Origin of the sequence: Streptomyces sp. NPDC088387 (assembly GCF_044753385.1) — a bacterium.
Lineage (GTDB): Bacteria > Actinomycetota > Actinomycetes > Streptomycetales > Streptomycetaceae > Streptomyces.
In genome coordinates, this window is the sequence record NZ_JBIVNC010000003.1 from 1 (window position 1) to 57671 (window position 57671).

Below are 57671 nucleotides of genomic sequence, written 5' to 3' on the forward strand. Positions count from 1 at the left end.
CAGAGAGACGGGGTATCAACATATCTGGCGTTGATTTTTGGCACGCTGTTGAGTTCTCAAGGAACGGACGCTTCCTTTGTACTCACCCTCTCGGGCTTTCCTCCGGGCTTCCCTTCGGTCTTGCGTTTCCGACTCTATCAGATCTTCTTTCTCGACCTGACCCCCAGTCAGCGGGGTTTGTCTTCCGGGCCGTTGGGCCCTTCCGACGTCTCAAACCTTAGCGGATCCTCCCGGCGATTCCCAATCGGGCTGCCGAGCCCCAAATCGAATTGAATTCGGGCACGCCGAAATCAACCCCGTGGGGAGATCGTGCTGATGGTTTGGTTGCCGCTCGCGCGGCGGGAGGTGTTGTCGAAGAACCGTTACGGCTCCGCGGCAACCCGGAGAACATTACGGATCGAGCAGGGGGCTGTCAAGCGTCGCCTGTCAAGATCTTTTGCTCCCCGGGGCGGGACCGCCCGTCAGTCCAGGTCGCTGAGGCGGCCGCCCGCGTCCGGCTGGGCGTGCTCCACCCGGCGCAGCAGGCGGGTGAGGACGTCGCCGAGGGCGTTCCGTTCCTCCGTGGAGAGGTCCTGGAGGAGCTCCTCCTCGAAGACGGACGCCATACGCATGGCCTCCAGCCACTTCTCGCGGCCCACCGGGGTCAGCTCGACGATGACGCGGACGCGGTTGGACTCGTCGCGTTCCCGGGTGACCAGACCCTCGGTGACCATGCGGTCGATCCGGTGGGTCATCGCGGCCGGCGTCAGACCGAGGCGCTTCGCCAGGTCGCCGGGGCCGAGCCGGTAGGGCGCACCGGCGAGGACGAGGGCCTTGAGGACCTCCCACTCGGCGTTGCTCATGCCGAGGGCGGCGGTCTGGCGGCCGTAGGCGACGTTCATCCGGCGGTTCAGCCGGGACAGCGCCGAGACGATCTTCTCGACCTGGGGGTCGAGGTCCTGGAACTCGCGCTGGTACGCGGCGATCTGCTCGTCGAGTGTGGGCTCGCCCGCGCCGGGGGTGTCGGCCATGGACCGCAGTATGGCACGGCTTGGCGCTAAGGTCCTTTGATGTGTACTCTTTAGCTTCGAAGTCTTTGCTTCTAACTACTGAGGCACTTGAACTACCTGAGAGAGGTGACCGTGACCAGGGCGATGGGCGCAGCGATGCGCCGGATCCACGTGGGCAACGCACTGAGCGCGTTCGGGCTCGGCTTCACCGTCCCCTACCTGTACGTCTATGTGGCGCAGGTGCGGGGACTGGGCGCGACGACCGCGGGCATGGTGCTCGCCGTCTTCGCGGTGGCCGCGCTTGTGGTGCTCCCGTTCGCCGGGCGGGCCATCGTCCGGCGGGGCCCGCTGCCGGTGCTGCTCGTCGCCCTGGTCACCGCCGCCGTCGGAGCGCTGAGCCTGGGGCTCGCGGGGACTGCGGTCACCGTGTTGCTGTCGGCCGCGGCGCTGGGGGCCGGGCAGGCCGTGATGCAGCCGGCGCTGGCCACGATGATCGTGGACGTGTCGTCGGCGGAGACGCGGTCGCGGGCGTTCGCGACCCAGTTCTTCCTTCAGAACCTGGGGCTCGGCGTGGGTGGGCTCATCGGTGGTCATCTCGTGGATGCCACGCGCGTGTCGTCGTTCACGCTGCTGTTCTCGATCGAGGCGGTGATGTTCCTGCTGCTGGTCGTGGTGATGACGACGGTCCGGATGCCGCGGGCGCCGCGGATCGCGGGGGCGCCGGTCGCGTCGGCGAAGGGCGGCTGGAAGCAGCTGCTCGGGAACCGGGCCATGGTGCAGCTGTCCGTGCTGGGCTTTGTGCTGTTCTTCGCCTGCTACGGGCAGTTCGAGTCGGGGCTGAGCGCGTACGGGGTCGAGGCTGCCGGGATCTCGACGTCCGCGCTGGGGACCGCGCTGGCGGCCAACACCGCGATGATCGTGGTCGCGCAGTTCGCCGTGCTGAAGTTCGTGGAGCGGCGGCGGCGGTCTCGGGTGATCGCCCTGGTGGGGCTGATCTGGGCGGTGGCGTGGGTTGCCGCGGGGTATGCGGGGCTGGGGCACGGTAGTCAGGCGATGGCCACGGCGGCGTTTGTGTCGACGTACGCGTTGTTCGGGCTGGGGGAGGCGATGTTGTCGCCGACCGTGGCTCCGTTGGTGGCGGATCTGGCGCCCGAGGGGATGGCTGGGCAGTACAACTCGGCGTTTGCGCTGGTCAAGCAGCTTGCGTTGGCTGTGGGGCCGGCGGTTGGCGGGCCCATGGGGGCGTCTTTGCATGCGCCGTATGTGGTGACGTTCCTGCTGTTCTCTCTGGGGATCAGCTGGCTGGCGTTGCGGATGGGGCGGAGTCTGACCGCGGTGCAGGACCAGCCGTGGCTGGCCCGCAGCCAAATCATCCGCCGAAGCAGCACCCCGATCGAGCCGACCCCGGCAAAGGTCTGACCGCGGGGGGCGTTGCGCAGCCCGGCGCGACGGGGTGCCGCCGTGCGGCACGCCTGCCCGCGGCTACGCAGGTGGGGCGGGGAGGGCTTTTGCTTTTAGGGGCGCGGGGAACTGCGCGACGAGCCCCCACCGGGCCCGCACCCGGCGGCGATGCCGACTCGCCCCCTACCCCGCCGGCAAGGCGAATTCGCACCAGACGGCCTTGCCACCCCCCGGCGTCCGCCGGCTCCCCCAGTTCGTCGCGATCGTCGCCACGATGGCGATACCCCTCCCCGACTCGTCGGCCGGTTCCGCGCGGCGGCGTCTGGGGAGGTGGTCGTCCCCGTCCGTGACCTCGACGATCAGCCGCCGGTCCGTCCGCCGCAGGCGCAACCGCATCGGCGGCGTCCCGTGCTGCAACGAGTTCGCGACCAGCTCACTAGCCGCCAGCACCCCCAGATCGTGCAGATCCGTCGGGAACCGCCAACTGGTCAGCACGCCGGAGGCGAACGCACGCGCGCGAGGCGCCGCCTCCACCCCGCCCAGCAGTTCCAGCGCGGCGTTGCGGAACAGCTCGCCGTCGGGGCCGTTGCGGGCCGGGTGCTGGAGGACGAGGACGGCCACGTCGTCGTCGTGGTCGGCGGCGACCCCGGCGGAGCGCACCAGGCGGTCGCAGACGACCTGCGGGGTGCCCGTGGCACCCGCGAGGGCGCGTTCCAGCGCCTCGATGCCCTCGTCCAGATCCGCGTCCCGGCGTTCGACCAGGCCGTCCGTGTAGAGGACGGCGGTCGAGCCCGGGCCGAGCGGCACGGTCCCGGAGGCATGCATCCAGCCGCCGGTGCCGAGCGGCGGACCGGTCGGTTCGTCCGCGCGCAGCACCGACCCGCTCTCGTCGCGCACCAGGATCGGCAGGTGGCCCGCGGAGGCGTACACCAGCCGGCCCTCGTTGGGGTCGTGGATGGCGTAGACGCAGGTGGCGATCTGGTTGGCGTCGATCTCGGCCGCGAGTCCATCGAGGAGTTGCAGGACCTCGTGCGGGGGCAGGTCGAGCCGGGCGTAGGCCCTGACCGCCGTACGCAGCTGGCCCATGACCGCTGCCGCGCGGACGCCGCGGCCCATGACGTCGCCGATGACGAGGGCCGTGCGGCCGCCGCCGAGGGTGATCACGTCGTACCAGTCGCCGCCGACCGCGGTCTCGGTGCCGCCGGGCTGGTAGGTGGCGGCGATGCGCAGGTCGTCGGGTTCTTCGAGCTCCTGGGGGAGCAGGGAGCGCTGGAGGGTGACGGCGGTCTCGCGCTGGCTGCGTTCGCTCGCGCGCAGGCGTTCGGCGGCCTCGGCGTGGTCGGTGACGTCGGTGGCGAAGACGAGGACGCCGCCGTCGTCCCCCTGGGTGACGGGGGTGCAGCTGAAGGTGTAGGAGCGGCCGTCGGAGGCCTTGCGGGACTTGACCGTACGGGGCTTGCCGCTGCGCAGGACCTGGTCGAGCAGGGGGAGCAGGCCGAGGTCGCGGAGTTCGGGCAGGGCGTCGCCGGCGGGGCGGCCGAGCGCGCGGGCGCCGAAGGCGGTGGCGTAGGCGTCGTTGACGTAGGCGAGGCGGTGGTCGTGGCCGTGGACGAGGGCGACGAGGGCGGGGACCCGGTCGAGGACGTCGCGCACCGGGAGTTCGTCGACGGCGGGGCCGGGCGGCGGGTCGTCGTCGAAGTGCTCCGCGCGGGCGGCGGGTACGGAGCCCTCGCCGGGGCGGTCGGGGGGTGCGGCGGGTTCGGCGCGCGCTGCGGCGCGGCGCTGCGTTCCGGGGAGGCGGGCGCTCCAGCGCGTGAAGTTCACGAATCCTTGCCTCGTGTAGTCGTCGTCGGCCGGCTCCGGTTCCGGCCCGGGGGCCCTGGTGGCCGCGCAGCGGTAGCCGCACCTTGTACCGGCCCCCGGGATTGCAGCACTTGGGGGAGAGCCTCGTGGGTGTCGGGCGGGTCGCGGCCCGCCCGGGAACGTGGACCAGTCTGGCAGTGTGGCCGACCGGTCGGCATCCGTCAGACGCCGGGGTGTGGCGCAGAGTTCCGCGGTCCGGTCAGGTCGACCCCTTCGGGTCTTCCGTAGCCTTTCCCCCGGCCGCGAGTTCGAACTCCGCTCGGGGATGTTCGAGTGAACCGAGGGAGACGATCTCCCGTTTGAAAAGCCCCGAGAGGGTCCATTCCGCCAGCACGCGTGCCTTGCGGTTGAAGGTCGGTACGCGGCTGAGGTGGTACGCGCGGTGCATGATCCAGGCCGGCCGGCCCTTGAACCTGCGGCCGTAGACCTGGGCGACGCCCTTGTGCAGGCCGAGCGAGGCGACCGAGCCGGCGTACTTGTGTGCGTACGTCTCCAGTGGTTCGCCGCGCAGCGAGTGGGCGATGTTGGCGCCCAGGACGCGTGCCTGGCGCAGGGCGTGCTGGGCGTTGGGGGCGCAGTCGGTGCCGGGCTCTGGGGCGGTGACGTCGGGGACGGCGGCGGCGTCGCCCGCGGCCCAGGCGTGCGGGGTGCCCTCGACGGCCAGTTCGGCGGTACAGCGCAGCCGGCCGCGGTCGGTGAGCGGGAGGTCGGTCGCGGCGATCAGGGGATGCGGTTTGACGCCGGCGGTCCAGACGACCGTACGGGTCGGGAAGCGCTGTCCGTCGCTGAGGACGGCCACGCGGTCGGCGCAGGAGTCCAGGCGGGTTTCGAGGAGGACCTGGATGTTGCGGCGGCGCAGTTCGGCGACGGTGTAGCGGCCCATGTCGGCGCCGACCTCGGGGAGGATGCGGTCCGAGGCCTCGACGAGGATCCACTTCATGTCGTCGGGGTCGAGGTTGTGGTAGTACCGCGCGGTGTAGCGGGCCATGTCCTCCAGTTCGGCGAGCGCCTCGACGCCCGCGTAGCCGCCGCCGACGAAGACGAAGGTGAGGGCGGCGTCGCGGATCGCGGGGTCGCGGGTGGAGGAGGCGATGTCCATCTGCTCGATGACGTGGTTGCGCAGTCCGATGGCCTCCTCGACGGTCTTGAAGCCGATGCCGTGCTCGGCGAGGCCGGGGACGGGCAGGGTGCGGGAGACCGAGCCGGGCGCGAGGACGAGTTCGTCGTACGACAGCTGCCGGGGTCCGGTGCCCTCCTCCTCGGAGGCGAGGGTGGTGAGGGTCGCGGTGCGTTTGGCGTGGTCGATGGTGGCGACCTCGCCGACCAGGATCCGGCAGCGGGGCAGTACGCGGCGCAGTGGTACGACGACATGGCGTGGCGAGATGGATCCGGCGGCGGCCTCCGGAAGGAACGGCTGGTAGGTCATGTACGGGTCGGGTGTGACCACGGTGATCTCGGCCTCGCCCCGCCCGAGTTCGGGTTTGAGCCCCCTCTGGAGGCTCAGGGCCGTGTACATCCCGACGTAGCCGCCGCCGACAACGAGAATGCGCGCACGTTCCTTCACCATCCCATGACGCACTGGGCACCGCCGTTTGTCCACAGCCTCGACAATTTGTGTGACTGGAGGCCTGGCGTGCCCCGCCTTGGCCGGTTTGCCGGAGTGTGCGGGGAGCTGTGCAGGTCAGAGGGGGTGTTTGGGGTGGGGGAAGCGGGTGCAATCGGGACGTATACGGTCCGTACTCCGATCGCAGGGCGCTCTGTGCGGAACCTGCCCCTTCTGAATTGACCCCCTCTCAACTATGTTCGTGTCTCGACGGGGTGTAGGGGGATGTGCTCACGGGTCCGGGAGGTCCGGCAGGATCTCGCAGGAGGGCCCGTTGTCCGGGCTTGTTCGCCGCGCTCCGGTATCCAATGGCGGGGAGTCTCCGGGGGGAGACGTCATTACCGGGGGAATTCATATGCATGTTCAGGAGTCTCATTGGTCTACCGCGTCGGCGCTCGCACCGGCCGGCCCGGTGGGCGCGGCGGTGGGCAACGGACGCGGTGACGGGCCGCGCACCACACCGCTGCGGGTGGACGCACAGCGCAATCTGGAGCACGTGCTGCGGGCCGCGCGCGAGGTCTTCGGCGAACTGGGGTACGGCGCGCCGATGGAGGACGTGGCGCGGCGCGCGCGGGTCGGTGTCGGCACGGTGTACCGGCGCTTCCCGAGCAAGGACGTCCTGGTCCGGCGGATAGCCGAGGAGGAGACGTCCCGGCTGACCGACCAGGCCCGGACGGCTCTGGGCCAGGAGGACGAGCCGTGGTCGGCGCTGTCGCGCTTCCTGCGGACGTCGGTGGCCTCCGGTGCCGGGCGGCTGCTGCCGCCGCAGGTGCTGCGGGTCGGCGTCGCGGAGGACGGTGCGGACGAGGCGCGGGTGCCCGCGCAGCGGTTCCAGCCGGGCTCCGGGGAACTGCGGCTGGTGCCGGAGGAGGTGCCGGTCTCCGTCGACGACGACTCGGGGGCGGCGGCGCTGCTGGACGTGGTGGGCCAGCTCGTGGAGCGGGCGCGCACGGCGGGGGCGCTGCGGCCGGACGTGTCGGTCTCGGACGTCCTGCTCGTCATCGCCACGGCGGCGCCCTCGCTGCCGGACGCGGCGCAGCAGGCGGCGGCCTCGGCACGGCTGCTGGACATCCTGCTGGAGGGGCTGCGGTCCCGGCCCGTGTGAGTGGCGGGCGGCGGGGCGAGTTCCAGGGCGAGTTGATCTCGTGGTGGTCCTGGGTGCGGATGCTTCGGTGTCCGCACCCCGGCCACGCATGACCGGAGTTTTCCGGGGCAATTGCCTTGCTTTATGGGCGAATCCGTCAACTTCCGGCCCGGCGGCGCTGGTTGAGCATTCCCCGAACGGGTGATTGCCAATACGGCGTTCCAGAAAGTCCCCTCGGATGAGTGGATGGGCCGCTCGGCGGGTTACTGACGAAAAGTCGATGTGGCACTCTGACCCGGTGTTCGGGACTGGTGGGTCAGGCGGCGGGGGCTTTCCGCAATGAGTGTTGACGGGCGGGACGAGTCTCTCGGTGACGGCGACTCCGGAGCCGACGGAACCGGCGGAACCGGCGGAAGAATCGATCCGCAGGTGCCCAGCCAGGGTGGGCGGACCGGCGTACCGCGCGCCGGCGGCGGGGAGAGCGCCGAGGCCGGTGTGCCGGCCCAGGGCGGTGAGCCCGTCGACGTCAGTGTCCCCGGCCAGAGCCGTGAGCCGGCCGACCTCAACGTCCCTGTCCAGGGCGCCGAGAGCATCCCGGCACAGGGCACGGAGAGCGTCCCCGTCCAGGGCGGCGGAGGCGTTCCCGCGCAGGGCGGCGAAAGTGTCCCCGTCCAGGGCGGCGAGGGCAGTGTGCCGTCGCAGCGGGACCGGCGGGACGACGGGGTGCTGCCGCCGCCGCGCGAGTTGCCGGCCGCCGACGCCGAACTGATCGGGCGGATGCGGTCCGGGGACGACACGGCGTACGAGGAGCTGTACCGGCGCCACGCCGACGCCGTGCGCCGCTACGCCCGTACCTGCTGCCGTGACGCCCACACCGCCGACGACCTCACCGCCGAGGTCTTCGCCCGGATGCTCCAGGCGGTACGCGGCGGCTCCGGGCCCGAGCACGCCGTACGCGCCTATCTGCTCACCAGCATCCGGCGCGTGGCGGCGAACTGGACGAAGTCCGCGCGGCGCGAGCAACTGGTCGACGACTTCGCGGTGTTCGCCGCCCAGTCCGCGCGTTCCTCCGAGGTGTCCGACGACGACACGCTCGACCTCGGCGCGGACGTCCGGGCGATGCACGTGGCCGAGCAGTCCATGGCCATGCAGGCCTTCCGTTCGCTGCCCGAGCGCTGGCAGGCCGTGCTGTGGCACACCGAGGTCGAGGACGAGTCGCCCAGTGAGGTCGCCACGCTCTTCGGGCTCGACGCCAACGGCACGCGGGTGCTGGCCAGTCGGGCGCGCGAGGGGCTGAAGCAGGCGTATCTCCAGGCCCATGTCAGCGCCACCCTCGTGGACGACGAGGTGTGCGCCCGCTACGCCGACCAGCTGGGCACCTACGCCCGCCGCAAGCTGCGCACCCGTGCCGAACGGGGCCTGCGCAAGCATCTGGAGGAGTGCGCGAAGTGCCGGCTGGCGCTGAGCCAGGTCGAGGAGGTCGCGAGCGGGATCCCCGCGGTCGTGCCGGTGGCCGTCATCGGCTGGTTCGGTGCCGCCGGGTACGCGAAGGCCGCCGCGCTCATCGCCGGGGGCACGGGTGCCGGTGCCGCGGGCGCGGCGGGTGCGGCCTCCGCGGCGGGCGGTTCGTCGGGCGGCGCGGGGGGCGGGGCCGCCGCCTCCGAGGGGGTGGGCGCGCCGGTGAAGGCGGGGGTCGCGGCCGGAGTGGTCGCGGTGGCCGCCGCCGCGGTGGCGTTCGCGCTCATCAACGACGAGGCCGAGCCCCCGGGTCCGCGGGCCAAGCCGCCCGTTTCGGTGCCGGCCGCCCAGCCGGAGCCGCCGTCGCCGGCCCCGTCGAGGAAGCAGCCCCAGCCGCAGCCCCCGGTCGTCCCGGCGGCGCGGCCCACACCGACGCCCAGCCGGACGCCGAGCCCCACGCCCACCGCGAGGGCCACCCCGACGCCGACACCGACTCCCACGCGGGCTCCGGCCCCCGCGCCCACCCCGACGCCCCGCCCGCCCACACCGACCCCGGCGCCTCCCCCGCCACCACCGCCTCCGGTCCCGGTCGTCTACCAGTGGAGCGAGCTGGCGTACGACGTCTCCGGCGACGGCACCAGGCCCGAGATGCGGATCGGGCAGAGCAGCTGGGTGTGGCAGCGGTCCGGGCTGTCCATCGGCGGCCGGACGTACGACCACGGCGTCACCGTGCACGGTTCGTCCTCCGTCACCATCGACCTCAACCGCGACTGCACGGCCTACGACGCGCTCGTCGGCGTCGACGACATGACGCTGAAGCTCGGCAACGTCTCGTTCTCCGTCTACGGCGACGGCGCCCGGCTGTGGAAGTCCGGTCCCGTCAGGGGCGGTGACCCGGCGGTGCCGGTCCATGTGAACCTCGCCGGACGCGAGACCGTACGGCTGGTGGTGGAGCCGCACAGCGCCTTCGACCGGCTGCTGCCGGTGGACTGGGCGCAGTCGCGCTTCTCCTGCACCTAGGAGTACGGGCCGCGCAGTTCCCGGACGAGCGCCTCCGCCGTGAGCGTCGCGCCCCGCGCGCGTTCGGCCGCGTGGCCGGCCGGGCCGAGGGCCTCGCGGATCGCCGCCCCGGTGCGTTCGACCTGCTCGCTCTCCGGCGAGAGGCGGGCCACCGGGCCCAGCAGTGTGTCGGCGGCGGCCAGGACGCGGGCCGCGCGCGGGAAGTCGCCGAGGCGGGCGAGCAGGTCGGCCGCGCTGTCCAGGAGGGCCGCCACGACCGGCTCCGCGCACCCCTCGGCGTGCGCCCGGCGCAACGCCTCCGCCAGCAGCGGCAGACCGTGCGCGGGGCCGGACTCGGCGGCCGTGACCACCGCCTCCAGGCCGTCCGCCGCGGCGGTGAAGTGCGGCGGCGGACTGCCGAGCGCGGAGTACCTGCGGGCCTCGTCGCACCACTCGCGCGCCACGGCGACCTCCTCGGCCTGCAACGCCATGTACGCCCGCAGCAGTGCGACGAAGGCCCGTGAGTCCGGGACGCCGTAGGTGTCGGCGGCCGCCGTCGCCTCGTCCAGGGCGGTCGCGGCGCCGGTGGCATCGCCCGTGCGGAACAGGATCTCCGCCAGCCGGACCATCAGGAACGGCGTCTCGGTGAACGCGCCCACCTCGTAGGCGAGCCGCAGCGACTCCTCGTACCGCCCGCGTGCCACGTCGAAGCGGCCGGTCGGCATGGCCGCCTCGCCGGCCGCGCTGGAGACCTGCGCCCGCAGCCAGCGGTCGCCCACACGCCGGCTGAGCGTCCGCAGCTCGGCCAGGTCGGCGTCGATGTCCGGGGAGCCGCCGGGCGAGTCGACGACGACGTGCACCCGGAACATCAGGGTGACGCCGAGCTCCCAGTCGCCGCCGTACTGGCGGCAGTTGGCGACGGCGTCCTCCAGGATGGTCAGCGGGTCGACCTCGCCCCTGCGGTGGAAGGCGGTCAGCGGCCAGAGCAGCCCCGGGATACGGGCCGACTCCGGTCCGCCCTTCTCGTAGCGCCGGCGCAGCCGGTCGACGTACTCCGCCTTGCGCGGTTCGATCCGGCCCTCCAGCGGCTCCGTGTCGGACATCAGGAAGAGGTGCAGCATCCGCAGGTCCATACGGAGCGCGTGGTGCGGGTGGTCGGTCTCCTCGTCGGCGGTGGCCAGGTAGGCCTCCACGGGGTCGAACGGCTGGTCCGGCGGGCCGGCCGCGCCCAGGACCCGTTCGATCCAGCGCACGCCCTCCTGGCGGTAGTTGCGCAGCCACCAGAACCAGCCCATGGAGAGCGCGAGTCCGCCCGCCGCCGCCTCGTCGCCGGCCTCGACCGCGCGGCCGAGGGCCGCGCGGATGTTGTCCAGCTCGGTCTCCAGGCGGGCGATCCACGGCAGTTGGCCGGCCGAGCGCAGCTTCGGGTCGGCCTCGCGCACGAGTGCGCGTGCCCACGCGAGGTGCCGGCGCTCGGTGTTGGCGCGGCGGCCCGGGGACTCGGCGGCGCGCTCGACCGCGTACTCGTGGATGGTCTCCAGCGTGCGGTAGCGCATGCCCTCGGTGCCGTCCCGCGCGGAAGGGGCCGCGACGACGAGGGACTTGTCGACGAGGGCGCCCAGGAGCTCCGCGGCCGGGCCGCCGCAGACGGCCTCCGCCGCCGCGAGGTCCCAGCCGCCCGCGAAGACGGAGACCTCGCGCAGCATCTCCCGCTCCGGTTCGTCGAGCAGGTCCCAGGACCAGTCGACGACCGCGCGCAGGGTCTGCTGGCGGGGCAGCACCGTACGGCTCCCGGCGGTGAGCAGCCGGAAGCGGTCGTCGAGCCGGTCGGCGATCTGGCGCGGGGTGAGCATCCGCAGCCGGGCCGCCGCCAGTTCGATCGCGAGCGGCAGTCCGTCCAGGCGGCGGCAGATCTCCGCCACGGCCTCCCGGTCGTGGAGCAGGGCGTCCGGGTCGGGGCGGACGGCGGACGCGCGCTCCGCGAACAGCCGGTGCGCCTGGTCGGGGCGGAGGGGTTCGACCGGGCGCACGGACTCGCCGGGGACGCCCAGGGGTTCACGGCTGGTCGCGAGGACCGTGAGCCCGGGGCAGCGGGTGAGGAGGGTCTCGGCGAGGTCGGCCGCCGCGCCGATGACATGTTCGCAGTTGTCAAGGATCAGGAGCAGGGCGCGCTGGGCGCAGTGCTCGATCAGCAGGGCGACGGGGTCGTCCTGCGGGGTCGCCAGCTCGTTGGTCATGAGCACGGTCTCGCGCAGACCGAGCGCGTTGACCACCGCGCCGGGCACCGCCTCCGGCCGGTCGAGCGACGCCAGCTCGACCAGCCACGCCTGCGGGAGGCCGGCGGCGGCCTCCTCGGCGAGACGGGTCTTCCCGGAGCCGCCGGGTCCGGTGAGGGTGACCAGGCGTGCCCTGTGCAATTCGGAACGAAGCGCGTCGAGTTCGAGTTCCCGGCCGACGAAGGAGGTGAGCCGGGGGCGGAGGTTGCCGGAGCGGGTGGGGCGGGTGGGGCGGGTGGGGCGGGCGCTCGGGCTGAGGAGTTCGGCGTGCAGGGCGCGCAGTTCGGGGCCGGGGTCGGTGCCGAGGCCGTCGGCGAGGGCGCGGCGGGCTGTCTCGTACGCGTTCAGCGCGTCGGCGCCACGGCCGCAGTCGCGCAGGGCGCGCACGAGGTGGGCGTGCAGGGTCTCGTCGTACGGGTGGGCCGCGGTCAGTTCGGTCAGCTCCGGTACGACGTCCTGGGCCCGGCCCAGTTTCAGGTCCGCGGCGATACGGGTGCGGGTCGCCGTCAGGCGGAGGGTCTCGGGGCGGGTGGCGGCGGTGCGGTCGGGGAGGTCGGCCAGGGCGGGGCCGCGCCACAGGGCGAGCGCGGTGGCGAGGGTGCGGGCGGCGGTGGGGGCGTCGTGGTTCTCCAGGGCGGTGGTGCCCTCGCGGACCAGGCGTTCGAAGACGGTGAGGTCCACGTCGTCGGCGGTGGTGGCGGTGAGGCGGTAGCCGCCGGGGGCGGATGTCACGGCGTCCTTGCCGATGGCTCGGCGGAGGCGGCCGACGAGGGCCTGGAGGGCGGCGGGTGGGTCCTGTGGGGGGTCGTCCGGCCAGATCTCGCCGATCAGGGTCTGCGGGGGGACTGTCTTGCCGGTCCGCAGGGCCAGGGCTGCCAGCAGGGCGCGGACTCGGGGGCCGCCGAGGGGTACGGCGACGCCACGCTCGTCCCGCGCCTCGGTAACCCCCAGAATCCCGTACCACACGGCCCCATTGTCCCCGGCACCCGCCCACGACGTCACCAAAGCCCCGACCGCCCACCGCGGGACCCGGCGCTGGGGCTGGCCGACGGCGTTGCGCGACCCGGCGCCGACGGGCGCGCCTCCGGCGGGGGGGTTGCGCAGCCCGGCGCGACGGGGTGCCGCTGCGCCCACCCGTGCCGCCCCAGCGGCACAGCTGCCCGCAGCGGCGGTGGGTGCGGCTACGCGGGGTGCGCGTGGAGGCTTACAGGGGCGCGGGGAACTGCGCGACAAGCCCCCACCGGGCCGCACCCGGGCCGCTAGCCCCGGCCCCCCGCGCCCGCGCCCAGCGCGCCCCGTTGAGGCGTGATCCCCGCCGGGACGGCTCGCGCGCGGGCCGGTGTGCCGGTCCAGCACGTGCCCCGGCGGGCCAGCAGCCGGCGCAGCCACAGCTCCAGGGAGACCAGATCCGCAAGCCCGTCCAGCGGCAGAGGCTCCCCCTCCGCACACGCGCGAAGCGCCTTACGGACGACCCGCGCCTCGACCAGCCCCGCCTCGGCGAGCAACGGCGTCCCGAAGAGGTCGACCAAATGGTCGACGGACACCCGCAACCCGGTACGGAACGCCGCCGCCGCCGGCGCCTGCGAGGGCGCCCCCCACCCGACCGGCAGATCGGCGACCCCGGCCCCCTTCAGGACCGTACGGAGAATCGCGGACCGCGCCCCCGGCTGCACCCGCAGCGCCTCCGGCAGCGCCCGGCACGCGCGGACGACCTGGTTGTCGAGGAACGGCGTGTGCAGGCGCTGGAAGCGGATCTCGGCGGCCTGCTCCAGGACGCGGACGTCGGCGGCATGGCGGGCGAGGGCGGCACGCGCGCGGAAGTCGCCGGGTCGCTGGCCGGGTCCGATGCCGGACCGGTGACTCGCCCCTTGCAGGCGAACCGATACTTCAGCAAGGGCCTCACCGGTCAGCCACCGCGCGGCGGGCCCCGGTCTCGCCCAGGTCAGCGCGGCGAGCGACGCCCCCACCGCGCCGCCGGGCTCGTCGAACCGCCGGTCCATCAGCAGGTCGGCGAGGCTGTCGACGCCGGCCCGGTAGGGCGTGCGGGCGAGCCGTCTGGCCGCGCTGTACACGCGCGGGGGCACCATCACCGAGCCCTCCGCCTTGGCGAGCGCGGCGACCGGGCGGACGAGGTGGCGTCTCTTGCGGTCCATCAGGAGGTCGGCCAGGCGGGCGGGGTGTGCGTCGAGGACCTGCCGGGCGCCGTAGCCGGTGAAGTGGTCCGCGCTGCCCGCGGCGAGCCGCGCGCGGTGCCGGGCGGCCGTCACCAGGGAGGCGCCGGGTTCGTCGGTCAGCGGGCCGTCGAGGTCGGCGTACGGCAGGGTCTCCTCGCCGCCCGTGACCACCACGTGGTGCAGGCGCGGGTTGGCGGCGAGCGCGCCGGCCCGCTCCAGCTCGGCCTCGCGTCCGCCGATGGTCAGGTCGTTGAAGGTGACCGCGAGGAGCCGCTCGCCCGCGCCCGTGCCGTGTCCGAGGACCGTGCCCGGCGCGCCGGGCAGGCCGGCCGCGAGCAGGGCCAGCGTGGCGGAGGCGGGACCGCCGGAGAGGTCGGCGCCGATCCCGGGAACCGGCATCCCGCGCGCGGCACGCCGTTCCGCGGGCCCCATGCCGGGCACCGGGCCGGGGTCGATGTCGGCGCCGGGCACGTGCCGGGGTGCGGCCAGCCGGGCGCGTACGGCGTCCACGAGGGCGTCCCGGACGGCGTCGACCGCGGAGTCGGGGTCGGCGGGCGGCGCCGCCACGGCGAGGGAGGCGACCGGCTCGTACCCGGCGATCTCGCGTGCACCGGCGCGCAGAATCAGCGCATGCCCCGGTGGAACGCGCCGTACGCCGTCGTAGGGCGTGGAGTCGTGCAGGGCGGCCGGCACGTCGGGGGCGGCAAGCAGAGCGGCGAGATGGCCGAAGTCGAGGTTGGCCTCGATGAGGTCGGCGAGCGGCAGCGCGGCGGTCGCGTAGGCCGTGCCGGAGGCCCACGGGGTGTGGAACACCGGCCGGGCGCCCGCGAGATCACCGCTGACGGTGATCCGGCGGCCGACCTGGACGACGGCCGTGTAGCTGCCGGACCAGGCGGTCAGATGGCGAAGTGCCCCTCCGCGCGCGGCGAACAGCCCGACGCGCAGTTCCTCGTCGCTGGCGCCGCAGGTGCCGAGGACCGCGATCCGGGTCTGCGGGTCGGCGGTGACCACCCGCACCTCGTCGGGGCGCCAGTCGCCGACCGCCCAGAGCGGATCGGGGTCGCCCCACAGGAGTTGGGAGCCCACCGGGTGCACGGTCTCGCCGTCGTGCCCGGTGGCCCCGGCGGAGCCGCTGCCGACGGCTGCCGCGGCGGCGCTGCTCCATCCCACCAACCACCGCATCGACGCCTCCACAGGCTGTGGACAACGAGTGCCCGCATGGACCGGTTCACCATGCTGCCACGAAGAACGCCTGGGAGAGGGGCGGCGGAGCCGCCAATGAGCCCCGAAGTGCGCCCTCACGCGCGGGGCGACATCCGACCGAACACGCTGGCGGGAGCCGGCCCCTACGACGCGAATGCGCCCCCGGAACACGCCCCCAAAGCACCCTACGCGCCGTCAATTTCCATGGTGGGAGCGGGAATTGACGTACGGAGGCATGGTCGATTTTCGGCCAAATCGAAACCGCGCGAGGAGCATCGGAGCGGCTTCGGACACGCTCCGTCAATGCTCTGCGCACCGCCCGGCGACGCGCAGTCCGGGAGGCGGGACACGCCCCCCGGACCGGTCCGCCGCCCGCGGGGATGTAGGCGGCGGTGTCCCCCAGCCCACTGGATCCAGTACAGCGGGCCGACCCACGCAGAGCCATGGAACCGCTCCCCCGATGGCCGGAGAAGAGCGCACGGACAGGCGCACGGCCACACAACGGGAGCACATCGCAACGCACCGTGCCCGGCCCGTACTTCAGTACGGACCACAATCCCGCCATCCGGAACAATGCCCCTTAACGCTTGGGATGCGGCGAACTACGCTGGGTTTACGAATGCCGCGTGGTTATGCCAGCGCGGCAGCCGTCTGTGTCGAGGGGTGGCGCATGTCCAGGGAGCAACGCGGGCCGAACGAAAAACTCGGCGCCGTTCTCGCCCTCGCGGGAATCAGCAACGCAGGACTCGCGCGGCGCGTCAACGATCTTGGCGCTCAACGCGGGTTGACTCTTCGCTACGACAAGACCTCGGTGGCGCGCTGGGTGTCCAAGGGCATGGTGCCCCAGGGCGCCGCACCGCACCTCATCGCGGCCGCGATCGGCCAGAAACTCGGCCGGCCCGTACCGCTGCACGAGATCGGCCTGGCGGACGCGGACCCCGCGCCCGAGGTCGGCCTCGCCTTCCCGCGCGACGTGGGCCAGGCGGTTCGCTCGGCCACCGAGCTGTACCGCCTCGACCTCGCAGGGCGCCGGGCCGGCACCGGCGGAATCTGGCAGTCACTGGCCGGTTCCTTCGCAGTGAGCGCATACGCAACGCCCGCCTCCCGATGGCTGATAACCCCGGCCGACAGCTCGGTCGCGCGTGACGCACACCTCACGGACGGCTCCGGCGCACCGCTCAAAGTCGGCCACAGCGACGTGCTGAAGCTGCGGGAGGCCGCGGAGGACGCCCGGCGCTGGGACTCCAAGTACGGCGGCGGCGACTGGCGTTCGTCCATGGTGCCCGAGTGCTTACGCGTGGAGGCGGCACCCCTGCTGCTCGGCTGCTACTCCGACGAGGTCGGCCGCGCGCTGTTCGGCGCGACCGCCGAACTCACCCGGCTCGCGGGCTGGATGGCCTTCGACACGGGCCAGCAGGAAGCCGCGCAGCGCTACTACATCCAGGCGCTGCGCCTGGCCCGCGCGGCGGCCGACGTCCCGCTGGGCGGCTACGTCCTCGCGTCCATGTCCCTCCAGGCGACCTACCGCGGCTTCGGCGACGAGGGCGTCGACCTCGCGCAGGCCGCGCTGGAGCGCAACCGGGGGCTGGCCACGGCACGCACCATGAGCTTCTTCCGGCTCGTCGAGGCACGCGCGCACGCACGCGCGGGAGACGCCCAGGCGGCCGGAGCGGCACTGAAGGCGGCCGAGGGCTGGCTGGAGCGCTCACGGGACGGCGACAACGACCCGTCGTGGCTCGGTTTCTACTCCTACGACCGCTTCGCCGCCGACGCCGCCGAGTGCTACCGGGACCTGAAGGCGCCGCGCCAGGTGCGCAGGTTCACCGAGCAGGCGCTGTCGAAGCCGACGGAGGAGTTCGTACGCTCGCACGGCCTGCGGCTGGTGGTGTCGGCCGTCGCCGAGCTGGAGTCGGGCAACCTGGACGCGGCGTGCGAGCAGGGCGTACGGGCCGTGGAGGTCGCCGGGCGGATCTCGTCCGCGCGGACCACGGAGTACGTGAAGGATCTGCTGCACCGCCTGGAGCCCTACGGGGACGAGCCGCGCGTCGTCGAGCTGCGGGAGCGGGCCCGCCCGCTGCTGATGGCCCCGGCGTAGCGCCTGATCCGGAGCCCGCTCCGGCGAGCTGTGCGCCTCCGCGTTTGAAGTGACTGTCAGTGGCGCAGTGCACTATCGAAGGCGGAGGTGGTGCAGGTGCGGAGTGGGGCGTACGACTGCGACGTGCTCGTCGTCGGCGGCGGGATCGTCGGGCTGTCGACCGCGTTCGCGATCACCCGTGCCGCGCCCGGGACCCGGGTGACCGTGCTGGAGAAGGAGCCAGGACCGGCCCGGCACCAGACGGGCCGCAACAGCGGGGTGATCCACAGCGGGATCTACTACAGACCGGGCTCCCTCAAGGCGCGCTACGCGGTCCGCGGCGCCACCGAGATGGTGAAGTTCTGCGCCGAGTACGGCATCGCGCACGCCGTCACCGGCAAGCTGATCGTCGCCACCGAGCGCGCCGAGCTGCCCCGGCTGCACGCCCTGGTCCAGCGCGGCCGGGAGAACGGCATTCCGGTGCGGGAGCTGGGCGCGGCGCAGATCGCGGAGTACGAGCCGGAGGTGCGCGGCCTCGCCGCCATCCACGTCGGCACGACCGGCATCTGTGACTTCGTGGGTGTCGCCCGCCGGCTGGCCGAGGCCTCGGGCGCGGAGATCCGGTACGGCACGGAGGTCGTGCGCGTCGACCGGCGCCCGGAGCTGGGCGTGGCCGTCCGCACGCGCGGTGGGGACATCGTGCGCGGACGGGTGCTGGTGAACTGCGCGGGGCTGTACTGCGACGAGATCGCCCGGATGACCGGCGACGAGCCCGGGATGCGGATCGTGCCGTTCCGGGGCGAGTACTACGAGCTGGCGCGGGCCGGGCTGGTGCGGGGGCTGGTGTATCCGGTGCCGGATCCGGCGTTCCCGTTCCTCGGTGTGCATCTCACCCGTGGGATCGACGGGGGTGTCCATATCGGGCCGAACGCGGTGCCGGCGCTTGCGCGCGAGGGGTATGGGTGGGGTGTGGTGCGGCCGCGGGAGCTTGCCGGGACGGTGGCCTGGCCGGGCACGCGGCGGCTGGCCCGGCAGCACTGGCGCTACGGCGCGGGGGAGCTGCGCCGCTCGGTCTCGAAGGGTGCCTTCACTCAGGCGGTGCGGCGCCTCCTCCCCGCGGTGCGGGAGTCCGACCTGGTGCCTGCGGCGCCGGGGGTGCGGGCGCAGGCCGTCCTTCGGGACGGGGCGCTGGTGGACGACTTCCTGATCAAGGAGGCGCCGCGGGCGGTGCACGTCCTGAACGCCCCGTCCCCTGCGGCCACGGCGTCCCTCCCCATCGGCAGAGAAATCGCCAGACGCGCCCTGACGGCCCTCGGAGGCGGGTAGTAGCGCCACCGCGCCCCGGCGGGCGCCGTTCGCGCAGTTCCCCGCGCCCCTAACCCCGCGACTCGCGCCCGCTCGAAACTCGCCGCCACCGCGGGCACGCACACCAACCGCCGCTGCGGGCAGTCGTGCCGCTGGGGCGGCACGGGTGGGCGCAGCGGCACCCCGTCGCGCCGGGCTGCGCAACGCCCCCCCGGCACAACCCCCCACCCCCACCCACCCACGTAAAATCGCCCCACTGTGTCTGACTCCACCCACACCCCCGAGACCACACCCGGCGGCGATCCCGACCGGCCCCCCGGCGGCCACGATCGGACCCCCGGTGATCCCGTGCGTCACACCCGGGCCAAGGGGGAACCCCGGTTCCCCGACGGTCCGCATCCCGACCCGGCGGGATCCCACTTCGAGCGGCGGATCCGCAGCTTCCAGCCCCGCCGCAGCCGCGTCACCGCCGGCCAGGCGGACGCCCTTCAGCGCCTGTGGCCGAAGTGGGGCCTGGACATCGACGGCCGCTCCGTCGACCCGGCGGACATGTTCGGCAACGACCACCCCGTCGTCCTGGAGATCGGCTTCGGGATGGGCGAGGCGACCGCCCGGATGGCCGCCGCGGACCCGGAGACCAACATCCTCGCCGTGGACGTACACACCCCCGGTCAGGGCAATCTGCTCAACCTCGCGGACCACGGCGGCCTGTCCAACATCCGTGTGGGCAACGGCGACGCCATCATCCTGCTCCGCGAGATGCTCGCCCCCGACTCCCTCGACGGCCTGCGCGTCTACTTCCCGGACCCGTGGCCCAAGAAGCGGCACCACAAGCGGCGGCTGATCCAGCCCGAGTTCCTCACGATCGCCGCGTCCCGGCTGAAGCCCGGCGCGATCGTGCACTGCGCCACCGACTGGGAGCCGTACGCCGAACAGATGCTCGAAGTGCTGACGGCACACCCCGACTTCGAGAACACGCACAAGGACGGCGGTTTCGCGCCCCGCCCCGACTTCCGCCCCCTCACCCGTTTCGAGGGCCAGGGACTGGACAAGGGTCATGTCGTGAACGACGTGCTCTTCCGGCGCGTACCCCACCACGAACTGCGCGAAGACCAACCCCCCACCGAGCGACCCGGCGTCGGCTGAGCTCCCCCGAGACCCAGGCACCGTCGCGGGCGGCGCCCCGTCTCGTTAGGGTCGATGTCGTGGCCACCAGTCCCCCGTACCCGACACATCCCCGTGGTCCCGCCGTTGGCGCGCCGCGGCGGACCCGGTGGTGGCGGCGGTGGGGGTACCGGCATGTGCGGGCGCATCCGAAGGCCTGGCGCCGGGTCCGGCACGGCGCGCTGATCATCCTGCTGGCACTGTCCGGGCTGGTCATCCTCGCGCTGGTGCGCCAGGAGACCGGCACCGAGGGCTTCCTGGTGGGTCTTGGCCTCGCGGTGCTGCCCGTTCCCCTCCTCATAGCCGCGTTCCGCTGGCTGGACCGGGTCGAGCCGGGACCGTGGCGGAACCTCGTGTTCGCGTTCGCCTGGGGCGCGTGCGCGGCGGCGCTGATAGCGATCATCGCGAACAGCTTCGCCACCAGATGGATAGCGACGGCGACCGCCGACCCGACGGGCGCGGACACCCTCGGCGCGACCGTGATAGCGCCGGTCGTCGAGGAGTCCGCGAAGGCGGCCGCGATCCTGCTGGTCTTCCTGTTCCGCAGACGGGACTTCACCGGGATCCTCGACGGTGTGGTGATAGCCGGTCTCACCGCGACGGGCTTCGCCTTCACCGAGAACATCCTGTATCTGGGCACGGCGTTCGGCACCGACCAGCTCACGGGCGACGGCGGCATCGCCTCGGTCACGGCGGCCACGTTCTTCGTCCGGATCATCATGTCGCCGTTCGCGCACCCCCTGTTCACCGTGCTGACCGGCATCGGCTTCGGCTTCGCGGCGCTCGCCGGCGACCGCCAGCAGGTGCGCCGCGTTCTGCTGCCCCTGTCCGGGCTGCTGCTGGCGATGGGCCTGCACGCCTTCTGGAACGGCTCGTCGACCTTCGGCGACTACGGCTTCTTCGCGGTCTACGGCGTGTTCATGGTCCCCGCGTTCGCGCTGCTGACCTGGCTGATGATCTGGACCCGGCAGCGCGAACTGCGCCTGGTCCGCGAGGAACTGCCCGCCTACGCGGCCGCCGGCTGGCTGGCCCCTTCGGAGCCCTACGCGCTCGGCTCGATGCGGGCCCGCGGTCTGGCCCGTGAGTACGCCGGCCGCCACCTGGGCAGACCGGCCGCCCGCGCGGTGGCCCAGTACGAGTCGTACGCGACGTCCCTGGCGTTTCTGCGCCGCCGGGGCCGCCGGGGTCTCGCGGGCCCCGACTTCGTGGAGCGCGAGCGGGCGTTGCTGAACGAGCTGTGGCGGCGCCGGGACATCGCCCGTCCCGCCCTCGACCACGCCGCACGGGCCACCGCACCACCGGTCCCGGTGATCACCCCGTGGCCCCTGCCCACGTACGGCGGCCACAGCGGCTACGGCGTTCACAGCGGCTACGGCGGTTACGGCCCGGTCGGTCCGCACCCCGCCTACTACAACCCGTACCGCTCATAACAGCGGCCCTGACGTCGAGGGTTCGTCGTCAGGGCCGTGAGGGGAACTCGGCTCAGGGGTTGAGGCCCTTGCCGCGCAGCCACGCCATGGGGTCGATGCCGCCGCCACCGGGGGTGTGGACCTCCAGGTGGAGGTGGGCGCCGGTGACGTTGCCGGTGGCGCCGACGCGGCCGATGACCTCGCCGGTGGTGACCTTCTGGCCGACGCTGACGCCGATCGACGACTGGTGGGCGTACCAGATCTCGGTGCCGTCATCGAGGGTCAGCACGGTCTTGTAGCCGTACGAGCCGTTCCAGCCGGCCTCGGTGATGGTGCCGCCGTGCACGGCCTTGATCGGCGTGCCGGTGGGCGCGGCGAAGTCGAGGCCCGTGTGGTAGCCGGAGGACCACAGGGCGCCGGCCTGACCGAAGGTCGAGGTGAGGGTGTACGAGGAGGTCGGGAGCGTGAACTCCTTGGCCAGCTTGGCGAGCCGCTCGGCCTCGGCCTTCTGCGCGGCCTCCTCCTCCGCCTTCTTCTTGGCGGCGGCGGCCTTCTCCTTGGCCTCTTTCTCGGCCTTGGCGGCGGCGTCGGCGGCCTGCTTCTCGGCCTTGGCCAGCGCGAGCTGCGCGGTCTTGGTGTCGAGCTGCTTCTGCTGGTTCTCGGCCTGCGCCAGGATGCGGGTGCGCAGCACCTCACCGGCGTCCGAGGTGCCCTGCTCGGTGTCGGTCGTGGACACGCCGAGGCTGCTGAGCGGGGTGCTGGAGGTCTGGGAGAGGGGCTCGGTGTCGTCGCCGTCGTCCGAGCCGAAGGGGCTGCCGACCGAGGGCAGGTCCGGCATGGAGATGGACACCGGGGGCTTGCCGGTCTGCGCGGTGGCCATACCGCCCGCGCCGACGGCGGCTATGACACCGACGCCCAGGACGGTCGAGCTACGGGCGAGTCCACCGCCGCGCTGCTTGGAGACGCGGTGCCGGCCGCGCACGGGGCGGACGGTCTCGGCGGTGGGGTTCCATTCCTCCCACGGGCCCTCGTCGGTGCGGGGGGCGCCGTAACCGAAGGTTTCCTCGGTGCGCTGTGCGGGGACGAACGGGGCCTCAGGAGCAGGCCTGTTGGACGCCACGTAGGCGTACTCCTTTCCTTCCTTCTCGCCTACCGGGTTAGCTGACGGGTTCGGAGCAGGAAGGTCTCCTACGCGCGTATATGTGCCGTGTTGCCACGACCACATACGCCCGATTCACCCCAAGTTGGTGGTTCCCCGGTTCCCTTGCGGAATTCGGCGCTTGAGCACGGAGCCGTCTCTTGTGACGGCTGGGACGACCGCGCTGCGTTATCGGACGTTAATAGAACCGGGGGGTGATTTCCAAGCGGTTCCACTTGATCGTTAACGCTTTCCCGCCGGACGTACGGGCCATGAGCGGCGAAAATCGGGCGAGTTGACCACGCCACGTATGTCACAAGAGTTTTGACGGTGACTCAGATGTTATGCGGAGGGCGTTCACTCACTTACCGGCTGTGACGAAGCCCCCGTCCGGCGTACGGCGAGCAGTGCCATGTCGTCCGTCATCCGGCCCCCGGTGTGCCGCCGCACGTCCTCCGCGAGCGTGGTCAGCAGATCCCCCGGCCCCGCGAAGACCCGGCCGGACAGCCGCTCCTCGGGCAGGAAGAACTCCCCGCGCGCGTCCCGCGCCTCGGACACCCCGTCGGTGTACAGCAGCAGCATGGCCCCGGCGGGAAACGCGTACTCCTCCACCCGGTCCGGCCAGTTGCCGAGATCGCCCATCCCGAGCGGCAGCGCCGGCTCGGTGGCCGGCAGCGGCCGCAGCGCGCCGTCCGCGTACAGCAGCAGCGGCCCGGGGTGACCGCGGTTCACGATGCGCAGGACGCCCTCGCCGTGCGGGAGTTCGGCGAGTACGGCGGTGGTGAACCCCTCGACCGCGTCGAGCCCCGCGCGCCGGTCGCCCTCGCGGGCCAGCGCCCGCTCCAGCCGCCCCGCGACCGCCTCCAGGGTCGCCTCCTGCTCGGCCGCCTCCCGGAACGTCCCGATGAGCACGGCCACGGCCGCCACCGCGCCCATGCCCTTGCCGCGCACGTCCCCGACCAGCAGCCGGACCCCGGCCGGGCAGTCCTGCACCGCGTACAGGTCGCCGCCGATGAAGGCACCGGCCTGCGCGGCCTCGTAACGGACGGCGATCTCGAACCCGTCGATCCGCTCGGCGGGCTCCGGCAGCACCGCCCGCTGGGCGGCCTCGGCGATCTGGCGGGCGGTGGCGAGCCGTTCGTCGCTGCGCCGGACCAGGGTGTTGATGAGGAGGGCCAGCCCGGAGACGGTCAGCACGGTGATCGTCTCGGTGACCGACTCCGCGCCGAGGATCACATCGAGCCGGAGATGGATCACCGCCACGGTGATCACGGCCGCCAGGCCGGTGAGGATCGTGTACCGCCGCCCGAAGAGCGGGGCGGCGACCAGGGGCGCGGCCGTGAAGAACGGGACGGCGGTGAACTCCTTCGGGGTGAAGTACTCGTACATCGCGCCGCCGACGATCAGCAGCACCGGCAGCAGCCGCACAAAGCGGCGGGCGTACGAGATGTGCCGCTGCGGTACGGGATACGGCCCCTCCGTCACGGGGTCGGGAGTCACCTCACCAGGGTTGCCGCAGCGGGGTCGACGGGCCAGTCGGGCGGGCCGACCGGATGACCCGGTGGAAGATCACGCGGGGACGCACGCGGATCGCGGGGGAAAACACTCAGGGCCCGGAATCCATGATCTGGATTCCGGGCCCTGAGTTTTCAGTAGCGGGGACAGGATTTGAACCTGCGACCTCTGGGTTATGAGCCCAGCGAGCTACCGAGCTGCTCCACCCCGCGCCGTTGTGACTTCAGTGTACGCCATCCGCGGGACCAAAAGCACACGCGTTTACGCAGGCCACCGCTGCCCCTCCGGAAAACCCCGCGGCCTGGCGGGCGGGGCCGTGCTCAGTCCCCCGGATTGTCCGCGTGCGTGAGGGTCTCCCAGGCGACGAAGAGGTCGTCGGTGCCGGCCGGGCGGGAGCGGTGGACGAGCCGGTGCGCGGCCGGGACCGGGGTGTCGAGACGGTTCTCCAGATGGTTGAGGGCGACCTCCAGGTCGGGGCCCATGTCCCGTTCGACCCGGCCGCCGCACAGCCACCCCGGCGCCGCCCGGCCCTCCTGGTACGGGGCGTGCAGTGCGAGGGCCGCCCGGAGCCGGTCCTTGGCGTCTCCGTACAGGTCGACGCCCTGGTGCCAGGCGGTCTCGGCGATATGGGCGGTGGCCGCGACGGAGTGGCCGACGTGCGCGAAGTTGCGGCAGGTCTCCTGGGAGAGGCCGTCCTTGAACGCGCGCGGGCGGAACCAGAACGCCTTGAGCTGCTTCTGGTCCCGGATGCCGGAACCCACCGGGCTCTTCGGCAGCGGGCCGTCCTTCGCCAGGTAGAAGACGGCCGGCACCCGCTCGCGGAACCGGGTCAGGGCATGGTCGAAGGTCTTGTGGTCGTCGAGGAAGACGGCGATCGAGATGGCGGCGTCGGCGGTGACCAGGTCCCAGTTCCCGTTGCGCTCGGGCACCCGCTTGGTGACGTACGGCAGATGCGCGGTGCGCAGCATCCCCTCGAACCGCCGCACCCGGTCCTGCGGCCAGTCCGCGCCCGGGGTGTGCCGGACGATCTCGGCGGCCCGCGCCCAGGTACTCCCGGCCCACCCGGCCTGGAGCCCGGCGTTCACCCGGGTGTGCCGCTTCAGCTTCGCCGACCAGGCGTCCATGATCTCGGCGGCCTTCGTGGCGTGCTGCCGCTTGCCGGTCACGGTGAACAGCAGGGCCTGGGTGTACGCGGCGATCGCGTCCTCACGCTCCTCGACACAGCCCCGGCCGGGCAGGTCACCGGCCGGGCAGGAGACGGTCGTGTGCGGCTGGGCCCGGTACTTGTACGACCCGTATCTGCTGTCCCGCATGTCGAGGTAGGCCCTCAGCCACGGCTGCTTCCCCGCGGTGACCTTCTCCCGTACGGCGTCCAGCTGGGCCCTGTCCACCAGCACGCCGGGGTGGGTGAACGCCTGGTCGGCGGGGAGCGCCCGCGCCATGCTCCGCGACCCCGACTCGGTGCCGCACGCGGCGAGCCCCGTCGCCGCCAGCACCACGCCCACCAGCACACGTCCGCCCACGACCCGCATCGCGACCTCCACCTGATCCACCGCCCACGTCACAGGCAGCGTGCCCCCGGGCACGGGTGCCCGCAGCAGATGTTGGGCCGTATGGCAGGCGCGGAACGGGACGGACGCGTGTGCGCCCCTCCCCCGCGGACACGGCCTAGCCGAGCAGATGGCGGTTGGGTGCCTTGGCCTCGTCCGCGTACTCCGGGAGTTCGAGGACCGTGGCGCCCGCCTTCGCCAGGAGGGTGTTGCCGTCGGCGTCCGGGACGAAGGTGTCGGGCTCGCGCCAGGCCGTCACCACTCGGCGGACGCCCGCGTCGAGGATCAGCCGGGCGCAGGGCGTGGGCCGGGAGGCGCGGTGGGCGCACGGTTCGAGGCTGCTGTAGACGGTCGCGGACGCGAGGCGCGGGTCGGCGGGGCCGATCTTCGCGAGGGCGGCCTCCTCGGCGTGCACCACGGGGTCGCCGTCCTCGCGCGAGTGGCCGCGGGCCAGTTCGGTGCCGTCGGCGGCGACGACGACCGCGCCGACGCTGAACGCCGTCCGCGAGGGCGGGCACTTGGCCGCCAGCTCGCAGGCCAGCCGGAGCCAGTGCCGGTCGGCGGCCGACGCGACGGCTCCCGTGCCGGGCGCGGTGGGCTCGTAGCGCATGAGGACGACGTCCTCGATGCGGCGGGTCTCCAGGAGGCGGAGGCGGCCGCCCTGGTAGGCGCCGGGGCCGAAGAGCCGGGGGGCGGTGGGTTCGCCGACGAACAGCGGGGCGAGGACGAGGTGCAGTTCGTCCGCGAGGCCCTGGGTGAGGAGCTGGGTGTGGACCCGGCCGCCGCCCTCGACCATCAGCCGCCGCACCCCGCGCCGGTCGTGCAGATGCTCCAGTACGGCCCGCCAGTCCAGCTCGGTCCCGAGTGGTACGACGTCGGCGGCGAGGCCGGCCCGGCGGGCGTACTCGGCGCCCTTGTCCGTGGTGTAGATCACCTTCTCGCCGCCGGTGTGCCAGAAGTTCGCCGCCGGATCGAGGTCGCCGGAGCCGCTGACGGTGACCTTCAGCGGGTACTCCGGCCGTCCGGCGGCCACCCGCGCGGCGCGCCGCTCGGGCGAGTTGACCAGCAGCCGGGGGTTGTCGGCGCGGATGGTGCCGGCGCCGATCAGGATCGCGTCGACGGACGCCCGTACCTCGTCGACCCGGTCGAAGTCGGCCGGGCCGGAGAGCAGCAGACGGTCGGGGCCGGTGTCGTCCAGACAGCCGTCGAGGGAGACGGCGGCGGAGAGGAGGACGTGGGGAAGGGGCATCGGCGTTCCTCGGGGCGGGCGGCGGGGTGTGGTGGGTGGGGTACTGCGGGTGGGGTGTGGTGGGCGGGGTGTGGTGGGCGGGCTTGGTTCAAGTTTGAAGCAAACCTACACTGGTCGTATGACGACTCGCTGGCTCACCCCGGAGGAGCAGCGCGCCTGGCGCGCGTACATCGGTGCCTCCCTCCTCCTGGAGGACACGCTCGACCGGCAGCTCCAGCAGGAGGCCGGCATGCCGCACCTGTACTACTCCATCCTGTCCCGGCTCTCCGAGGCGGACGAGCGCCGGCTGCGGATGACCGATCTCGCGCAGTTGCTGAAGATCACCCGCAGCCGGCTGACGTACGCCGTCACCCGGCTGGAGAAGGACGGGCTGGTCCGGCGCGAGGACTGCGCGTGGGACAGGCGGGGGAGCGTCGCGGTGCTCACGGACGAGGGCATGACCGTGGTGGAGCGGCTGGCGCCGGGCCATGTGGACACGGTCCGTACGGCGCTGTTCGACCACCTCACACCGGAGCAGGTGGGTCAGCTGGAGGAGATCTTCACGGGCGTCACACGGGCCTTGCAGGGCGAGGATCCGCACCGCGCGCCGGGGGACGTGCCGTGGCTGCGGCGGTCGACGCCGTGCACGGGAGCGACGTAGGACACCTCGGGAGGCGGGAGAGCACGCGCCTTTCTCACCGGAATCTTGTTGCTTCAACTTTCAAGCGGACGTAGGGTCACGTCAGACGGACTGCTTCAAATCTGAAGCAGACCCCAGCGACGCGCCCGGAGACCCCTATGTCCGAGACCCCCGCAGCACCTGTGGTGCCCGTGACCCCCGCCACCGCCCGCACTCGCGTGCGGGTACCGCTGCGCTTCGGCGACGGGTACGCCGTCGACGCCGAGCTGGTCACCTTCCACGGGCTGGCCGACGGTCTGGAACACCTCGCCGTGGTTCTCGGCACCCCGGCCCCCGGCACGACCCCGCTGGTCCGGCTGCACTCCGAGTGCCTGACCGGCGACGTCTTCGGCTCCGCCCGCTGCGACTGCGGCCCGCAGCTGCGCGAGGCCGTCGAGCGCATCGCCGAGCGCGGCGGTGTCCTGCTCTACCTCCGCCAGGAGGGCCGCGGCATCGGCCTCTACAACAAGCTCGACGCGTACGCCCTCCAGGACCAGGGCCTGGACACCTACGAGGCCAACGCGGCCCTCGACCTGCCTGAGGACGCCCGCGACTACACGGCGGCGGCCCAGATGCTGCGCGCCCTCGGCATCGACGAGCTCGACCTGCTCTCCAACAACCCCGACAAGGCCGAGCAGCTGCGCGACCTCGGCATCACGGTCCACGACCGTGTGCCGACCGGCGTCTTCACCACCGCCCACAATGTGCGCTACCTGCGGGCCAAGGTGCTCCACACCAGCCACACCCTGCCGCTGGCCCTGCTGACGGAGCGCACGGCGGGCTGATCCGGGAGCCGCCGGGAACCGGCGTTCAGGCGGGACAGCCCTGTGCCTCCGCCGCCGCCGGGAACCACGACTTCAGGAACGCCGCCAGGGCGTCCCGGCGCTCGTCCGTCCCCGTGGGGACCGGATCCTCGCCCTCCAGCTGGACGAGCCCCACGAACTCCCGCGGTTCACCGCCTGCCGTGCAGCGCGCCATCGCCTTGGCGCCGCCGTCCGCCACCGCGGCCGTGTCACCCGCCCCCTCGACGAGGGCCGGGTCGCCGAGCCGGACCAGCCCCCGGTCCTCCAGGGACACCGCGTCCGTGCCCGGGTCCGTGACATCGCCGGCGAGATAGAGGACGAGGGAGTCGTCCACACTCACCCGGCACGACACACTGCCCCGCCCCTTGTCGGTACGGCTGTCGGTGAGCTTCCCGCCGTCCGGCAGCAGCGGCGAGAGCGCGTCCGGGTCCACCGGTACGTCGCACACCGTGCCCGGCACGGCGTAGTCCCCGGAGTCCCCGGAGTCCCCGCACCCGGAGGCGGTGACGGCCAGCACCGCGGCCGCCACCGCCGTCACGAGCGGACGTGACCCGATCATGAGTGGACGGGACCCGGTCACGAGTGGACGGGACCGCTTCCCGCCCCGCGAGATCACCTGCCCGCCCCCCGGGATCGCGTGCCCGCCTCCCGAGGTCACCTGCCCGCCTCGCGGGGTCACTTGCCCACCAGTCCCTGCGCCCGGTTGTTGCCGTCGAACGCGGCACCGTTGATCTCGTCGGTGACGGTGTACCGGTTGGCGCCGTCGAGACCGCCCGGGTTGGCGGCGATCCACTCGTCCGCCAGCGCCTGGAGCTGGCCCTCGCGGGCGGTGAAGGTGTCGCCTCTCATCCGCTGGTTCTCCTCGTTGATGCGCTGCGTCTCGTCGACCTTCCAGGCCTCCACGACGATGCCGACGCCCTTGTCGACGACGGGACCGGCGACGGGGATGTAGCTCACGGCCGCGCCGACCCCGCTCTCCACGAACTTCGCGGTCCAGGACGGGTCGTCCTTGTCGACCTCCAGCGCCTGGTAGCGGGCCTCCTCCAGGAAGCCCATGGTGGCGCCGGCCCGCAGCAGCGTCTCGCGCGGGTCGTCGGGGTGGTCGTTGCGGATGTCCCGGATGATCTCGTGGGTCAGACCCTCGTTGAGCATGCCGTAGGCGCCCTGGTCGCGGGAGATCTGCTTGGTGACCTCCAGGAGCTGCGCGCGGTCGAGCTGGCGCGGGTCGTTCGGGTCCGTCGCGTGCGCGCTCATCGTGTGGTGCACGGAGTCGCCGTGGTTCGACAGGATCTTGGCCATGTCGTCGCGGAACTCGGCCGGGAAGTCGTCCTTGGTCTCGGCGAGGATGCCGAGCGAGCGGTCGAGGACCTGGCGGTTGCCGTCGGTGTGCTCGACGAAGCGGGCGTTCGGGTCGTTCGGGTTCATGCCGGTGGTGGCGGCGATCAGGGCCCGGCCCGCGGCGTCCTTGCCCTCGTTGGGGCCGTCGTGCAGCGGGCTGTCGTCGAAGTACGGGCGGTCCTTGAGCACCCAGCGGGCGTTGTCCTGCGGCTGATCGTCCCGGAAGAACTCGGTCGCCGCGTCCGGGCTGTTGGACAGCGCGTTCATATAGCCGGACATGGGGTCCATGCCGCGTTCCTCGCCGATGAAGTTCGTCTTGAACGTCGGCTCCATCTGCCAGTAGCGGTCCGGGATCCGCATCTCCTTCTCCATCGCCACGAGCTTGTCGCCGTAGCGGTTGAGGAACTTGTCGTCGTAGTCCCCGGTCCGCATCAGGTTGCTCATGATCTGGAAGCCGTAGACGTCGCCGCCGCGCTGGGTGAAGCGCTGCTCGCCGTTCTGGATCATCTGGTCGGTCCAGTTCCGCATGGCGCCCGAGTCGGACTGGGTGGCGCCGGCGAGGGTGAGCCCGAGGTTCTTCTGCAACTCGGCGAACTGGTCCCTGCGGTCGTGCAGCAGCCGGCTGCCGTCCGTGGGGTCGGACATGTCCGCCCAGAAGTCGAGGGTGGCCTTCGGTCCGAGGGTCGTCGCGAACTTCTCCTGGAACAGCAGGTCGTTCTTGTGCGCGCCCAGCAGCCGGTTCATCTCGTCGAACTCCTGGGGCGACATGTCGTCGCCCTTCCGCGCCAGGTCCGCGACGCGCTGGGCGTCCCGCAGGGACTGCGCCGCCGCGTCCCGGTCGTCGAACGCGGCGTCGGAGAAGCCGAGTTCGGCCTGGCCGACGATCGCGCTCAGCGCCTCGGCGGCGGTGTTGTCGCTGTTGGTGGCGTCCTGGAGGATCCGCTGCACCTCGTCGCGCAGCGCGGTGACGTCCTCCGGCTTGTGGTCCGGGGGCTTGTGCCCCTCGGCCGCGCGGTCCGGATGCACGTTCATGGTGACCGTGAAGGACCCGTTGCCGGTGTCCATCACGGTGAGGTTCTTCTTCAGCCCGTTGTCGATGGCGGTCTTCAGCCGGTCCCGGTACCCGACTAGTTCGTCGTGGGTGTCCTGGAGGATGTTCCGTACGGTCTTGGCCTGGCGGTGCGCGTCGGAGAACTCGCCGGCCGTCTTGGTGATGAACTGCTTGGACACCTGCGAGTTCACCCCCGCCCAGTTCGCCTTGTCGGCGAAGCCCTTGAGTCCCTCGGAGGCCTCGCGCTGGAGCGCCTCCAGGTTGTTCATGAGCGTGGTCCAGTCCGCGACGGCGGTGGAGAGCTTGCCGAACTCCCCGAAGCGGAGGCTGTTGAGGTTCATCGGCCCTCCGGGTTGGCCGGGTTCTCGTCGAAGCCCTGGTCGAGGGTGGCGATCGAGCTGACCTGGCCGACGACGTGGTACTCGTCGCCCTGGTGCACCTTGCCGGAGAACTCCATGTGGTTGGAGATGTGCGCGCACGCGTCGATCAGCGAGGTGAGCTGCTTCTCCCACTGCTGGTCGACCCGTTCGAGCGCGCCCCCGAGGGCGAAGCCCTGCGTCTTCAGATCGCTCGCCGCGCTGCCCGTACTGGCGTCGGCGACCCGCCCCTGCTTGCCCAGCTTGTCGAAGAGCTGGAACGCCCGGTCGCCGATCGCCGCCAGGTCGTCCTGCCCGACCTTCAGATCACCGTACGAGGTCTTGTTGGGCCCTCCGCCGCCGCTGCCCCCGTCGGGCGGCAGCTGGTTGAGCTGCATCCCGGTGGACCGCCGCTCGGCCGCCTCCGCCTTGAGCTGTTCCCATTCGTCCCACGCCATGGCCCCCGTAGCTCCTTGCTCTTTCCGTCACTCGTGTCCACCGGCTCCATCGGGTCCGGACCGCTCCGGCCGGTCACCTGCCGTGAGCGCCGCCGAACCCGCACAGCCGTACTTTCCCAAAGTGGACGCCCGGGATCGACGATTGGCTCCGAACGGGCCGGGATCTCCACACAGATTTCCCACAGTGGTGACGGATGGTGGCGGGGTGAGTGCGTTACGCCACTCCCGCGCGCCGGTGTCCGGGCGTCACCCTGCGTCGGGGCGGGTTTCCGTGTCCGGGCGGCGGCGCAGGCTCGCCAAAAGGCGCCAGAACGACGAGCGGGCGGGTTTCGCGGGCGCCTCGGGGGCGGAGACGGCGGCCGTGGGCACGACGGAAGCCGGGTCGGCGCCGGCAGGCGTGGGCACGGCGGGCGCGGACTGTGCCGGGATGTCCGCCAGGACGTACCGCACCGGCAGCGACCGCAGTCCGCTCATCAGCGGGGACGTACGCCAGGGCAGTTGGTCCCTCGGCAGGGTCAGCCGGACGTCCGCGAACCGCTCGAAGAGCCGCCGCACGCCGATCGCCACGATGCTGCTCGCCAGGTCCCGGCCGGGGCACTGGTGCGGTCCCGCGCCCCAGGTCAGATGGGCGCGGGTGCTGACCGTGGCGTTCCGGCCGGCGCTCCGCGCGAAGAGCGGGTCGGTGTGGGCGGCGGCCGGGGACACCATCACGGGGTCTCCGGCGGCGATGACGAAGCGGCCGAGCCGGACGGGGGCAACGGGGAAGCGGAACGTGAGGTTGTGCATGGGCGGGTTGGCGAGCGCCGCCCGGTTGACCGCCTCGCCGACCATGCCGGCCGACAGGCTGGCCCGCGCGCCGGTGTCGCCGGTCAGCACCTCGACCACGGCGTTGCACAGCAGTGCGCCCACCATGTCCGCGGTGGTGCACAGCACCAGGTACAGCTCCCAGGCCAGTTCCGCGGTGCTCACGGAGGGGTCCTCGGCGAGCCAGTACGAGGGGATGTCGTCGCCCGGCCGGGCGCGCTTCTCCAGGACCAGTTCCTGAAGGGCGCCGATGAGCCGGCCGATCGCGGCGGGGGCGTCGGGTCCGGCGTCCAGCACCCGCCAGACGTCCATGGTCACCTCGTCGCCCTTGGCGTCGGCGAAGCCGAGCAGACGGTTGGTGACCATCAGCGGCAGCGGGCGGGCGTACTGGCCGCTCAGATCGGCGATTCCGGTGCGGCCGCCGTCCTCGGACAGAAAGGTGATGAGCTGGTCCGCGTACCGTGTGATCAGGTTCTTCAACTGCCGGGCGCTGGGGCGCGAGACGTCCTGGAACGGCTTGACGGCGCGTTCGAACGACGCCCGCGCCGCGCGGTGCCGGTCGTCGTCGAAGAAGACCATCATGTCGCACTCGAGTGCGGGCAGCATGGGCCAGTCGGCCGGGATGCGGCCCTCGTTGTACGCGCGCCAATGGCCGAGGCTCTTCTTCCACCGGTCGCCGTCCCGCAGGACGGTGAGCGACTCGTCGTAGCCGAGCACCAGCCAGACCGGCAGGCCGAGCAGGTCGACGGGGGCCACCGGCCCGTACCGGCCGCGCAGTTCCTCGTGGATCTCGGCGCGCCGGATCTCGTAGTCGTGGGTGAGCAGCGGTTCGACGGGAACCGTTTCGAGCTGGGTCACCGACCGAGTTCCTCACGGAGCAGGGCGGCGAGCTCGGCGGGCCGGGACAGGAACGGGGAGTGCGAGGCGTCCAGCCGCCGTACGTCCCGGGCCCGCCCGGACATGGCCTCCTGCGCGAACGGCGGGATCGCGCCGTCGGCCTCACAGATGACGTAGGTGCTCGGCAGCGTGTGCCAGGCGGCCTGCGTGAGGGGCTGGGAGAACGCGGCGAGCGACTGGAGGCCGACCTGGGCGACGGCCCGCGCCCGGAGCCCGGGCTCCACGTCACCGTAGAAGACCTGCTCGGGATCGAGCGCCGCGACGGTGCCGTCGTCCTCACGCACGTCCCACCACGGCGGCGGAGTACCACCGACCGCGGACAGCACCGACTCGCCGGCGTCCAGCTGGAAGGCGCAGAGGTAGACCACCCGCCGCACGTTCGCCGCGGATCCGAGCGCCTCGGTGACGGGGACACCGCCGTAGGAGTGCGCCACGACGACGACCGGCCCGTCGATCTCCGCGACGGCGTGGGCCACGACAGCGGCGTCGTCGCGCAGGTCCCCGAGGGCCCCGGCGTCACCACCGCCACCGGTGCCGCTGCTGGGCAGCGCGACGGTCCGGACATCGACGTCCGGAAGCTCGTCGATCAGCTGCTCCCAGCACCAGGGACCGTGCCAGGCCCCGTGCACAAGAAGAAGAACAGGCAACGCACTCATCGAGTCTCCATTCGGCCCCGGCGGCGGTGTGGATGCTGTGCAGATCATGCCGAAGAAGGTCACCATCCCACCGGCGGGGCCCTCGACGCACCTCTCGGGCACGTCGACGCGGGGTGCTCCTCCGCCGCAATCCGGGGCGTTCGGTTGAACAGTGACTGAGCGGAATGGCCCCGCCGGGGCACCCCCGGGAGCCGTTGCGCTCTTCGGACGCTGAACATCACGCCCGGACCCACAGCCATCCTCGCGCGCCACCGTGTCGGCGTACGTGACAACGTGGCAAACGACGACCTGGGGCAAACTCTCCGACGCCTGCGCCGCCTGGCCTCCCTGACCCAAGGGGAACTGGCCGAGCGCTCGAACGTGTCCCTAGACGTCATCCGGCAGCTGGAGCAACGCAGAAAACACTCGGCCCGTGATGAGCCCCCTTGCTGTGCCGTCGGGCAGTGCTGCCGCAAGGTGCTCCCGCCGCTGACGCTCACCTACATCCACTCCGTGCTCAAGTCCGCCCTGGAACCCGCCGTCCGCGAGGAGGAGATCCCGCGCAACGTCGCCCGCAACGTCCGCACCGGCCGAACTCGCCCTCCACACCGGACTCCGCAAGGGCGAACTCCTCGGCCTGCGCTGGGAAGACCTCGACCTCGACGCGGGCACCGCCGCCATCCGCCGCACCAGCGCGGGCGGGCTCGTCACGCTGCCCACCAAGACGCGGGCCTCCGAACGCCGCATCGCCCTCCCCAGCCGCTGTGCCCAGTCCCTGAAGCTCCACCGCGATCAGCAGAAGCGCGAACGCGAGGTCGCAGGCTCCACGTGGCAGCACAACGGGCACGTTTTCACCACAGCGCCGGGCAGACAGATCGACCCGACCAACCTCACCCGCACCTTCACCACGCTCCTCCGCAATGCCGGCCTCCGCCGCATCCGATTTCACGACCTCAGGCACTCGACCGCGACCCTGCTCCTGGAGCAGGGAGTCGACCTCGTCGTCATCAAGGAACTCCTCGGCCACGCCCACATCGGCGTCACCGCCGGCGTCTACGCCCACGTCCGGCTCCGCCTCGAGCGCCAGGCCATCGACACCCTCGGCGACGCCCTCGCCCCGCGCGACAACCCGCCCACTGCTGCCGTCGTCCGCTGACGTTGCCGTCACGGTTGCCGTCAAATGCACGGGAGCCTCCGCCGATTTCCATCCGACGGAGGCTCCCAATTTACGCCCGAGCGAACTCAGAAATCCTCGACAACTCACCCCTCAGTGAACCGAGGGAGTTGGCCCCTACGACAAGTTATGCCAGGCGTGACTACAAGCTCCTTGGCACTCTATTTCTCTGCGTCGCGTATCAGCCACCGCGAACGTGGCCATGAGGACTCGGAACGCCTTCAAATATTCTTGCTGTGGCAATCTTTCAATCTTCCCAATTTGTTCGAGGATCGGCTCCCGAACAATGAGAACCGCTGGGGTCATGGTCGCCTTGACCCCTGATTTCTCGAGACCCTTACGCCCATCTTCCACAGTGACATGAGCCTGCATCAGATAGAGGGCGATCTCATGCAGAACGGACCTCTGCTCCTCTGGAGCGAACGCGGAGAACCACTCCACGCCCTCCTCCAGACTGTGCAACTCCTGGGCCACCTCGTTGATCATGCGTTCTGAGGCCCGCAATTCGGTCACGGTCACTTACCCCCTGGGCTCGAAGACCACGTAAGGCCTATTCCTGTCCAATTCCGTGTACTGCTTGGCGTTTGGATTGTAGCTCTGGTAGAAGTCCCGGCCACGCCCACTTCCGCCCTCTCCATCACCCATCCCCTGAGGAAGAGAGTTCTTGACGCTACTACGGGCCCGGGACGGACCGGTCAATATGTAATCCCAGTCAGAAGTTGGATTGAGCTTCCCGTTGCCCGCTCGGCTCCCGACCACAATGATCGTCTGACCTGTCTTGTCGGCAGCATTCTGGATTCGCCTCGCATCATTGGGCCTGATACCCGCCTCTGGCGCTGTTCTAAAGCCAGGGCCACACCACTCACCGGAATTGTGCACAAGGACCGGCGTAGCCCCCGCCAGTACATAGTACGAGTGCACCCCAGAAACCGTGAGGTTGTAGGTGGCCGCTCGCTGGGTGAAGGATCGGTTGGCCGTGACGATCACGGTGTCGGCATCGTCGGTGAGGAGCGACATGCCGGATTCGAGCTGGTGGGCCTCGACCCATCTCCTCTCGGAGGGGGACCAGAACGGGTGCTCGTAGGTCGCCGTGAGTTGCTCGACACCCTCGTCGGTCGCGATGGAGAGTTCGTTGAACTTCTTGTCCTCTTCAGTGCGGATGAGGCGCGTTACCTCGTGTGAGCCTGTCTCACCCGTCTCTGGGTCGGTGGCGAGGATCTTGTCGCCGACCCGGACATCCTCTATGTCCTTCGTCTCGCCGTCGGCCATGAGCACGTCCGTACCTGCGAGGAAACACTGTCCGCAAGTTGGTTTCTTTCCTCTGGAGTTCGCACGCTTCCCAAGACCGCCGCGCCCTCCTACTCCCGTCTCGCTTATCCCGGCTACCGCATTGGAAACGAAGAAGTTATAGAAGAACTTCTTCTCCGAAGGACAACCAGTGGCATTGCAGGCGTCGAGCAGCGCCTTCTGCACGTCGTTCTGCGCGACCGGAGAGTCGGGATTGTTGAGATGGAAGTCGAGTCCGTAGTACGACACCCGCTCCAGCTGCGCGTAGAAGTGCTGGGCGAACTGTGCCGTACCGGACCACTCGGCGGGAATGTGCACTCCCGGCAGCAGAGTGACATAGCCGTCGCCGTTGACATCAGAGCCTTGAGGACCCTCGTCCTGCCATGTGACGTTCCGATCTCTCTGGTTGGTGTTCGGGTGACCGGGGTTCGTCACGCCGTCGCCGTTTGAGTCGTTCTTCGGGCAAGGGACATCGAATCCAGGTCCGCACGCGATCTTCCGGCCGTCCGGGTCGGAGAAAGTGGCCGGGTTCTGCATTCCGTACGAGTAGCCGTTGAGCGTCTGGGGCAATTCGAGCTGAAGCACCGGGTCGACGCTGATGAACTGGCCGGTGGAGGAGTCGTATTCGCGAGCCCCGATGTGGGTCAGTCCGGTGCTCGCGTCGGCCGACATGCCGAGAAAACCCTTGTCGTCCGGCCAGACGCCGGTCATCTGGCCGCGGTCCGCACCGAAGGGAGTGGTGTAGCGCTTGCTCAGCCCCTGGGTGGCATCGGCGGTCACGGCGACATTGCTCGTGCCGTGGTGGTCGGAGGAGAGGAAGCTGAGCTTCTGTGTTCCGGACTCGTTGGTCCGGAGGGCGATGGTGGAGCCGGCGGCGCTGTAGTACCGGTTAGCCCACTTCTTCCCGGTCTTGAGATGGACTTCGGTGGAGCCGAGGTACAGGACCGTCTCACCGCCGGGGGCGTTGTCCCGCCGGATGAGGAGAGCGCCGTCCGCGTCGTAGAGGTAGTTGGTGGAGGTGGCGGATGCGTCGTCGGTGAGCCGGGCCAGCTGGCTCTCCTTGCTCCAGCCGAGTGTCTGCGTGGTGGTGGAGCCGGTCTTCGCGACGCGCTTCTCGGTGTTGCCGGTGTCGTCGTACGTGTACTGCGGTGTGGCGCCGGTGCAGTTCCCAGCAGTGGTGGTCGCCGTCAGTGCGTGCGGCTTGGCGGGGTCGTAGCAGTACGTCGTGGTGACGGGAGTCGTTCTGTTCTGGCGCTCGGTCTTGCGCTGACCCGAGGTGGTGTAGGTGTAGCTGGTCCAATAGGGCGCTGGGCCGCCGAGGTTGGTGGTGGTGCGCCCGGAGGGAGAGCAGTCGGCCGTCCTCGGGGTCCAGGCTTCGCTCAGACGGCGGTAGTCGTCGTACGTGAAGCACTGGTTGTCAGTGCCCGTGCCGGTGTTGGCGCTGTCGGAGATCGCGGTGACGTTGCCGGCGTCGTCGTAGGTGTAGGCGAGGTCCTGGACCGGGCCTCTCGTCTGGTCGTCGACCGAGGCGTTCAGCAAGCGGCGGGTGCCGCTCTCGTAGGTGTTGGTGAGGAAAACCCGCTTGGTGCCCTCGGCGGTCGAGGTGCCGAGTTGTAGCTGGGCCACCTGTCCGAGTGCCGTGTAATCGGCGGCGAGGAGATATCCCGAAGCGCCGGAGAGTTCGGTCTGGACCCCCGCGCTGTTGTAGCGGTGGGTGAGCAGTTCGGAGGCAAGGCCGGCTGCGGCGGGCTCCCGCGTGGTGGCCACCGTGCCGTCGAGGCGGTATGCGGTCTCGAAGGCGGTCGTGGCGGTGACCGCGCCCGAGGTGACCAGAGGGTCGTCAGTCGGCAGGGTCAGGCTCGTGGTGGTGGGGCGGTACAGGTCGTCGTAGGCCGTGACGGACTTGGTGTAGCTCTTGCCCGTGTTGCCTCCCTCGTAGCGGATCGACGCGCTGGGCTGGCCCTTCATGACGGTGTCGTAGGTCCACGCACTCAGCTGGTTGGTGGCGGTGCGCGAGGTGTCCCACAGTGCCGTCCTACGGCCGAGTTCGTCGTAGGAGTTGAGAAGGAGTCGGTTCTCGGCGTCCTTGGTGGTGTCGATCTGGTCGAGATCGGTGTAAGTGGTGGTGGTTGTGCCCTTGTCGGGGTCGACAGACTTCACCTGACGGCCGTGCAGGTCGTAGGTGTAGGACCACTTGGTGTTGTCGGGGCCGGTGATCGTCTCCGGCTTGCCGTCTCGCGTGTAGGTGTAGGCGACACGAGTGTGGGCTGTGCTGGTGACAGCGCCGTACGCCGTGTCGTTCGGCTGGGTCCCGGCGTAGGTGCGCGTCTCCGTTGTGCGACCGAGGTGGTCGATGATCGTGCGCGTGGCGTTGCCGCCCGCGGGTGCGCTGGTCGCTGTCGAGTCACCCGTGTGAGTAGCCGTGGTTTCCCACTTCTTCACGCCACCGACGAGGAAGGTGGTCGTGGTCTGCCGACCGGCGCCGTCGTACTGGGTCTCGGTCTCGGCACCGCTGCCGCCAGGCAGCGAGGCGTAAGTGCCACTGGGGCTCTTGAGGTTGTCGTAGACATCCGTCTGGGTCCGGTGGGCAAGGCCGCGGCTGTCGTAGCGCGTCTCGGTCAAGGTGCGCCCGCCCAAAGGAGACGGAGCTTGCACCTGGATCGGGCGGAGCTGTGCGTCGTACAGGGAGTACGTCGTGGAGTAGTTCGTCCCGTCGGCTTTGAGGGTGGCCACCGAGGTCCAGGGAGCCTTGTCGCGGGCGAGACCATAGTCGAACTTGGCATTCGGGCCGGCGCCGCCGGACTTTGAGCGGTTGGGCAGCCAGGTGGCGGTGATACGACCCAGCGCGTCGTAGGTGTGCTCGGTGCGCTTGACGTTGGCATCGAGTACGTAGCTGACAGCGCCGCGAGCCGGGTCGTAGCCCGTGGTCGTCTGGTGGGTCTGATTGTTGGACGCGAGCTTCGGTGCCTTGACGACCTCTGTCGTGAGTGGCCCGGCGGTGGCCGGGTAGTACGTGGTCGTGGTGCTCCGGCCCTGGGCGTCGGTGACGGTCAGGGGGCGTCCGAGTCTGGCTGTCGTGGTGTCGTAGGTGGTGGTGTTCACCGTCTGCCAGCCGGTGGCGGTGGCCGGGTCGCGGTCGGACGTTCCCGAGGCAGCGGGGTACGCCTTGGCACGACCGGTCCAGGTGGCGAGTCCCAGTGAGGGAACCTGATCGGGTGTCCAGCCGGTGGCGTTGGCGGTGTCGAAGACGACGGCGCTGTCGGACAGGACGTCACCGCGGCTGTCGGAGTTGCTCGGCAGCGTGAGGGTGCTGTCCGTGTTCGCGCAGGATTTCGCCACCGTGCGGTTACGTGACACCAGGTTGGTGAGCCCCTTGCCGGGATTGCGCGCGTACCAGGTCCGGGTGCACGTCTCGTCCCCGGTGGCGGACCAGTTGCCGTGATCCTCGACGTGGGTGGTCATGCCGTAGGTGGTGTCGTGCGTGTAGGAGGTGGCGGTGGTTCGCCACTTCTTCTCGGCCGTCAGATACGTGTGGTTGTACGTGCGCGCCGTTCGGACGAAGTAGGCCACGGTGTTGGCGTACGACTGCTGTTGGCTGGCGGTCTCGTGCGACCAGTGGTTGTTGACGGTGGTCGTGATCGCCGTGGAGGCACCGTTGTAGGTGATCTGCTGACGCAGTTGGCCGGCGTACCGCTCCAGATCGTCCACGTCGGCGATGTTCAGGTCATCGGTGGTGGTCGTGGAGTCGTTGCTCAGGTCGATGCCCTTGACGACCGCAGTGCGCCTGGTGCCGTCCTTGCGTTTGTCCCCGTCCATACCCTGCATGTAAAGGCTGACGGACTTGGACCTGGTGGTCCCGGCATCACCCGTGTAGGTGGTCACCTTCTGGTAGCCGCGCCAGGTGGACCAGGTGCGCTGGCTCTCCTTGGTGAACGGGTCGTCGTTGTAGTGCCACCCCGGAGTGGAGTACTCGTAGGAGAGTTGAGTGCCGGGGTTGCCTGCGGCCGGGTCGTTCGTGGTGATGGAGGTGACGCGGTACTTGTGGAACCAATCCAGGCCGGGGGCACCGCCGTTGATGGGCCAGTAGACCGGATAGCAGGAGAGGCTGTTGTTGTCCTCGGCCGTGGGCATGTTGCTGCCGCGCACACACTCCGGCGAGGAGAAGGTGACGGAGGTGATCGCTCCGGTCTCGCTGGTGACGGAAGCGATCCTGGGCCGGGTCAGGGGCAGGATGTCGTCGGTCGGGGAGTCGACCCTGTTGGGGCGTTGCTGGTAGGTGAAGTCGATCGGGGGCACGGAGAGTGCCGTGCCGCGCCTGCCTGTGCGGGTCAGCGACGTGAGGGTGAGGACTTGGTCCGAGCTGTTACCGATGTCCTGGCCGTCGAAGAATGCCTGGTCCAGTGTGTAGGTGTCGACCGATTCGAAGGTGTCGGGCTCCGCGGCGCGTGACCAGAAGTAGGTGTCGATGCCGGCCAGTCGCTTGCGGGTGAAGAACGACGGGCCAGTTGCCTGGCAGTCGGTCTTGTCGGCCGAGCAGATGCTGTCGAAGGGGATGTCCGGCCAGTTGTCGGCAGTGTCGGCGGTGAGGGAGGAGCAGTTGGTGAAGCAGCGTTCCTTGTAGGTGAAGGCGACCTTGTTGGATGCGGGGGCGGTGAACAGTGCGTCCTCGCGCAGACCGTAGAGGACCTCCTTGAGGTGGCCACCGCGTGTGTACTGGGAGAGGGCGGTCTTGTCGCCGTTCTTCGCGTAGTGGTTGCTCTCCGCGGTGTACCAGTAGGTGGCCGCGTTGCCGTGGACGTCTTGGACCAGATCGAGGTTCCAGCGCCACGCCTGGGTCTCGGCACGCCCCTCGAACTGGGTGTCCTTGTCGTAGCCGGGTTCGCCGCTGTCGTCACCGAAGACGGGCACGGTCCAGGCCGAGTTGGTGCGTTCGGTACCCGCGCCGGGAAGCTTGTTCAAGCCGAAGGTGTAGGTCGTGCCGTCGCCGGTGGTCAGCTGCCAGTACTCGCCGTTCGCGTCACCGTTGTCCGCATCCGTAAGGCGGACGACCTTCGAGGCGTCGTCGTCCTTGAGACGCCACACACCGGTGGCGTCGTTCTTCACCAGCTCGGTGGCCTTGCCGTTCAGTACGAGGGAGGCATTGTCGAACTTCCAGCACAGGTCGAACTTGTCGGTCTGTTCGTCGTCCTCGCACGATCCGTAAGTGCGTTCGATGTACGAGGACGTGAGTTCAAAGCCTTCTCCCACCAGGGAGGACTGGTTGTTCGTGTTTGCCGTACGCCCGTCTGTGCCCCCCGAGTCGTAGGACAGAGCCAGCGACGGTGCCGGGCCGGCTGCCGCCGGAGGGATGGTGATCGGGTACGACCAGGTGAACGCGCCCGACGAGCCGCCCGCCTGCCAGCTTGCGGACGCAGCGAGCGGGGTCGCCTTGAAGTCGCCGGCGCCGGCGGGGGAGGCGGCTGCCGAGGTGGCCATGAGCGCCATGACCGTCGGGGCAGCGTCCGTCGCCGCGGCGATGCTGGTCCGCGCGGTGACGGTCTCGGCCTGGACGTCGTTCTCGGAGGAAGGCTCGTTCTCCATGGCCCGGCATCGCTCTTCGTCCGGGGTCGTCAGCGCGCAGGCCGGAAGGGCTACGAGCCCCAGGCGCGAACCCCAGTTACCGCCGATGACGGAGGCGAAGGTGCTGTAGTCGACGGCGACCTGCGCGGTGCCCGGTTGTTCGGCTTCGACCGTGAACACGACGCCTGTCACACCGGCGCGACGGGCGGTCTTCTGGTCCAGGACGGTGATCTTCACGTCGCCCGCCGCGTTCCCACGTGTTTGGCGTGACGACTCCCCGAACTTCACGGCAGTTACGCTCACGGGGCCGGCGTCCTGCCCCTGGGCGCTTGTCAGCTCGCCCTGAGTCGTGGATGGCTTGGGCCAGGAGGTACGACGCTCAGCGTCCGCCGAAGCGATCGAGCGCTGGTTGTCCTTCCACTGCTTCGCTCGAGCGGCCCGTACCTCGTCGGTCTTCGGCGTGGTTCCTTCTACTACGCGGGTCGGCGTAACGCGGGGCACGTCTGGACGGCCCGGCGGTTCGGCGGCCACGGCAAGTGGAGTGAGGGGAACGGGAATGGACAGGACGGCGGCCAGCAGGACCGTCAGCCCTGTGCGCCGGCCGAAGGGACCTGGGGGAAGCAGGCGTATGGACACGGGGAGGCTCTCCGAACGAGGAAGGGCAGCCGGTGTTCGGCCGGAAGGCTTGAAAGGGGAGCTGGACAGCTGGCGGACGTGCCCGGTCGCCGTCTGCGGTGCGGGGTGCAGATGGCGACGGGGCTGATCAGTAACCGACGAGCGACTCCACTTGGGCTCCGTCCTTCACCGCGCCCGCCCACAGCAGGACTTCGGTGATCCGGCCGGGCAAGAAGTGGTTCCAGGAACCGGTCCAGCCCTTGCCCACCGCGAACTCGCCACTGCCCGCGGATGTCGCGTACTCCATCGCATCGCCCTGGGGGCCACTGCCGACGTAGAGCGTGATCTTCCGTGTGTGGGCGTCGTATGCCCCGACGAGACCGACCTCGGCGTCCAGAACAGCTTCCTCATCGCTCACCACTGAGGCGCCACTGCCGTCAGCAGTCAGTCGGCCGAAGTGCCAGCGGGCCTCCGGCACACTGCGGACCACCGGATTTCCGGCGTCGTCGAGAACCGGGGCTCCCTCGTCATCCACCACAGCCTCGTTCGTCATACCGGTCTTCTCCACCCACAGACTCCAGGACGATCCGCTCGCCGTCCGCTGGCCGAGAATCTGGGCGCGGTGACCAATCGGCTTGTCAGCAAGGGCATCGGAGACCACGTCGACCCTGGTGGCCACGGTGAACGAACCGGAGTCCGACACCAGTGGCCGGGAAGCGGTGGCTGAGCCCGTGGTGCCGTTGAACACCAGAGCTTCGCCGTCCAGCGACGCCCCTGATGACAGGGTCAGCTGATTGCCGTATCCGCTCAGGTCCGGCAGCGTGGTCCCGGAGGCACCTTGAGGCGCGTAGTGGGCCACCAGTTCCACGTAGGACTGTCCGTCGGCGTTCTTGAGGCCGGCCTCCCTCTCGATCTGCGTGGCGTTCTTCACCAGCTGCCAGACCGAGACCTCGTCCACATCACCTGTGAAGTGGCCGGAGTACACACCCTTGGACTTGGCTCGACCAATTTGCAGCGCACCCCCGGAGGACCATGCGCCCGTGGTGAGGTCATCCTTGCCCTGCTCTACACCGTTTACGTACAAGGTGAGTTTTCTGGTACCGGTGTCGACCACCGCGGCGAGATGGGTCCACAACTTGGTCTGCGGAGCATCGGTGGAATCGACGCGCTGGTTGTCGACAGCGGTGGTGGCGGTGTCGGCGTCCGACAGGCGCAGGCACCATCGGTTGACGTCGGCGCAGTACCCCAGGAAGAACGGGCTGGACTGGGTGCCGTCCTGGCCCAACACCGTCTGGGTCGTACCGGTCGCGTCCAGTCGTGCCCAGGCGGCCACGGTGTACGAAGCCTGCGTCTCCAGCAACTTGCCCGGCGTCGCCGCATAGGACTGGCCGCTCAGGCGCAGAGCCTTGTCCTCGGCGGTGACGCCGTTCTCAGTGATCTCTCCGCGGCGGCCGGTGTTCACCCGGGTGCCACCGCTGATCGTCGCGTCATCACGGTAGGCCGCCTCGGATGCCGACACATCCACCGCGGCACCCGACGCCTCGTTGAACGTCCAGGCTCCGACCGGGCCATCGCCCTCCTTGACCAGAAAGCGAACAGCGTTCTCACCACCCGCCCGGCCAGCGGCATCCTTGGCCTGAACGGTCAGCGCCACGGTGCCGGAGTCGACGGGAGTGATCGTCTCCGTCACCGAGGCACCGGACTTCCAGTCGCTCCACGTGCTGCCGGTCGACAGCTTGTAGCGGTAGGCCACATTCGTGTCTCCCGAGGCAGCCCCGAACGTCACCCTGCCCGGAACATTGGGCCCTCCGGCCGGTACGCAGTTGCCCGGCAGGCAGGCGCCGTACACGGAGCCGAAGGTGATCGACGGCGGCTTCGGACGGGTGCTGTCAACGGTGAAGTAGCAGAACGGCGTCCATCCACCGGTCAGCTTGCTCGCTCCCTTGTCGTAATAGGAGCGTGTGACAGCTCGATAGCGGTACTGCTTGTTGTCGGCCAGTGCCGCGTTCCAGACCTTGTTCTGATCGACTCCGTCCCCTACATAGCCCGAGGGGGGACTCTCCGATCCGGTGGTCGGCTCTGACGCGTCCGACCATGTCCCGTCCGTGTTCTTCACATCGAGATCGAAGTACACCCGCAGGGACGCACTGCTCTCGCCTCCCGCGGCCGTCTGCGGCGTGGCCGCCAGATTCGGCTGGGAATACGTCCACATCGTGGGCGCGGAGGAGTTCTTCGAGCAGATCTCGGCGGTACCGCTCTCCAAGCCGTACTCGGTCGGAGTGGCCGGCTTTCCGACGTAGTCCACCACGATCACTGCGTCGTCATCGAATCGCTTCCAGGCAATCGGGTCCGACTCGTCCTTCGCCTTCAGCATCAGTGTCAGCGTCGAGAACTTGCCGTCGGCGAACGCTTTCACCGTCGGCGTAAGGTTCTCATCCGGCTCGTCGGGGTTGTCGTGAAAGGCGATCGGAGCCCGGGGTTGCGAGGGCGAGCAAAGGCCACCGCGCCCTGCCGAGACGTGGCGGTCACCTATCTGATCCCAGGAGTTGTCGCTCTTCGGCCCTCCGGGACCGGGCCACTTCGTGGACGACGAGATGCCATCGGTACGTTCCAGATCCACCCAGCGCGCGTCGCACGAGAACGACCATGTCTCGGTGACTTCGAAACGTGCGTCCAGAATGTGCTTGCCTTTGAGTTTGCCCGGCGTGAACTCGAAATACATACGATTGGTGTAAGCGCTACCGGAGGTGCAGTAGTAGATGTAACCGCCGATGACGGCGGAGCTGCAACGACCTACGCTCATTCCGTTCTCGCCGCCGGAGAAGTTGTAGAAGCTGTCCCCGTCCGACGAGAGGACCGTGCGCTCGGACTCGTTCAATTCCACGGCAGGATCGATGTAGAGAGGGAGTTCGGCGTTTGTCGTCTCGGCGATCAGCCCGCTGTCGGGCTTGACCGTCAGCTTGGACGGACTCACGTCCACGTCCATCACGGCGGACTCATCACCCATCCCGGGCCCCGACAACGGATCGCCCTCATCCATCGGACCCACAGGACGCTTCTCGGTGTTCACCGGTGTCTCTTGCCGGTCTGTCTGCGCAAGGGTTTTCACCGAGACGGTCTGAGGGCCGGGCCCGGACTGGCTCGCGGCGGGGGCATCGATGTCACCCGCGGAGTTCCACATACGGGCCGACGGTGAGCGGAAGACAACCCGGCCATTGCCGTCGAGAGCCTCCATGCTGCCCGCGGCGCCCTGCCGGACCTGCAGGCCCGTTGCCTCCATCGAGTACTCGATGGAAGCGAGTCTGGGGTCCTTGGCCGCCTGGAGGGTGTTGACCTCCAGTACCTGACGGAAGCCCTCCACCGTGGCCGTGAGGATCAGATTCACGTCCGGGAGGACATTCTCATAAACGGCCTGCTGCCCGGAAAGGTGTGGAGCGGGCAGTGCGCCCGGCCAGCCCAAGGTCACGGACCGGCCATCCTCCGCGATGGTCACCAGTTCCTTGCCGTCGCCACCTGGCGAGAATGTGAGGTCCACGGCAGCGGCTTTCGGCTCGATCGCCCCGTCCTCCCGCTGAACCAGCGTGGCGTCCGGCGTAGCCCATCCTTCGCCGGGCTTCTGCACACGCACTGGGACGATCGACTTCTCCAGCGTGAACGTTTCGCCGTCTGGCTTGGCGAACACCGTTTCCCTCTCGGTTCGCTCGCCCACGACCTCGACTCGTTGACCGGAGGCAGCCGCATCCCGTTGCGCCTGCTGCGACTCCGAGAGTGGAGGCGCGTCTACGGCGGCTGCAGGAGTCGCGAGCACGGGCAGTGAGGCGAGCATGGTGACAACTGCCACCCATGACAGGCCATGCCGAGCACTCCGCCAGCGTCTTCGCAGCGTCCACGTCTCGGACATCGCACACCCACCCCCTGTTCACATGCCCCACACAGATGATCGAATCAGACAGGCAACACACCGTGACTGTCAAGGAACTTGCTGCAACCGATGCGGGAGGGGTGCAGGCCGTCGACAGCCTCACGCCCGAGCGCTCGAATACCGATTACGGTCACGCACATCGACCTCGGAAAGGGCAATCCGGGCAGACGCCGCGCTACGGGAGGAGCCGCGCCGGCTAGCGTCTCCAGCCGTCTAGGAGCCTCGCTGGACACCGTATGATCACGCCTCTCGGAGAGGTGGGGACATGGTTCGAATGCCCGTCGACGGACGGATGGGAACACTGGCAACGGTCGGCATCGTTTTGCTTTTCTTGACCGGCTGCGGCTCGGAGAACGGAAGTGCACAACAGAGACCCGAAACGCCATCGAGGCCAAGCAAAAGCGCACCGGAACCTGCCGTAGCGGAGCTCCCGCAGCGCACTCTCACGGTGAGCGATATCGAACAGATATTGCCCGACGCCACAGACTTGCCGGGTTGGAAACCGGTGTTCGAGCCTCTGGCCACCGAGGGGCGGGTGGGGTGTCAAGACATCTTCCCCAATGGTTGCCGGGGCACCGTCGCCAGCGGGGGATCCGACGTGACGCGCGGCAAGCGAACGCCGGAGGCATGGGTGAGACTCAGCTTCAATCTCTATTCCGCAGAGAGCGACCGGGCAGCGCATGATCTCTTCGCGGAGCTGCCCCTGCGCGGCGCCAAGGTGAAAGCCAAGAGTGCCGTTCCCGCAGATGAACATGTGACCACGCGAGAGAAGATCGACAAGACCATTGTGCTCGGCTCCAAGACCCGAGTCGATGATGTACTCATGTGGGTCTACGTCACGGGTTCGGACCGGTCGGCCACCACCAAACGCCTCGATTCAGCATTGCGCCTGGCCTACGAACGCTTGGTGCAGGCCAAGCAGGGGACGGCCCCGAATGCCAGTGCCGAGATCAAATAGACGGTTGGTATGTGAAGCTTCGGTCAGGCGGCACTCCTCCTCCGCGGGCAGCGGGGGTGCCCCACAGCGGCCGATTCGTGGCGCTGCCTCCGACTGGTCGATCGGGATGTCATGAGAACGCGTCTTGCGGTTGACGTGCACGCGAGGCTGGTGTGGGGAGACACCCTCGGCCCAACTGACCTGCCGCCAACTGCTCTTCGGAATCTGCACCATGTCTCCACGACACTCACGCACGCAGTCGGCGGCCATATCCACACGGCGAAGGCGACCCTGCGGCACCCCACCGCCATGCCGGCCTCGACCACACACGAGGCTGCTCCCTGAGCTGGAACGCGAAGTCGCCGAGCAGCGGCCGAACCGCCCACAGCAGAACCCGCCGGTCTAGCAGGTCACCGACCCCGCGGCCCCGCAGACAAGTCAGCGCTCGAGCCGGCCACAGCCGACTCGAGCGCTGCACACCAGGTCAGAGGGGTTGAACCCTCCCCCGCATCCGTAGGCCCTGTGGGACTCGAACCCACAACCAATGGATTAAAAGTCCACTGCTCTGCCAATTGAGCTAAGGGCCCGCACGGTGGTGCGTGATGTTGCCTCCCCGAGCATAGCCGGAGCGGGCCGTGTCTCCGATCGGGTATCGGGGACACGGCCCGGCGTGTGGGGGACGGGCTTCACCGATCGGGGGGCTAGGGCGTGTCCGCCGCCGCCTTGCCCGGTTCCCGCCCCCCGTTGCGCTCGTGGGCCGGGTTCAGGAACCAGTGTCTGGCCGACGCCAGCCACCAGGTCGCGGCGAAGCCGAGGACGACGAGGACCGCGATCGGGGCGTAGTTGAAGGTCTCCCAGGTGACCGGGGAGACCTGCGGGAGCATAAAGAGGATCGTGATGACGCCCACCCAGGCGACCGCCACCACGCCGATCACCGTGGACCAGCGGCCCAGGTGCCAGGGGCCGCGTTCGAAGGCCTCGCCCTTGCGCAGCCGCAGCAGGGTGGGGATGACGTACGCGATGTACAGGCCGATCACGGCGATCGACGTCACCGCCGCGTAGGCCGTGACATTGATCAGGTAGGGGAGGCCGAGGAGCAGCGCGCCGCCGGCCGCGAGCCAGACCGCCGCGACGGGGGTGCGGGTGCGGGGGCTCACGGTGTGCCAGACGCGGGAGAACGGCAGGGCGCCGTCGCGGGAGAAGGCGTAGATCATGCGGCTGTTGGCGGTCACCGACGCCATGCCGCAGAAGAGCTGGGCCCCGATGACCACCAGGAGCAGGAGTTTGCCGGCCGTCGCGCCCAGGGCGTCGAGGAGGATCTGGGCCGGTGGTACGCCCGTCGGGGACGCCAGGGCGCCCTCGTAGGACTGGATGGCGAAGGTGAAGCCGAGGAGGAGGACGAAGCCGGCGATCCAGGAGGTCCAGATGGCGCGGACGATGCCCTTGGGGCCGGCCGTGGAGGCGTCGTGGGTCTCCTCGGTCATGTGGGCGGAGGCGTCGTAGCCGGTGAAGGTGTACTGGGCCATGAGGAGACCGAGGAGCACAACGTAGAGGCTGCTGCCCCAGCCGGTGTTGTTGACGAACTCGCCGAACACGAAGGACGCCGACTGGTGTTGGTCGGGGACGAAGGCGAGGGCGCCGACGATGACCGCCACGCCGAGTACGTGCCACCACACGCTGACGCTGTTCAGTACGGCGACGATCCGCACGCCGAAGGTGTTCAGCAGCCCGTGCAGCAGCAGGATCCCGGCGAAGAGGAGGATCGTGCGGCCCTCGGTGATCTCGAAGCCGAACTGGAGGTTCAGATAGGCGCCGAGGAAGGACGCGGCGCCGAAGTCGATGCCCGCGGTCACGGCGACCTGCCCGAGCACGTTGAACCAGCCGGTGAACCAGGCCCAGGCGGCGGCCGTACGGGCGGGCGCCAGCCGGTGCGCCCAGAAGTACAGGCCCGCGGAGGTCGGGTACGCCGAGCAGATCTCGGCCATCGCGAGCCCCACGAACAGGGTCATCAGTCCGACCGCTACCCAGCCCCAGGTGATCACGGCGGGGCCGCCGGTGTTCATCCCGAACAGGTAGAGGGTCAGACACCCCGACAGGACCGAGATGATCGTGAACGAGACCGCGTAGTTGGAGAACCCCGACATACGGCGGGCCAGGACCTGTGTGTATCCGAGCTGGGCCAGCCGTTCCTCGTCGGTCGGCGCCTCGCTCACCTTGCCGTCATCTGTCATGCCCCCAGCAATTCCCTCACCGGGGGCGTGACACACGTCACAACTTGGCTAGAAAAGGCCCTTGTACGCCTTCCAGTTGCCGGTGATCTTCACCCGGCCGAAGAAGGTGCCGTCGCCCTGGCCGGAGTAGCGGTACAGATTGTTCGACTTGTCCTGCACGACGAGATCCCCGTCCCGTGGGGCCCTGCGGCGGACGGGAAACGCCTGGGCCCCACCGGTGATCGGTGGGGCCCAGGCGTGGGGTCAGCTCACGTGGTGTCAGCCGTTGCGCTTCCAGCGCGGCTTGTCGTCGCGGCGGCCGAAGGACGAGCCGCCGGTGCCCCGGTGGTCGTCGCGGCGGCCGTACGGACGCTCGTGGCCGCCGGTGCGGAAGCCGGGGCGGTCGCCCTGGCGGTCACGGTTGAACGGGCGGTCGCTGCCCCGGTGTCCGGTCCGCTCGTCGCGGCGCTCGGCCGGACGGGCGGGACGGTCGTCGCGGCGCTCGGCCGGACGCGCCGGGCGGTCGTCGCGGCGGAAGCCGGGACGGTCGTCACGACGGTCGAAGGAACGCGCCCCCCGGTCGTCACGACGGTCGAAAGAACGGCCGCCACGGTCGCCACCGCGGTCATCACGACGGTCGAAGGAACGGGCCCCCCGGTCGCCACCACGGTCACCACCGCGGTCGTCACGGCGGTCGAAGGAACGGCCGCCACGGTCGCCACCGCGGTCATCGCGACGGTCGAAGGAGCGGGCTCCCCGGTCGCCACCGCGGTCGTCGCGGCGCTCGAAGGAACGGCCACCACGGTCGTCGCGGCGGAAGTTACCCCGGTCGTCGCGCCGCTCGAAGCCACGGCCACCGCGGTCGTCACGTCGGTCGAAGGAACGGTCACCCCGGTCGTTCGACTCCGGCGCGGACGCCTGCTCCGGCAGCGCGGCCTGCGCGGCGGCCTCGGCCACCGCGGCCTGCGCCTCGGCGACGGCCACCTCCGGGTCCTCACCGCGCTCGCGGGCGACCCGTGCGACGAGGCGGTCGGCCTCGTCGCGCAGCTCGGTCGCGCGCCGCTGCGCCCGCTCCAGCTGCTTGTTGAGCTGGGCGACCTCGCGCTCGGCCTGCTGTGCGGCGTTGCCCGCGGACTCGGCCTGGACCTCGGTCATCGACCGGGCACCGGTGATGTCCGCGACCTCGGGCTCGAAGGCGCCGGCGCCCTGGATGATGTGGCGCGAGGCGTCGACGCCCGCGTCCTCCATCAGCCGGAAGATCTGCCGGCGCTGGTGGGGCAGGGCCAGGGAGACGACAGTGCCGGAGCGACCGGCGCGGGCGGTGCGGCCGGAGCGGTGCAGGTAGTCCTTGTGGTCACCGGCCGGGTCCACGTTCAGGACCAGGTCGATGCCGTCGACGTGGATGCCGCGGGCGGCGACGTCGGTCGCGACGAGCGCGTTGACGTAGCCCTCCTTGAAGTCGGCCAGCGTCCGCGTACGGGCGCCCTGCGTCATGCCGCCGTGCAGCGCGTCGGCCTTCACCCCGGCGTCACGGAGCTGCTCGGCGATGCGGTCCGCGCCCAGCTGGGTGCGGACGAAGATGATGGTGCGGCCCTTGCGGGAGGCGATCGCGGCCGTGACCGGCGCCTTGTCCTTGGGCTTCACGACCAGGATGTGGTGCGACATGGTCGTCACCGCGCCCTGCGCCGCGTCGACCTCGTGCAGGACCGGGTCCTTGAGGTAGCGGTCGACGAGGGTCTTGATCTCGTTCTCCATGGTCGCGGAGAAGAGCATCCGCTGACCGCCGGCCGGGATCTGGTCGAGCAGCTCGGTGACCTCGGGCAGGAAGCCCAGGTCGGACATCTGGTCGGCCTCGTCGAGTACGGCGATCTTGACGTCCTCGAGGGAGCAGGCACCGCGGTTGATGATGTCGCGCAGCCGGCCCGGCGTGGCGACGAGGACGTCGACGCCGCGCTCCAGGGCGTAGATCTGGTTACCCATGGACGTACCGCCGCAGACGACCTTCATCTTCAGGCCGAGGACGTCGCCGTAGGGCTGGAGGGCGTCCGCCACCTGCATGGCGAGCTCGCGGGTCGGGGTGAGGATGATCGCGCGGGGGCGCTTCTTCTCGGTGCGGCCGCCGGCCAGCGTGGCCAGGGTCGGCAGGCCGAAGGAGAGGGTCTTGCCGGAGCCGGTGCGGCCACGGCCGAGGATGTCCTTGCCGGCCAGGGCGTCCGGGATGGTCGCCGCCTGGATCGGGAAGGGGGTGGTCACGCCGTTCTGCGCGAGCTTGCGCACCACGCCCTCGGGGAGGCCGAGCTCCGCGAACGTGGCCTCGGGGGTGGCCTCGATGGTCACCTCGGGAGCGTCGCTCTCGTCCCCGTTCTCGGGCACGACGACGTGATCAGTACTGGAAATGGACATGCGAATGCGAAACCTTCCGGAGTCTCGTCGGCACGCGCCCGTCAACTCCGTGATTCGCATTCGACCGCCTCTATGCGGTCCGCCACGGCAAGGGAGAGTACGCGCCACACGGCGCGCTCTGCATGGCGCCGGGCAATTGGTATCAAACGATCTACCACCATACGCACCCGCTGCCCCCGAGGGCAAACCGAGTTCCGCTCCTGTAGGGAACGTCACTCGGTCCGGCCCTGGGTCGGCCAAGGCCTAGGCCGGCACGCCCGCCTCCGGTGCGGGCTCGCGCTGGACCAACTGGGCGCCGGTCTGCGGGTGCGCCGACGAGGAGGGTTCGGCGACCGTCGGCTCGGGGGAGGACGGCGGTTCCGGGCTGGGCTCCGGCGGCTCCGGCTCCTGGGTGGTCCGGGTCGGCGTCGGCTGCGGCTTGGGCGGCTCCGGGTCGCCGCCGCCCGGCGGAACGGTCCGCCCGGGGCCGGGGGGCACCGGGGCGGAGGCGCCCGGCTTGACCGGGGAGGAGGCCGACGGCGCCCCGGACTCGCCCGGCTCGCCCTTGCCGTCCGCGTCGTCGCCGTCCTTCCCGCGGCCCTTGCCGTCCTCGCGGCCGTCGGCGACACCGCCCGCCTCGCCGCCGTAACCGGCGCCGCCGCCCGATACCGCCGCGCCGCCGTCGGGGGCCTCGCCGCCGCGCTGGCCCGCCGAGTGCGACGGTTTGGCCCGTCGGCCGTCGTCGTCGCCGACGCTCATGCAGCCGGCGACGGCGGCCACGGCCACGACGGTGACGGCCAGGCGGACGGGTACGTACAAGGGGCGCACGAGAGCCACCTCCGAGGGGGTGAAGAAGTCAACGTGCCCAACTCCCCCCGCCCACAAGAGGACACGCGTCCGCCACCCGGTATCCGGGTGGCCCGCACCCGGCCCGATCCGTGGCCCGGACGCCGTCCCGTCGAGCGCGTCCCGGCGCCGCCGCCGTGAACCCGTCGAGCCGCTCGGCCACCCTCATGACGTCGATCACGTGCCGCGCACTTGAGTGCACTGGGGGCGCCGGGCGCCGGCGCCCCGAATGCGGTGCCGCGAGAGCCCGGTCCACCCCGGTCCACCCCGGTCCACGGGGGAATTCCGCCGGGCGGGACCGCCATACCCGCAATCACGGCTCCGTCACGGACAATGGGCACTGTGCTGGAAATGACACGTGAGGCGTTCGAAGAGCTGGTGAGCCAGGCCCTTGACCGGATTCCGCCGGAGCTGACGCGGGTCATGGACAACGTGGCCGTGTTCGTGGAGGACGAACCGTCCCCCGACGACCCCGGACTGCTCGGGCTCTACGAGGGCACGCCCCTCACCGAGCGCGGCGAGTGGTACGCCGGGGTGCTGCCCGACCGGATCAGCATCTACATGGGCCCGACCCTGCGCTATTGCGAGACCCCGGAGGACGTGGTCCACGAGGTCGCCGTGACCGTCATCCACGAGGTCGCCCACCACTTCGGCATCGAGGACGAACGCCTCCACGAACTGGGCTGGGGCTGACCACCCCGCACCGGCCCCCGGATCCCCACCCCCCGTCCCCGGACCCCCACCCGGCCCAACCGCCCCTCCCACACCCACCCGGCACCCGCATATCCACCCCCGCACATGGGCATACGGGATCAATGGTCCGCGTCCCCGCCGCCGCACGGAATGCCCTGCACCGACTCCTCGCCGCCGCCCCGACCACCTGGAACCGTCACCGGCAGCCGGGCCGCCCCGCAAAGGCGCCCCGCACCAGGACGCGCTCCCGGCTCCAGCCGGTCGTCGCGCTGGTCCCGCAGTCGAACCCCTGGACCCGGGCCCTCGGTCTGATAGTGGTCGTGATGCTGGGCGCCTGGCTCGGCCTGCTGGTCGTCGGCAACGTCCGTGTCCCGGTCGGCCCGATGGACACCACGATGACGCTGCGCCCCTCCGTCTCCGGCGGCACGAAGATCAACGTCTCGCCACTGGGCGCCCTGCACCTGGACAGCCATGTCGCGCCGGTCCGCCTGGACGTCAACGTCGACCAGCTCGACCCGGTCCGCGCCCAGGCCCTGGTCGACCACCCCGAACGGCTCTCCGGCCTCCAGGAGGAGGTCGCCGCGGACGTCGGCCGCGGCACCCTCGACCTCGCCGTGCGCTCCTGCGTCGCCGTGGTCGCCGGCGCCACCGCGCTGGGCCTCGCGGTCTACCGCCGCCCCCGGCGCGCGCTGGCCGCCGGCGGCCTCGCCCTGGCCCTGCTCGCGGCCTCGGGCGGCACCGCGTACGCCACCTTCAACCCCAAGTCCGTACTGGAACCGCGCTTCTCCGGCCTGCTCTCCTCCGCGCCCTCGCTGGTCGGCAACGCCCGCAGCATCGTCACCGAGTTCGACGTCTACCAGAAGGAACTGGCCCGTCTGGTCACCAACGTCACCAAGCTCTACGACGCCACCTCGACGCTCCCCGCGTACGCGCCCGACCCATCCACGATCCGGGTCCTGCACGTCTCGGACATCCATCTCAACCCGGCGAGCTGGAAGATCATCGCCTCGCTGGTGGAGCAGTACGACGTCAACGTGATCGTCGACTCCGGCGACACCATGGACCACGGCACGGCCGCCGAGAACGGCTTCCTGGACCCGGTCGAGGACCTGGGAGCGCCGTACGTCTGGGTCCGGGGCAACCACGACTCGACCGCCACCCAGCAGTACATGGAGGACCTGAAGAACGTGCACGTCCTCGACGACGGCCGCGCGGTCGACGTCGCCGGACTGCGCTTCGCCGGGATGGGCGACCCGCAGTTCACCCCGGACCGGACGGCCGTGCAGGGCGGCAAGGAGGTGCAGACGCTGGCCGGCGCCCGCCTCGCGTCGGCGCTGCGCGACCAGCGCCGGGCCGGCACCCCGGTCGACATCGCCGTCGCCCACGAACCGGACGCCGCCCGCCAGACCGACGGCGAGGTGCCGCTCGTGCTCTCCGGCCATCTCCACCACTCCGAGATGGAGGTCATGCCGTACGGCACGAGGCTGCGGATCGAGGGGTCGACCGGCGGCAGCGGACTGCGCGCGATCGAGGGCGAGCACCCGGACCCGATCGAGGCGTCGATCCTCTACCTGGACCGGGACACCCGGCGCCTCCAGGCCTGGGACGAGATCCGGCTCGGCGGACTCGGTCTGACCACGGCCGAGGTCAGCCGCCATCTCCCCGAGGAGAACCAGCCGGGGGCCACCCCCACACCGGCCTCGACCGGCTCACCGACCCCCACCGGAACCGCCGCCGGGCCCCCCACCGGCACACCCGCCCCGGGCGGAACACCCGCACCCACGACCGGCGCGCCCCCACCCGCGTCCCGTCCCGAGGAGTCCCCGTAAACCGTTTTGGCGATACCTCCCGGCATCCCATATGCTTCTCACGTCCCCGACGCGCTGCGAAGCGCCCAGGCGGGCCGATAGCCCTCATCGTCTAGCGGCCTAGGACGCCGCCCTTTCAAGGCGGTAGCACGGGTTCGAATCCCGTTGGGGGCACGCAAAACCGTGTGCGACACTGTCGTACGCACGCTTGGTCCTGTGGAGCAGTTTGGAGTGCTCGCCACCCTGTCAAGGTGGAGGCCGCGGGTTCAAATCCCGTCAGGACCGCTGAGGTTCCGCAAGGAACCTCGTGGCTGGGTAGCTCAGTTGGTACGAGCGATCGCCTGAAAAGCGATAGGTCGCCGGTTCGACCCCGGCCCCAGCCACAACAGCCCCTCTCCATCACTACTGGAGAGGGGCTTCTTCATGTCGTCGGGATCCGTGCTGTCGGGATCCGTGCTGTCGGGATCCGTGCCGTCGGGATTCGTGTCGTCGAGGCCGGACGGGGATGATCGGCGGCGTGCTCCTCGAAACCCTGTCCGTGGTCGCACTCGTCGTGGTGCTGGTGTGTGCCGTCGTGCGGCCCCGCGGGCTGCCCGAGGCCGTCTTCGCGGTGCCGGCCGCCGCCGTGGTGATCGTGACCGGCGCGATCCCGCTGGACGACGTGTCCGACGAGGCCGCGCGGCTCGGGCCGGTGGTCGGCTTCCTCGCCGCCGTCCTCGTCCTCGCCAAGCTCTGTGACAACGAGGGGCTCTTCCACGCCTGCGGCACCTGGATGGCCCGCTGGGCGCGGCACCGGCCGCAGCGGCTGCTCGGCGCGGTCTTCGCGCTGGCGTCGCTGATCACGGCCGCGCTCAGCCTCGACGCCACCGTGGTCCTGCTGACCCCTGTGGTGTTCGCCACGGCCGCCCGGATGGGCGCTCGCCCCGGCCCGCACGTCTACGCGAGCGCGCACCTGTCGAACACGGCGTCCCTGCTCCTGCCGGTGTCCAACCTGACCAACCTGCTCGCCTTCACCGCCACCGGGCTCTCCTTCACCCGGTTCGCGCTGCTGATGACCCTGCCGTGGCTGGCGGCCGTCGCGGTCGAGTACGTCGTCTTCCGCCGCTTCTTCGCCGCCGACCTCGCCGCGCCGACCACACCGGGCGAGGCGGACGAGCCGGTCGAGATGCCGCTGTTCGCTCTGGTGACGGTGATCGCCACCCTCGCCGGGTTCGCCGTCGCGTCCGGGCTCGGCATCGATCCGGCGTGGGCCGCGGCGGCCGGCGCGGCCGTGCTCGGGGTACGGGCCCTGGTCCGGCGGCACACGACCCCGGTCGCGATCCTGCGCTCCGCCGACCCGCTGTTCCTCCTGTTCGTCCTCGCCCTCGGTGTGGTCGTCCGGGCCGTCGTCGACAACGGGCTCGGCGAGGCGCTGGGCAACCTCCTGCCCGACGGCTCCGCGCTCCCCGCCCTGCTGGGCATCGCCGCGCTCGCCGCGGTGCTCGCCAACCTGATCAACAACCTGCCCGCGGTCCTCGCCCTGGTCCCGCTTGCCGCCCCCTCGGGACCCGGCGCGGTCCTCGCCGTGCTCCTCGGCGTCAACATCGGACCGAACCTCACCTACGCGGGTTCCCTCGCGACCCTGCTGTGGCGGCGGATCGCGCACCGCCACGACCACGAGGTCGAGCTGAAGGAGTTCACCCTCCTCGGCCTGCTCACCGTGCCCGCCGCGCTGCTCGCCTCGACGCTCGCGCTGTGGATCTCCCTGCGGATCGTGGGCACCTGAGCGACTCCTGACCGACACCTGTGCGACCCGGCACGGGCCCTCGGCACCCCCGGCGCCCGCCCCGGTCAATAAGCAATAGCCAGTGTTTTCCGTGAGGTGAGATCCTGGGTCGCGTATGTCTACGCACCCTGCCCCCGCCCTGGGCGCTCTCGCCCCCCGTCTGACCGAGCTGTCGCTGCGTGACGCGCACCGGCTCGGCAGGCGGCTCGAAGGTGCCCGCAAGATCCGCAAGCCCGAGGCCCGGGACGCCGTGGTCGCCGAGATCGCGGCGGAGGTCGACAAGGCCGCGGGCAGGATGGCGGAGCGGCGTGCCCGCGTGCCCGCCGTCAGCTATCCGCCACAGCTCCCGGTCAGCCAGAAGAAGGACGACATCGCGGCCGCGATCCGCGACCACCAGGTCGTGATCGTGGCCGGTGAGACCGGTTCCGGCAAGACCACCCAGATCCCCAAGATCTGTATGGAGCTGGGCCGGGGCGTGCGCGGGATGATCGGCCACACCCAGCCCCGCCGGATCGCGGCGCGTACGGTCGCGGAGCGCGTCGCCGAGGAACTGGACACCCCGCTCGGCGAGGCCGTCGGCTGGAAGGTCCGGTTCACCGACCAGGTGAACCCCGATGCGACCTTCGTGAAGCTGATGACGGACGGCATCCTGCTCGCCGAGATCCAGACCGACCGCGAGCTGCGCGCCTACGACACGATCATCATCGACGAGGCCCACGAGCGGTCCCTCAACATCGACTTCCTGCTGGGCTATCTCGCACAGCTGCTTCCGAAGCGCCCCGACCTCAAGGTCGTCATCACCTCGGCGACCATCGACCCCGAGCGGTTCTCCCGGCACTTCGGCGACGCCCCGATCATCGAGGTCAGCGGCCGTACGTACCCGGTCGAGGTGCGCTACCGCCCGCTGCTGGAGGACGACTCCGACGAGGCCGACCGCGACCAGATCACCGCGATCACGGACGCCGTCGAGGAGCTGATGGGCGAGGGCAAGGGCGACATCCTGGTCTTTCTCTCCGGGG

The 57671-nt window shown here is 70.7% G+C and carries 34 protein-coding genes, 5 tRNA genes, 1 pseudogene and 1 riboswitch (1 of these 41 running past the window's edge); of the genes and pseudogenes, 18 read left to right on the forward strand and 22 right to left on the reverse strand.

Translation table 11 applies throughout. From position 1 onward, the window contains the following. Window positions 1-461 precede the first annotated feature (461 nt). Complete coding sequence (locus tag ACIQAC_RS08205; RefSeq protein WP_402188235.1) at window positions 462-1010, reverse strand: MarR family winged helix-turn-helix transcriptional regulator; 549 nt, start codon at window positions 1008-1010, stop codon at window positions 462-464. 123 nt (window positions 1011-1133) lie between these two features. On the opposite strand from ACIQAC_RS08205, the gene ACIQAC_RS08210 reads away from it, so the two are divergent. Then, window positions 1134-2408: an MFS transporter gene (locus ACIQAC_RS08210; protein ID WP_402189254.1), complete on the forward strand. Its 1275-nt coding sequence runs from the start codon at window positions 1134-1136 to the stop codon at window positions 2406-2408. A gap of 165 nt (window positions 2409-2573) precedes the next feature. Here the strand turns inward: ACIQAC_RS08210 and ACIQAC_RS08215 are convergent, their stop codons facing one another. Together ACIQAC_RS08215 and ACIQAC_RS08220 are read right to left on the reverse strand one after the other, a co-directional pair. Continuing rightward, a complete protein-coding gene (locus ACIQAC_RS08215; RefSeq protein ID WP_402188237.1) occupies window positions 2574-4214 on the reverse strand; it encodes a SpoIIE family protein phosphatase in 1641 nt (546 codons plus the stop codon). Window positions 4215-4452: 238 nt separating this feature from the next. Next, window positions 4453-5820 (reverse strand): NAD(P)/FAD-dependent oxidoreductase, encoded by a 1368-nt coding sequence (locus ACIQAC_RS08220; RefSeq protein ID WP_402188238.1) that lies wholly within the window; start codon window positions 5818-5820, stop codon window positions 4453-4455. Window positions 5821-6211: 391 nt separating this feature from the next. On the opposite strand from ACIQAC_RS08220, the gene ACIQAC_RS08225 reads away from it, so the two are divergent. Further along, on the forward strand, window positions 6212-6961 hold the full coding sequence (locus tag ACIQAC_RS08225; protein WP_402188240.1) for a TetR/AcrR family transcriptional regulator: 750 nt from the start codon (window positions 6212-6214) through the stop codon (window positions 6959-6961). Window positions 6962-7279: 318 nt separating this feature from the next. Further along, on the forward strand, window positions 7280-9418 hold the full coding sequence (locus ACIQAC_RS08230; protein WP_402188242.1) for a sigma-70 family RNA polymerase sigma factor: 2139 nt from the start codon (window positions 7280-7282) through the stop codon (window positions 9416-9418). Here ACIQAC_RS08230 and ACIQAC_RS08235 read toward each other — a convergent pair. Further along, entirely contained in the window at window positions 9415-12639 is a 3225-nt protein-coding gene (locus tag ACIQAC_RS08235; protein ID WP_402188244.1) for an ATP-binding protein, read from the reverse strand. The two genes, ACIQAC_RS08230 and ACIQAC_RS08235, sit on opposite strands and share 4 nt — an antisense overlap. Before the next feature lie 293 nt (window positions 12640-12932). Continuing rightward, complete coding sequence (locus ACIQAC_RS08240; protein ID WP_402188246.1) at window positions 12933-15029, reverse strand: asparagine synthase-related protein; 2097 nt, start codon at window positions 15027-15029, stop codon at window positions 12933-12935. A gap of 691 nt (window positions 15030-15720) precedes the next feature. On the opposite strand from ACIQAC_RS08240, the gene ACIQAC_RS08245 reads away from it, so the two are divergent. From ACIQAC_RS08245 to ACIQAC_RS08260, 4 genes are all read left to right on the forward strand, one after another. Continuing rightward, window positions 15721-17145 (forward strand): MFS transporter, encoded by a 1425-nt coding sequence (locus ACIQAC_RS08245; RefSeq protein WP_402188248.1) that lies wholly within the window; start codon window positions 15721-15723, stop codon window positions 17143-17145. 87 nt (window positions 17146-17232) lie between these two features. Then, window positions 17233-18450, forward strand: a complete 1218-nt coding sequence (gene lhgO / locus ACIQAC_RS08250) for an L-2-hydroxyglutarate oxidase (protein ID WP_402188250.1) — start codon at window positions 17233-17235, stop codon at window positions 18448-18450. A 237-nt stretch (window positions 18451-18687) separates the two neighbouring features. Further along, the gene (gene trmB / locus ACIQAC_RS08255; RefSeq protein ID WP_402188252.1) at window positions 18688-19575 is read left to right on the forward strand and encodes a tRNA (guanosine(46)-N7)-methyltransferase TrmB; all 888 of its coding nucleotides are present in this window, start codon (window positions 18688-18690) and stop codon (window positions 19573-19575) included. 59 nt (window positions 19576-19634) lie between these two features. After that, window positions 19635-21023 (forward strand): PrsW family intramembrane metalloprotease, encoded by a 1389-nt coding sequence (locus tag ACIQAC_RS08260; RefSeq protein ID WP_402188253.1) that lies wholly within the window; start codon window positions 19635-19637, stop codon window positions 21021-21023. 52 nt (window positions 21024-21075) lie between these two features. On the opposite strand, the gene ACIQAC_RS08265 is transcribed toward ACIQAC_RS08260, so the two are convergent. The 5 genes from ACIQAC_RS08265 to ACIQAC_RS08285 form a co-directional block, all read right to left on the reverse strand. Further along, window positions 21076-22122 (reverse strand): M23 family metallopeptidase, encoded by a 1047-nt coding sequence (locus ACIQAC_RS08265; RefSeq protein ID WP_402188255.1) that lies wholly within the window; start codon window positions 22120-22122, stop codon window positions 21076-21078. A gap of 11 nt (window positions 22123-22133) precedes the next feature. Beyond that, window positions 22134-22291: riboswitch (cyclic di-AMP (ydaO/yuaA leader) on the reverse strand. A gap of 206 nt (window positions 22292-22497) precedes the next feature. Further along, complete coding sequence (locus ACIQAC_RS08270; RefSeq protein WP_402188256.1) at window positions 22498-23640, reverse strand: PP2C family protein-serine/threonine phosphatase; 1143 nt, start codon at window positions 23638-23640, stop codon at window positions 22498-22500. Window positions 23641-23793: 153 nt separating this feature from the next. After that, window positions 23794-23867: transfer RNA gene (locus tag ACIQAC_RS08275), tRNA-Met, on the reverse strand. Between the two features lie 108 nt (window positions 23868-23975). Continuing rightward, entirely contained in the window at window positions 23976-25187 is a 1212-nt protein-coding gene (locus ACIQAC_RS08280; RefSeq protein ID WP_402189256.1) for an alginate lyase family protein, read from the reverse strand. A gap of 136 nt (window positions 25188-25323) precedes the next feature. Next, the gene (locus ACIQAC_RS08285; RefSeq protein ID WP_402188258.1) at window positions 25324-26454 is read right to left on the reverse strand and encodes a dihydrofolate reductase family protein; all 1131 of its coding nucleotides are present in this window, start codon (window positions 26452-26454) and stop codon (window positions 25324-25326) included. A 118-nt stretch (window positions 26455-26572) separates the two neighbouring features. Between ACIQAC_RS08285 and ACIQAC_RS08290 the strand changes: the two genes are divergently transcribed. Beyond that, window positions 26573-27094, forward strand: a complete 522-nt coding sequence (locus ACIQAC_RS08290; RefSeq protein WP_402188260.1) for a MarR family winged helix-turn-helix transcriptional regulator — start codon at window positions 26573-26575, stop codon at window positions 27092-27094. A gap of 137 nt (window positions 27095-27231) precedes the next feature. Beyond that, window positions 27232-27897 (forward strand): GTP cyclohydrolase II, encoded by a 666-nt coding sequence (ribA, locus tag ACIQAC_RS08295; RefSeq protein ID WP_402188262.1) that lies wholly within the window; start codon window positions 27232-27234, stop codon window positions 27895-27897. 25 nt (window positions 27898-27922) lie between these two features. On the opposite strand, the gene ACIQAC_RS08300 is transcribed toward ribA, so the two are convergent. The 5 genes from ACIQAC_RS08300 to ACIQAC_RS08320 all read right to left on the reverse strand — a co-directional run bounded on the left by ACIQAC_RS08300 (window position 27923) and on the right by ACIQAC_RS08320 (window position 33475). Continuing rightward, entirely contained in the window at window positions 27923-28474 is a 552-nt protein-coding gene (locus ACIQAC_RS08300; RefSeq protein WP_402188264.1) for a hypothetical protein, read from the reverse strand. 116 nt (window positions 28475-28590) lie between these two features. Next, window positions 28591-30645, reverse strand: a complete 2055-nt coding sequence (locus tag ACIQAC_RS08305; RefSeq protein WP_402188266.1) for a DUF6571 family protein — start codon at window positions 30643-30645, stop codon at window positions 28591-28593. Beyond that, complete coding sequence (locus ACIQAC_RS08310) at window positions 30642-31118, reverse strand: hypothetical protein (RefSeq protein ID WP_402188267.1); 477 nt, start codon at window positions 31116-31118, stop codon at window positions 30642-30644. The genes ACIQAC_RS08305 and ACIQAC_RS08310 overlap by 4 nt, the downstream gene beginning before the upstream one ends. A gap of 246 nt (window positions 31119-31364) precedes the next feature. Further along, the gene (locus ACIQAC_RS08315) at window positions 31365-32780 is read right to left on the reverse strand and encodes a cytochrome (RefSeq protein WP_402188269.1); all 1416 of its coding nucleotides are present in this window, start codon (window positions 32778-32780) and stop codon (window positions 31365-31367) included. Then, the gene (locus ACIQAC_RS08320; RefSeq protein WP_402188271.1) at window positions 32777-33475 is read right to left on the reverse strand and encodes an alpha/beta hydrolase; all 699 of its coding nucleotides are present in this window, start codon (window positions 33473-33475) and stop codon (window positions 32777-32779) included. Before ACIQAC_RS08320 ends, ACIQAC_RS08315 begins: the two co-directional genes overlap by 4 nt. Before the next feature lie 273 nt (window positions 33476-33748). On the opposite strand from ACIQAC_RS08320, the pseudogene ACIQAC_RS08325 reads away from it, so the two are divergent. Further along, window positions 33749-34610: pseudogene (locus ACIQAC_RS08325) on the forward strand (site-specific integrase). A 135-nt stretch (window positions 34611-34745) separates the two neighbouring features. On the opposite strand, the gene ACIQAC_RS08330 reads toward ACIQAC_RS08325, so the two are convergent. The 3 genes from ACIQAC_RS08330 to ACIQAC_RS08340 all read right to left on the reverse strand — a co-directional run bounded on the left by ACIQAC_RS08330 (window position 34746) and on the right by ACIQAC_RS08340 (window position 45798). Beyond that, window positions 34746-35147 carry a DUF5958 family protein gene (locus ACIQAC_RS08330; protein ID WP_402188273.1) on the reverse strand — a complete coding sequence of 134 codons (402 nt, stop codon included), beginning with the start codon at window positions 35145-35147 and terminating at the stop codon, window positions 34746-34748. Beyond that, a complete protein-coding gene (locus tag ACIQAC_RS08335; RefSeq protein ID WP_402188274.1) occupies window positions 35148-41777 on the reverse strand; it encodes a polymorphic toxin-type HINT domain-containing protein in 6630 nt (2209 codons plus the stop codon). It abuts the gene before it with no gap. A gap of 460 nt (window positions 41778-42237) precedes the next feature. Then, entirely contained in the window at window positions 42238-45798 is a 3561-nt protein-coding gene (locus ACIQAC_RS08340) for a LamG domain-containing protein (protein ID WP_402188276.1), read from the reverse strand. A 661-nt stretch (window positions 45799-46459) separates the two neighbouring features. On the opposite strand from ACIQAC_RS08340, the gene ACIQAC_RS08345 reads away from it, so the two are divergent. After that, complete coding sequence (locus ACIQAC_RS08345; RefSeq protein ID WP_402188278.1) at window positions 46460-46969, forward strand: hypothetical protein; 510 nt, start codon at window positions 46460-46462, stop codon at window positions 46967-46969. Between the two features lie 493 nt (window positions 46970-47462). Here the strand turns inward: ACIQAC_RS08345 and ACIQAC_RS08350 are convergent. From ACIQAC_RS08350 to ACIQAC_RS08365, 4 genes are all read right to left on the reverse strand, one after another. Next, window positions 47463-47535 (reverse strand) — tRNA-Lys (locus tag ACIQAC_RS08350). Between the two features lie 114 nt (window positions 47536-47649). Then, window positions 47650-49179, reverse strand: coding sequence for an amino acid permease (locus ACIQAC_RS08355; protein ID WP_402188280.1), 1530 nt, complete (start codon window positions 49177-49179; stop codon window positions 47650-47652). A 258-nt stretch (window positions 49180-49437) separates the two neighbouring features. Further along, a complete protein-coding gene (locus ACIQAC_RS08360; RefSeq protein WP_402188282.1) occupies window positions 49438-51561 on the reverse strand; it encodes a DEAD/DEAH box helicase in 2124 nt (707 codons plus the stop codon). Between the two features lie 243 nt (window positions 51562-51804). Next, complete coding sequence (locus ACIQAC_RS08365) at window positions 51805-52368, reverse strand: hypothetical protein (protein ID WP_402188284.1); 564 nt, start codon at window positions 52366-52368, stop codon at window positions 51805-51807. 360 nt (window positions 52369-52728) lie between these two features. Between ACIQAC_RS08365 and ACIQAC_RS08370 the strand changes: the two genes are divergently transcribed. The 7 genes from ACIQAC_RS08370 to hrpA form a co-directional block, all read left to right on the forward strand. Beyond that, window positions 52729-53079 (forward strand): metallopeptidase family protein, encoded by a 351-nt coding sequence (locus tag ACIQAC_RS08370; RefSeq protein WP_402188286.1) that lies wholly within the window; start codon window positions 52729-52731, stop codon window positions 53077-53079. 122 nt (window positions 53080-53201) lie between these two features. Further along, on the forward strand, window positions 53202-54908 hold the full coding sequence (locus tag ACIQAC_RS08375) for a metallophosphoesterase (protein WP_402188288.1): 1707 nt from the start codon (window positions 53202-53204) through the stop codon (window positions 54906-54908). Between the two features lie 80 nt (window positions 54909-54988). Beyond that, a tRNA-Glu gene (locus ACIQAC_RS08380) sits at window positions 54989-55061 on the forward strand. Window positions 55062-55097: 36 nt separating this feature from the next. After that, window positions 55098-55172: transfer RNA gene (locus ACIQAC_RS08385), tRNA-Asp, on the forward strand. A 24-nt stretch (window positions 55173-55196) separates the two neighbouring features. Further along, window positions 55197-55270: transfer RNA gene (locus tag ACIQAC_RS08390), tRNA-Phe, on the forward strand. Between the two features lie 122 nt (window positions 55271-55392). After that, a complete protein-coding gene (locus tag ACIQAC_RS08395; protein WP_402188290.1) occupies window positions 55393-56652 on the forward strand; it encodes an SLC13 family permease in 1260 nt (419 codons plus the stop codon). Between the two features lie 115 nt (window positions 56653-56767). After that, window positions 56768-57671 carry the 5' end (the start) of an ATP-dependent RNA helicase HrpA gene (hrpA, locus tag ACIQAC_RS08400; RefSeq protein WP_402188292.1) on the forward strand. It continues 3062 nt past the right edge of the window, so only the first 904 of its 3966 coding nucleotides appear in the window; it begins with the start codon at window positions 56768-56770; the stop codon falls past the right edge of the window.

What these genes read in the sequence shown, in the direction of transcription:
- ACIQAC_RS08220 (WP_402188238.1), bottom strand. Translation starts at nt 5,820, where the DNA reads ATGGTGAAGGAACGTGCGCGCATTCTCGTTGTCGGCGGCGGCTACGTC.
- ACIQAC_RS08355 (WP_402188280.1), bottom strand. Translation starts at nt 49,179, where the DNA reads ATGACAGATGACGGCAAGGTGAGCGAGGCGCCGACCGACGAGGAACGG.
- ACIQAC_RS08205 (WP_402188235.1), bottom strand. Translation starts at nt 1,010, where the DNA reads ATGGCCGACACCCCCGGCGCGGGCGAGCCCACACTCGACGAGCAGATC.
- ACIQAC_RS08225 (WP_402188240.1), top strand. Translation starts at nt 6,212, where the DNA reads ATGCATGTTCAGGAGTCTCATTGGTCTACCGCGTCGGCGCTCGCACCG.
- ribA (WP_402188262.1), top strand. Translation starts at nt 27,232, where the DNA reads ATGTCCGAGACCCCCGCAGCACCTGTGGTGCCCGTGACCCCCGCCACC.
- ACIQAC_RS08240 (WP_402188246.1), bottom strand. Translation starts at nt 15,029, where the DNA reads ATGCGGTGGTTGGTGGGATGGAGCAGCGCCGCCGCGGCAGCCGTCGGC.
- ACIQAC_RS08280 (WP_402189256.1), bottom strand. Translation starts at nt 25,187, where the DNA reads ATGCGGGTCGTGGGCGGACGTGTGCTGGTGGGCGTGGTGCTGGCGGCG.
- ACIQAC_RS08310 (WP_402188267.1), bottom strand. Translation starts at nt 31,118, where the DNA reads ATGGCGTGGGACGAATGGGAACAGCTCAAGGCGGAGGCGGCCGAGCGG.
- ACIQAC_RS08360 (WP_402188282.1), bottom strand. Translation starts at nt 51,561, where the DNA reads ATGTCCATTTCCAGTACTGATCACGTCGTCGTGCCCGAGAACGGGGAC.
- ACIQAC_RS08305 (WP_402188266.1), bottom strand. Translation starts at nt 30,645, where the DNA reads ATGAACCTCAACAGCCTCCGCTTCGGGGAGTTCGGCAAGCTCTCCACC.
- ACIQAC_RS08290 (WP_402188260.1), top strand. Translation starts at nt 26,573, where the DNA reads ATGACGACTCGCTGGCTCACCCCGGAGGAGCAGCGCGCCTGGCGCGCG.
- ACIQAC_RS08320 (WP_402188271.1), bottom strand. Translation starts at nt 33,475, where the DNA reads ATGAGTGCGTTGCCTGTTCTTCTTCTTGTGCACGGGGCCTGGCACGGT.
- ACIQAC_RS08395 (WP_402188290.1), top strand. Translation starts at nt 55,393, where the DNA reads ATGATCGGCGGCGTGCTCCTCGAAACCCTGTCCGTGGTCGCACTCGTC.
- ACIQAC_RS08245 (WP_402188248.1), top strand. Translation starts at nt 15,721, where the DNA reads ATGTCCAGGGAGCAACGCGGGCCGAACGAAAAACTCGGCGCCGTTCTC.
- ACIQAC_RS08300 (WP_402188264.1), bottom strand. Translation starts at nt 28,474, where the DNA reads ATGATCGGGTCACGTCCGCTCGTGACGGCGGTGGCGGCCGCGGTGCTG.
- ACIQAC_RS08230 (WP_402188242.1), top strand. Translation starts at nt 7,280, where the DNA reads ATGAGTGTTGACGGGCGGGACGAGTCTCTCGGTGACGGCGACTCCGGA.
- ACIQAC_RS08375 (WP_402188288.1), top strand. Translation starts at nt 53,202, where the DNA reads ATGGTCCGCGTCCCCGCCGCCGCACGGAATGCCCTGCACCGACTCCTC.
- ACIQAC_RS08285 (WP_402188258.1), bottom strand. Translation starts at nt 26,454, where the DNA reads ATGCCCCTTCCCCACGTCCTCCTCTCCGCCGCCGTCTCCCTCGACGGC.
- ACIQAC_RS08210 (WP_402189254.1), top strand. Translation starts at nt 1,134, where the DNA reads ATGGGCGCAGCGATGCGCCGGATCCACGTGGGCAACGCACTGAGCGCG.